At 65.5% G+C, this 56,656-nt stretch carries 49 protein-coding genes and 3 pseudogenes; 18 read left to right on the top strand and 34 right to left on the bottom strand.

From position 1 onward, the window contains the following. Window positions 1-79: 79 nt before the first annotated feature. The 4 genes from F1735_RS02445 to F1735_RS02430 form a co-directional block, all read right to left on the bottom strand. The gene (locus F1735_RS02445; RefSeq protein WP_167235436.1) at window positions 80-541 is read right to left on the bottom strand and encodes a hypothetical protein; all 462 of its coding nucleotides are present in this window, start codon (window positions 539-541) and stop codon (window positions 80-82) included. A 52-nt stretch (window positions 542-593) separates the two neighbouring features. Beyond that, on the bottom strand, window positions 594-1,367 hold the full coding sequence (locus F1735_RS02440) for an SDR family NAD(P)-dependent oxidoreductase (RefSeq protein ID WP_167235435.1): 774 nt from the start codon (window positions 1,365-1,367) through the stop codon (window positions 594-596). Between the two features lie 79 nt (window positions 1,368-1,446). Then, window positions 1,447-2,034, bottom strand: a complete 588-nt coding sequence (locus tag F1735_RS02435; protein ID WP_373888458.1) for a TetR/AcrR family transcriptional regulator — start codon at window positions 2,032-2,034, stop codon at window positions 1,447-1,449. 60 nt (window positions 2,035-2,094) lie between these two features. Next, window positions 2,095-3,021: a LysR family transcriptional regulator gene (locus F1735_RS02430; RefSeq protein WP_167235434.1), complete on the bottom strand. Its 927-nt coding sequence runs from the start codon at window positions 3,019-3,021 to the stop codon at window positions 2,095-2,097. A 105-nt stretch (window positions 3,022-3,126) separates the two neighbouring features. Here F1735_RS02430 and F1735_RS02425 point away from each other — a divergent pair, with 105 nt between their 5' ends. Together F1735_RS02425 and F1735_RS02420 are read left to right on the top strand one after the other, a co-directional pair. Continuing rightward, on the top strand, window positions 3,127-3,750 hold the full coding sequence (locus F1735_RS02425; protein WP_167235433.1) for a glutathione S-transferase family protein: 624 nt from the start codon (window positions 3,127-3,129) through the stop codon (window positions 3,748-3,750). After that, window positions 3,747-4,577: a pyridoxamine 5'-phosphate oxidase family protein gene (locus F1735_RS02420; protein WP_167235432.1), complete on the top strand. Its 831-nt coding sequence runs from the start codon at window positions 3,747-3,749 to the stop codon at window positions 4,575-4,577. The genes F1735_RS02425 and F1735_RS02420 overlap by 4 nt, the downstream gene beginning before the upstream one ends. Window positions 4,578-4,854: 277 nt before the next feature. On the opposite strand, the gene F1735_RS02415 is transcribed toward F1735_RS02420, so the two are convergent. From F1735_RS02415 to F1735_RS02405, 3 genes are all read right to left on the bottom strand, one after another. Next, window positions 4,855-7,839, bottom strand: a complete 2,985-nt coding sequence (locus tag F1735_RS02415) for a TonB-dependent receptor (protein WP_167235431.1) — start codon at window positions 7,837-7,839, stop codon at window positions 4,855-4,857. Between the two features lie 235 nt (window positions 7,840-8,074). Then, window positions 8,075-9,310, bottom strand: coding sequence for a DUF4861 family protein (locus F1735_RS02410; protein WP_167235430.1), 1,236 nt, complete (start codon window positions 9,308-9,310; stop codon window positions 8,075-8,077). Between the two features lie 7 nt (window positions 9,311-9,317). Beyond that, window positions 9,318-10,724, bottom strand: a complete 1,407-nt coding sequence (locus tag F1735_RS02405; protein WP_373888456.1) for a glycoside hydrolase family 88/105 protein — start codon at window positions 10,722-10,724, stop codon at window positions 9,318-9,320. Between the two features lie 329 nt (window positions 10,725-11,053). On the opposite strand from F1735_RS02405, the gene F1735_RS02400 reads away from it, so the two are divergent. Then, on the top strand, window positions 11,054-12,028 hold the full coding sequence (locus F1735_RS02400) for an alpha/beta hydrolase (protein WP_167235429.1): 975 nt from the start codon (window positions 11,054-11,056) through the stop codon (window positions 12,026-12,028). Beyond that, on the top strand, window positions 12,025-13,650 hold the full coding sequence (locus tag F1735_RS02395; protein WP_167235428.1) for a glycoside hydrolase family 43 protein: 1,626 nt from the start codon (window positions 12,025-12,027) through the stop codon (window positions 13,648-13,650). The genes F1735_RS02400 and F1735_RS02395 overlap by 4 nt, the downstream gene beginning before the upstream one ends. Window positions 13,651-13,700: 50 nt before the next feature. Here the strand turns inward: F1735_RS02395 and F1735_RS02390 are convergent, their stop codons facing one another. From F1735_RS02390 to F1735_RS02355, 8 genes are all read right to left on the bottom strand, one after another. Beyond that, the gene (locus tag F1735_RS02390; RefSeq protein WP_167235427.1) at window positions 13,701-13,898 is read right to left on the bottom strand and encodes a hypothetical protein; all 198 of its coding nucleotides are present in this window, start codon (window positions 13,896-13,898) and stop codon (window positions 13,701-13,703) included. A 79-nt stretch (window positions 13,899-13,977) separates the two neighbouring features. Beyond that, complete coding sequence (locus F1735_RS02385) at window positions 13,978-16,266, bottom strand: pectinesterase family protein (RefSeq protein WP_167235426.1); 2,289 nt, start codon at window positions 16,264-16,266, stop codon at window positions 13,978-13,980. Window positions 16,267-16,508: 242 nt separating this feature from the next. Continuing rightward, window positions 16,509-17,309, bottom strand: a complete 801-nt coding sequence (locus tag F1735_RS02380; protein WP_229505588.1) for a rhamnogalacturonan acetylesterase — start codon at window positions 17,307-17,309, stop codon at window positions 16,509-16,511. Next, entirely contained in the window at window positions 17,309-19,729 is a 2,421-nt protein-coding gene (locus tag F1735_RS02375; RefSeq protein ID WP_167235502.1) for a TonB-dependent receptor domain-containing protein, read from the bottom strand. The genes F1735_RS02380 and F1735_RS02375 overlap by 1 nt, the downstream gene beginning before the upstream one ends. Then, window positions 19,726-20,127, bottom strand: a complete 402-nt coding sequence (locus F1735_RS37370) for a TonB-dependent receptor plug domain-containing protein (RefSeq protein ID WP_167235424.1) — start codon at window positions 20,125-20,127, stop codon at window positions 19,726-19,728. Before F1735_RS37370 ends, F1735_RS02375 begins: the two co-directional genes overlap by 4 nt. A 260-nt stretch (window positions 20,128-20,387) precedes the next feature. Beyond that, the gene (locus tag F1735_RS02365; protein ID WP_166896455.1) at window positions 20,388-21,086 is read right to left on the bottom strand and encodes a FadR/GntR family transcriptional regulator; all 699 of its coding nucleotides are present in this window, start codon (window positions 21,084-21,086) and stop codon (window positions 20,388-20,390) included. A 100-nt stretch (window positions 21,087-21,186) separates the two neighbouring features. Then, a complete protein-coding gene (locus tag F1735_RS02360) occupies window positions 21,187-22,389 on the bottom strand; it encodes an ammonium transporter (protein WP_167235423.1) in 1,203 nt (400 codons plus the stop codon). 170 nt (window positions 22,390-22,559) lie between these two features. After that, window positions 22,560-25,025 carry a sensor domain-containing protein gene (locus F1735_RS02355; protein ID WP_167235422.1) on the bottom strand — a complete coding sequence of 822 codons (2,466 nt, stop codon included), beginning with the start codon at window positions 25,023-25,025 and terminating at the stop codon, window positions 22,560-22,562. A 250-nt stretch (window positions 25,026-25,275) separates the two neighbouring features. Between F1735_RS02355 and F1735_RS37365 the strand changes: the two are divergent. Further along, window positions 25,276-27,134: pseudogene (locus F1735_RS37365) on the top strand (outer membrane beta-barrel family protein). 286 nt (window positions 27,135-27,420) lie between these two features. On the opposite strand, the gene F1735_RS02340 reads toward F1735_RS37365, so the two are convergent. After that, the gene (locus F1735_RS02340) at window positions 27,421-27,729 is read right to left on the bottom strand and encodes a PsiF family protein (RefSeq protein WP_167235419.1); all 309 of its coding nucleotides are present in this window, start codon (window positions 27,727-27,729) and stop codon (window positions 27,421-27,423) included. A 186-nt stretch (window positions 27,730-27,915) separates the two neighbouring features. On the opposite strand from F1735_RS02340, the gene F1735_RS02335 reads away from it, so the two are divergent. Genes F1735_RS02335 through F1735_RS02325 form a run of 3 tightly spaced genes read left to right on the top strand, consistent with a single transcriptional unit; the run spans window position 27,916 to window position 30,106 of the window. Continuing rightward, window positions 27,916-28,914, top strand: a complete 999-nt coding sequence (locus F1735_RS02335) for a MerR family transcriptional regulator (RefSeq protein ID WP_167235418.1) — start codon at window positions 27,916-27,918, stop codon at window positions 28,912-28,914. 40 nt (window positions 28,915-28,954) lie between these two features. After that, a complete protein-coding gene (gene folE, locus F1735_RS02330; RefSeq protein ID WP_054266098.1) occupies window positions 28,955-29,662 on the top strand; it encodes a GTP cyclohydrolase I in 708 nt (235 codons plus the stop codon). Between the two features lie 18 nt (window positions 29,663-29,680). Next, the gene (locus F1735_RS02325; protein ID WP_167223902.1) at window positions 29,681-30,106 is read left to right on the top strand and encodes a BLUF domain-containing protein; all 426 of its coding nucleotides are present in this window, start codon (window positions 29,681-29,683) and stop codon (window positions 30,104-30,106) included. A 38-nt stretch (window positions 30,107-30,144) separates the two neighbouring features. Here the strand turns inward: F1735_RS02325 and F1735_RS36260 are convergent, their stop codons facing one another. The 5 genes from F1735_RS36260 to F1735_RS02300 form a co-directional block, all read right to left on the bottom strand. Beyond that, a complete protein-coding gene (locus tag F1735_RS36260) occupies window positions 30,145-30,471 on the bottom strand; it encodes a hypothetical protein (RefSeq protein ID WP_187364134.1) in 327 nt (108 codons plus the stop codon). Between the two features lie 15 nt (window positions 30,472-30,486). Next, complete coding sequence (locus F1735_RS02315; RefSeq protein ID WP_167235501.1) at window positions 30,487-30,930, bottom strand: Hsp20/alpha crystallin family protein; 444 nt, start codon at window positions 30,928-30,930, stop codon at window positions 30,487-30,489. A gap of 171 nt (window positions 30,931-31,101) precedes the next feature. Then, window positions 31,102-31,872 carry a ParA family protein gene (locus F1735_RS02310; RefSeq protein WP_167235417.1) on the bottom strand — a complete coding sequence of 257 codons (771 nt, stop codon included), beginning with the start codon at window positions 31,870-31,872 and terminating at the stop codon, window positions 31,102-31,104. A gap of 105 nt (window positions 31,873-31,977) precedes the next feature. Beyond that, window positions 31,978-32,469 (bottom strand): Dps family protein, encoded by a 492-nt coding sequence (locus F1735_RS02305; protein WP_167235416.1) that lies wholly within the window; start codon window positions 32,467-32,469, stop codon window positions 31,978-31,980. A gap of 57 nt (window positions 32,470-32,526) precedes the next feature. Next, window positions 32,527-33,525, bottom strand: a complete 999-nt coding sequence (locus F1735_RS02300) for an LLM class flavin-dependent oxidoreductase (protein ID WP_167235415.1) — start codon at window positions 33,523-33,525, stop codon at window positions 32,527-32,529. A gap of 111 nt (window positions 33,526-33,636) precedes the next feature. On the opposite strand from F1735_RS02300, the gene F1735_RS02295 reads away from it, so the two are divergent. The 3 genes from F1735_RS02295 (at window position 33,637) to F1735_RS02285 (ending at window position 36,832) form a co-directional block, all read left to right on the top strand. Next, window positions 33,637-34,221 (top strand): M13 family metallopeptidase N-terminal domain-containing protein, encoded by a 585-nt coding sequence (locus F1735_RS02295; protein WP_167235414.1) that lies wholly within the window; start codon window positions 33,637-33,639, stop codon window positions 34,219-34,221. 195 nt (window positions 34,222-34,416) lie between these two features. Continuing rightward, entirely contained in the window at window positions 34,417-34,626 is a 210-nt protein-coding gene (locus F1735_RS02290) for a hypothetical protein (RefSeq protein WP_167235413.1), read from the top strand. 46 nt (window positions 34,627-34,672) lie between these two features. Next, window positions 34,673-36,832, top strand: a complete 2,160-nt coding sequence (locus F1735_RS02285) for a phosphocholine-specific phospholipase C (protein WP_167235412.1) — start codon at window positions 34,673-34,675, stop codon at window positions 36,830-36,832. 123 nt (window positions 36,833-36,955) lie between these two features. Here F1735_RS02285 and F1735_RS02280 read toward each other — a convergent pair whose 3' ends face one another. Continuing rightward, window positions 36,956-37,756: an HDOD domain-containing protein gene (locus tag F1735_RS02280; protein WP_167235411.1), complete on the bottom strand. Its 801-nt coding sequence runs from the start codon at window positions 37,754-37,756 to the stop codon at window positions 36,956-36,958. Window positions 37,757-38,246: 490 nt separating this feature from the next. Between F1735_RS02280 and F1735_RS02275 the strand changes: the two genes are divergently transcribed. After that, on the top strand, window positions 38,247-40,562 hold the full coding sequence (locus F1735_RS02275) for a DUF6351 family protein (protein ID WP_167235410.1): 2,316 nt from the start codon (window positions 38,247-38,249) through the stop codon (window positions 40,560-40,562). Between the two features lie 16 nt (window positions 40,563-40,578). Here the strand turns inward: F1735_RS02275 and F1735_RS02270 are convergent, their stop codons facing one another. The 4 genes from F1735_RS02270 to F1735_RS02255 form a co-directional block, all read right to left on the bottom strand. Next, window positions 40,579-42,030 carry a glucose/sorbosone family PQQ-dependent dehydrogenase gene (locus F1735_RS02270; RefSeq protein WP_167235409.1) on the bottom strand — a complete coding sequence of 484 codons (1,452 nt, stop codon included), beginning with the start codon at window positions 42,028-42,030 and terminating at the stop codon, window positions 40,579-40,581. A gap of 133 nt (window positions 42,031-42,163) precedes the next feature. Further along, window positions 42,164-42,730: a hypothetical protein gene (locus tag F1735_RS02265; protein ID WP_167235408.1), complete on the bottom strand. Its 567-nt coding sequence runs from the start codon at window positions 42,728-42,730 to the stop codon at window positions 42,164-42,166. 15 nt (window positions 42,731-42,745) lie between these two features. Then, window positions 42,746-43,591, bottom strand: a complete 846-nt coding sequence (locus F1735_RS02260; RefSeq protein ID WP_167235407.1) for a hypothetical protein — start codon at window positions 43,589-43,591, stop codon at window positions 42,746-42,748. A gap of 191 nt (window positions 43,592-43,782) precedes the next feature. Next, window positions 43,783-44,679 (bottom strand): CAP domain-containing protein, encoded by an 897-nt coding sequence (locus F1735_RS02255; RefSeq protein WP_167235406.1) that lies wholly within the window; start codon window positions 44,677-44,679, stop codon window positions 43,783-43,785. A gap of 101 nt (window positions 44,680-44,780) precedes the next feature. On the opposite strand from F1735_RS02255, the gene F1735_RS02250 reads away from it, so the two are divergent. Further along, window positions 44,781-45,317: a DUF2058 domain-containing protein gene (locus F1735_RS02250; RefSeq protein WP_166896488.1), complete on the top strand. Its 537-nt coding sequence runs from the start codon at window positions 44,781-44,783 to the stop codon at window positions 45,315-45,317. Window positions 45,318-45,330: 13 nt separating this feature from the next. On the opposite strand, the gene F1735_RS02245 is transcribed toward F1735_RS02250, so the two are convergent. From F1735_RS02245 to F1735_RS02225, 5 genes and pseudogenes are all read right to left on the bottom strand, one after another. Next, window positions 45,331-45,690: a helix-turn-helix domain-containing protein gene (locus F1735_RS02245; protein WP_373888455.1), complete on the bottom strand. Its 360-nt coding sequence runs from the start codon at window positions 45,688-45,690 to the stop codon at window positions 45,331-45,333. A 107-nt stretch (window positions 45,691-45,797) separates the two neighbouring features. Next, window positions 45,798-46,025: pseudogene (tnpA, locus tag F1735_RS02240) on the bottom strand (IS200/IS605 family transposase); the annotation flags it as partial. Between the two features lie 37 nt (window positions 46,026-46,062). Next, the gene (locus F1735_RS02235; RefSeq protein WP_167235405.1) at window positions 46,063-47,193 is read right to left on the bottom strand and encodes a DJ-1/PfpI family protein; all 1,131 of its coding nucleotides are present in this window, start codon (window positions 47,191-47,193) and stop codon (window positions 46,063-46,065) included. Window positions 47,194-47,383: 190 nt separating this feature from the next. Further along, the gene (locus tag F1735_RS02230; protein WP_167235404.1) at window positions 47,384-47,779 is read right to left on the bottom strand and encodes a hypothetical protein; all 396 of its coding nucleotides are present in this window, start codon (window positions 47,777-47,779) and stop codon (window positions 47,384-47,386) included. 67 nt (window positions 47,780-47,846) lie between these two features. Further along, window positions 47,847-48,050 carry a hypothetical protein gene (locus F1735_RS02225; RefSeq protein ID WP_167235403.1) on the bottom strand — a complete coding sequence of 68 codons (204 nt, stop codon included), beginning with the start codon at window positions 48,048-48,050 and terminating at the stop codon, window positions 47,847-47,849. A gap of 237 nt (window positions 48,051-48,287) precedes the next feature. Here F1735_RS02225 and F1735_RS02220 point away from each other — a divergent pair, with 237 nt between their 5' ends. The 3 genes from F1735_RS02220 (at window position 48,288) to F1735_RS02210 (ending at window position 50,030) form a co-directional block, all read left to right on the top strand. Continuing rightward, on the top strand, window positions 48,288-48,809 hold the full coding sequence (locus F1735_RS02220) for a hypothetical protein (RefSeq protein WP_167235402.1): 522 nt from the start codon (window positions 48,288-48,290) through the stop codon (window positions 48,807-48,809). Between the two features lie 267 nt (window positions 48,810-49,076). After that, window positions 49,077-49,649 carry a hypothetical protein gene (locus F1735_RS02215; protein ID WP_167235401.1) on the top strand — a complete coding sequence of 191 codons (573 nt, stop codon included), beginning with the start codon at window positions 49,077-49,079 and terminating at the stop codon, window positions 49,647-49,649. Window positions 49,650-49,739: 90 nt separating this feature from the next. Further along, window positions 49,740-50,030, top strand: a complete 291-nt coding sequence (locus F1735_RS02210) for a hypothetical protein (protein ID WP_167235400.1) — start codon at window positions 49,740-49,742, stop codon at window positions 50,028-50,030. Between the two features lie 19 nt (window positions 50,031-50,049). Here the strand turns inward: F1735_RS02210 and F1735_RS02205 are convergent, their stop codons facing one another. Continuing rightward, window positions 50,050-51,033, bottom strand: coding sequence for a DUF4424 family protein (locus tag F1735_RS02205; RefSeq protein ID WP_167235399.1), 984 nt, complete (start codon window positions 51,031-51,033; stop codon window positions 50,050-50,052). Window positions 51,034-51,562: 529 nt separating this feature from the next. After that, window positions 51,563-51,721, bottom strand: a pseudogene (locus F1735_RS02200) (oxidoreductase); the annotation flags it as partial. A gap of 226 nt (window positions 51,722-51,947) precedes the next feature. Between F1735_RS02200 and F1735_RS02195 the strand changes: the two are divergent. Beyond that, window positions 51,948-55,286: a DEAD/DEAH box helicase gene (locus tag F1735_RS02195; protein ID WP_167235398.1), complete on the top strand. Its 3,339-nt coding sequence runs from the start codon at window positions 51,948-51,950 to the stop codon at window positions 55,284-55,286. A gap of 94 nt (window positions 55,287-55,380) precedes the next feature. Next, a complete protein-coding gene (locus tag F1735_RS02190; protein WP_167235397.1) occupies window positions 55,381-56,058 on the top strand; it encodes a hypothetical protein in 678 nt (225 codons plus the stop codon). On the opposite strand, the gene F1735_RS02185 is transcribed toward F1735_RS02190, so the two are convergent. Next, the gene (locus F1735_RS02185; protein ID WP_167235396.1) at window positions 56,055-56,432 is read right to left on the bottom strand and encodes a DNA methyltransferase; all 378 of its coding nucleotides are present in this window, start codon (window positions 56,430-56,432) and stop codon (window positions 56,055-56,057) included. The genes F1735_RS02190 and F1735_RS02185 overlap by 4 nt on opposite strands. Window positions 56,433-56,656 lie beyond the last annotated feature (224 nt).

Genomic DNA, 56,656 nt, shown 5'->3' with positions numbered 1-56,656 from the left:
GTGTACCCGCGCGGTTCGTTAGTGAAAAAGGCTGCGGCAATCTTGCCCGCAGCCTTTTTTTATGGGGTGTGCCGACGCCTCAGCGCGCCTCGCTGCCGCCCAGGCCGCGTGCTTGCAGCACGCACTTGCCGGCGCTGCAGGTCGCGCCCGGGTCTTGCTCGACCGAGCAGGTCGACATCATGCCGCTTTTCTCGTTGACTTTCTTTTCCGCCGCCGCCTGTTCGGCCGCCAGGCGCGCCAGCAGCTCGCCGTTGCTGCGCTTGGCCGACCAGGGCAGGAAACCGGCCGGGCCGCCGCACGCCTTGCTGCCGACCGGCAGGGTGCGGCACTGGCTGGCGTTGTCGCAGGCGGCGTCGCCGATTTCGGCCGTGATACGCGCGCCGAGCGAGCCGCCGGCCGCCTCGCTGGCGGCGAGCGGTGCAGCCGGCGCAGGTGCGGCCGGGGCGGACGTGTTGGATGGCTCGCTGCAGGCGGTGCCGGCGGCGATCAGGGCGGCTGCGATGCACAGGCGCAAGAAGGAGGAGGGGGCAGGTTTTTTCATGCCCCATCATCCCGGATCGATGCCCGCTTTGCAAGCGGGGCACGATCTGTTCTTAATTGCGCCCGGCCATCACGCCGCCATCCACATCCCACACCGCGCCGGTGACCCAGGCCGCCTCGCCCGAGAGCAGGAAGGCGACCGTATTGGCCACATCCCGGGCCGTGCCGATGCGTCCGATCGGATGGAAGGCGTTGAAGCCCTGCAGCGCGGCCGCCACCTGGTCTTTCGGAATGAAGCCTTCGTACACGGGCGTGTCGACCACCGCCGGCGCGACCGCATTGACGCGGATCCGGTGCGGCGCCAGTTCCATCGCCAGGTGCTGGGTCAGCGCGTGGATGCCGGCCTTGGCCATCGAATAGGCCGACGACGGCGTGGCGGCGACCGCCTGGCGCGCCCACATCGAGCCGATGTTGACGATCGCCCCCGCAGCGCCGCGCGCCACCATGCTCGCCACCACCGACTGCGTCAGGAAGAACAGGCCGCGGTTGAGCGCCTGGTACTGGTCGTAGTCTGCCGCGCCGTGCTCCAGGAAAGGCTTGGGAAAGAAGACCCCGGCGGCGTTGAGGATCAGATTGATCCGCGGATGATCGGCGGTCAGCCGCTCGCGCAGGCGGTCCAGGTCGGCCTGCTTGCCGATGTCGCCGGCCAGGGTATGCACGCGCCCGGGAGCGTCGAGTTCGGCGGCGGCGCGCGCGTTCTTGGCGGCGTCGCGCCCGAGCAGCACCACCGTGCCGCCGCCACCGACCACCGCGCGTGCCGACGCCAGGCCGATGCCGCTGTTGCCGCCGATAGCGAGCAGGGTTTGTCCTTCAAAAGCGTGATGCATGGTAGACCTTTCTATACCAACTAGTTGGTAGGTTGATGTTGCCAAAAAATGCCGGCCGTAGCCGGCAGGGGGAAGCCGCTCAGGCCAGCATGTTCGAGACGTAGGTGGCGCCCGCGTTGGCAGGGCTGTGGTCGGTACCGACACCGCGTCCGACCATCATCGCCCCTTCCAGCGCGCTGAGCAGCCCGTAGGCTTGCTCTTCGGCGCTGCCGCGCGCGCGCAGCAGGCCGGCTTGTTGACCCTGGCCGATGGTGCTCGCCAGCCAGTCCAGGTTCAGCTGGAAGAAAGCGCGCACGTCAAGCGCAAGCGCGGGCGACAGCGCGGCCGCCTCCGCGCCCAGGATGCCGCATACGCACAGGCGCCGGTCCTGCTGGTAAGTGGCCGCGAACAGCGCGCCGTAGCGCGCCAGGCGCGCCGGCGCATCCTCGCCGCTGGCGTCGATGCCGCGCAGCAGGGTCGCGAAGCGGTCGGCGTAGCGCCGCACGATGGTTTGCACCAGGTCGGCCTTGGTGCGGAAATGGTGGTGGATGCTGGGCTTCTTGATAGCGATCTCGCGCGCGATATCGTCGTACGAAAAGCCGTTGTAGCCGTGCTGCTGGATCAGGCGCTGGGCCGCGTCCACCACCCGCTCGGCCGAGGCCGACAGTTCCGAAAATTGTTTGACCACCTTGCCTCCGCTTGCCTACCAACTAGTAGGTTTGCATGATGCCGGCGATCCGGCTTGGGGTCAAGCGTTTTCGATCGGCCCGACCGGATCCAGCGCCGGCAAGGCTGACAGGCGGCGCGCCAGGAAGTCGATGCAGGCGCGCAGGCGCGGCGCCATGTGGCGCGCGCTCGGCACCAGCAACTGCACCGGCAGCGGCGCCAGTTCGTAAGCGGGCAACAGGTACACCAGGGCGCCGTCGGCCAACTGCTCGGCCACCTGGTACGACAGCGGGCGACCGATCCCGCGCCCGGCCAGCACCGCCAGCAGCATGGTATCGATCTCGTTGACGATCAGGCGCGGGGCCAGGCGCACCGCGAATTCGCGCGCATCGGCGCGCGCGCCGTCGCGAAAGCGCCATTCCCTGGTCGCGCGCTGTTCGGCAAAGATGATGTCGTGGGTGTCGAGTTCGCGCGGACTGGCCGGGCTGCCGCGCCGCGCCAGGTAGGCCGGGCTGGCCACCAGCACGCGCCGCACCTGGCCGACCTGGCGCGCCATCATGCCGGTGTCGGGCAGGGCGCCGATGCGCACGGCCAGGTCGAGCCCGTGTTCGATCATGTCCAGGTTGCGGTCGTTGAACACCAGCTCGACCTGCAAGGCCGGATGCAGGTCGAGGAAATCGATCATGGCCGGGGCCACGTGGCGCCGCCCGAACACGGTCGGCACGGTGATGCGCAGGCGTCCGCGCAGGGGCGCGTTGTCGTCCTCGCGCACGGCGTCGTCGTAATCGGCCAGCACGCGGCGCGCCATCTCGCCCAGGCGCAGGCCCGCTTCGGTGGGCGCCAGGCGGCGCGTGGTGCGCTCGACCAGGCGCGCGCCGACGCGCTCTTCCAGCGCCGCCAGCGCGCGCGTGACGGCCGGGGCCGAGCGGCGCAAGCGCCGTGCCGCGCCGCTCAGGCTGCCGGCCTCAAGGATCGCCACGAATATCTGCAACTCATCGAACCGGTCCATGTATTCTTCCAAAAATTGAAATAATCATTTTCAATTTACCAGTATTCTCATTCATGCGTGCAAGCGATAGCATGGCTTTCCTGTTCCTTTTTGAAGCGAGACGCCATGCCCAGCACTTCCCTGATCCTCCACGGCCTGCCGGTGTCGGGCCATGTACACCGTGTCGAACTGCTGCTGCGCATGCTGGGGCTGCCGTTCACCTTCGTGCCGGCGCCGGCCGAGGTACGCGCCGGCGCCGCCTTCCGCGCCCTCAATCCGCTGGGGCAGATTCCGGTGCTGCAGGATGGCGAGCTGGTCATCAGCGACAGCAATGCCATCCTGGTCTACCTGGCCCGGCGCTACGCCCCCGGCGGCGACTGGCTGCCCGAGGATGCGGCCGGTGCGGCCGGCGTGCAGCGCTGGCTGTCGATCGCGGCCGGCGAACTGGCCTTCGGCCCGGCCAAGGCGCGCGCCCACGCGCTGTGGAAGGTGCCGGCCGACCTGGACCAGGCCGGCGCGCTGGCGCAGCGCCTGCTAGCCTTCATGGAGCAGCACCTGACGGCGCATCGCTTCCTGGCGGCCGCGCATCCCACCCTGGCCGACCTGGCCTGCTACAGCTACGTGGCGCACGCGCCGGAAGGCGGCATCGGGCTGGCCCAGTATCCGGCCTTGCGCGCCTGGCTGGCGCGGATCGAAGCCCTGCCGGGGTTCGTGGCGCTGCCCGCCTCGCCCTTGCCGGCGGCGGCATGAGCGCGCCGTATCATGAAGGCGAGTTGAAGGCGCAGGCGCTGGCGGGCGAGATCAGTCATGGCAACGGCATCCGTCCGTTCATGCTCGAGCAACATCGCGATTTCTTTGCGGCGCTGCCGTTCGTGCTGGCGGGGACGGTCGGGGCCGATGGCCAGCCGCACGCACGCGTGTTCAGCGGTGTACCCGGCTTCATCGACAGTCCCGATCCCGGCACGCTGCGCATCGGCGTGGACCACAGCGCCCTGCGCGCCGGGCAGCCGATCGGGCTGCTGGGACTCGACTCCGGCACGCGCCGGCGCAACCGCGCCAATGGCGTGGTGCGCAGCGCGGGCGCGGGCGAAGTGCTGATCGATGTACGCGAAAGTTTCGGCAACTGCCCGCAGCATATCGTGATGCGCGACGTGCGGGCGGTGGCGCCGGCGCTCGTGCGCGTGCGCGAGTTCGACGGCCTGGACGAGCGCGCCATGATCGCGCGCGCCGACACCTTCTTTATAGCGACCAGCGGCGGCATGCACGGCGTCGACATCTCGCACCGTGGCGGAGCGGCGGGATTCGTGCGTATCGATGGCGACAGCCTGATCGTGCCCGACTATGGCGGCAACCGTTACTTCAACACCCTCGGCAACGTGCTGCTCGACGCGCGCGCGGCCCTGCTGTTCATCGACGACGCCAGCGGCGACGTGCTCGAACTCGAAGGCCGGGTCGCGATCATGTGGGAAGACGGCCCGGCGGTTCCCGGGCAGGGTGGAGGACGGCACTGGCGTTTCAATGCCGCGCGCGGGCGCATCACGCACGGCGCGCTGGCGCTGCGCTGGACCCGGCGCTAAACGCCCTCCAACCGCGACAACCGGGGTCAGAGCTTTAACTAGCAATTAGTTGCTGAACCAACTGAAGTGCCGGCAAAAATGGCAGAACGCTGGGGCAATATCGGCATCCAGTGTGTTGAGTCGCTTAAACCGTCGTAAGAAGCAGACAAATCGCTCTGGATAAACTTTTTTGTTGCTAGTTAAAGCTCTGACCCCGGTGGGGGGAGTCGTTGCCGGTGGGATTTTAATTGCTAATCAGAGGTCAGACCCCGGTTGAAGCGTGTCGGGCGCTTTGCGCTCAGAACTTGTAACGCAGCCCGGCCAGCACTTCGCGTCCGGTGACGTTGTTGACCACTACGCCGTTGCGGGCGCGGCTGGCGAACTGGTCGTTCTCCTCGTTGCTCAGGTTCACGCCTTCCAGGGTCAGTTCGAGCTTCTCGTTGACCTTGTACGAGAACGACAGGTCGACGTTGAAGGTCTTGTTCTTGCCCTCGACATCGTTGTTGTTCTGGCCCGGCACGCGTGTGACGAAACCGGAACGCTGCGAGGTCGATACCCGTGCGCTGAGCTTGCCGTCATCGTAGTACAGGGTGGCGTTCCACGATCTCGGCGACAGATTCAAGAGGTCGTCGGTCACGGTCTGGTTGCTGGACGGCGAGACCACGTACGCCATCGTCGACTTGACGTAGGTGTAGTTCAGCAAGCTGCCAAAGTTGCGGCCCCAGCCCGGCAGGAAGGTGAACGGTTGCTGGTAGTTCAGCTCCAGCCCGCGCAGCTTGCCGCCTTCGGTGTTGATCGGGGCGGTGAACTGGAAGATTTCCTCACCCGTGAAGTTGGTCGGCAGCAGCGCCAGCGGCAGGCCGGTATCCTTGTATTTCACATCGTTGCGGATGCTCTGGATATAGGTGGCGATGTTTTTCTGGAACAGGCCGACGCCGATGAACGCGTTCTTGTCGAAGTACCATTCGAAGCTGGTGTCGAAGGCCTTGGCGCGGAACGGTTTGAGCATCGGGTTGCCGCTGGTGATCGACAGGGTGCCGGTGGTGGCCACGCTGTCGCCCGGGGTCAGGTTGGCCAGCTGCGGGCGCGACATCACCTTGGCGGCGGCCGCGCGCACGATGAAGTTCTTGCTGAGGTTGGCGGCGATGTTGAACGATGGCAGCACGTCGTGGTAGTCGTTGTCGACCGTGACCGCGGTGCCGCCGCCGGTGGCCTGGTAGCCGGTCGAACTTTGCTGCGTCTCGACATAGCGCAGGCCCAGGTTGCCGCGCAGCGCTATGCCGCCCAGCTCGCTCGTGAATTCGCCCATCAGGAACAGGCCGTTGTCTTCTTCGCTGACCGAGCGGTTGTTGCCGCGCGCATTGGCGTTGGTGATCGACGACAGGGTGAAGTCGCCGGGGCCGCCGGCCGGGCCGCTCTTGATGCAGTTGCAGTAGATGTCGTAGGCCTGGGCGATGGCGTTCAGCTTGGGCAAAACCCAGCCGCTTGGGGTGCCGGCCGGCATGCCGAGACCGTTGCCGAAGCCCGTGATCTGGGTGCCCAGGCTGGCCGCCGAAACGCCCGCCGCCGGGGCGAAGATGGTGTCGCCCTGGTTCACGCGGCGGAACTCGTAGGAATCGAAGGCGAATTTTTTGTAGTCGGCGCCGGCTTTCAGGGTGAATTTGTCGGGTACCACCTCCCAGGCGAAGTCGACGTGGCCGACATCGTTGCGGTTGTTGGCGCCTTGCGGACGCATGCGGATTTCGCTCGGGCTGGTGTTGACGATGCTCGATGGCTGGGCGCCGCTGGCCACCTGCGGCACGCCGACGATGCCGAGCGCGCCGCCCGGCTGGTTCACATTGAACGGGTAGCTGATCGCCGGCAGGCGATCGTTGCCACGCAAGTCGATGCTGTAGCCGTTGACGTTGAGGGCGTCGAGCGTGGTGGTGGTCTGGATCGGGTTGCGGAACTTGGAGGTGGCGCGGCCGACCCGGGCATTGAGGCGCATGCGCTCGTTCAGTTCGTGCTCGAAGGTCAGGGTCGGCTGGGTGAAGGTGGTGCTCAGTTCGTCGTAGCGCGATTCGGCGCGGATGTCGACGCCGTTGTAGGTGCCGTACAGCAGGGCGCCGTTCGGTGCGTAGGCGGTGTCGACGACGCTGGTCTGCGGCTTGCCGCCCTGGGTCGCGCCGCGGCTGAACGAGGTCGCCTGCAAGAAGTCTTCCTGGCGCGTGGCGTCGAGCCTGGAGTAGAGCATGTCGAGCGTCAGGCGGGTGCCGGCGGCCGGACGCCATTGGACCGAGGCGGTCAGGCCGAGGCGGTCCTGGTCGTGGGTCAGGCGGCCGTAGCGCGGAATGCGCGGGGCGAAGTTGTTGGCGCTGCTGGCGGCGTTGTAGGCGGCCACGTTGCCCGGGGTGTTCGGCAGGCGCGCCACGCCCTGGGCGGCCGGGCCGCAGGTGGTCGCGCTCGAGTTGGCCGGGTTGGCGGCGAGCCCGATCGGCGCGCACCAGCCGCCCGAGGACGGGCCGTTATCCCAGCGCACGGTGGAAAAGCCTTCTTCGACCACCTGGCGCCTGGAGTAGGCGCCCGAGACCAGCACCCCGAGCTTGCGCTCGGCGAAGGTGTTCGAGACCAGAAAGGCGAGGCGCGGATCGGTCTTGTCGGACAGGTCGTTGTAGCGGCCCTTGAGCATGACGGTCGCGTTGAAGCCTTTCAGGTCGAACGGGCGCATGGTTTGCAGGTCGACCGTGGCGCCGAGCGAGCCTTCGTCGACATCGGCCGAGGAGCTTTTGCGCACCGTGAGGGAGCTGAACAGTTCGGCGGCGAAGACGTTGAAGTCGACGCCGCGCGAGCGGTTGGCACCGCCGGAACTGTCGGTGCCGCCGGTGGTGGCCAGGCCTTCGACGCCGTTGATGCGCACGCGGGTGAAATCCTGGCCCAGGCCGCGCACGGTGATGTTGCGGCCTTCGCCGGCGTCGCGGTCGATGACCACGCCGGGGACCCGTTGCAGGGACTCGGCCAGGTTGGTGTCCGGGAACTTGCCCATGTCTTCGGACTTGATGACATCGATGATGCCGAAGTCTTCCCGTTTCTTGTTGAGGGCGCTCTCCAGGGAAGCGCGCAAGCCGGTGACGACGACGGTTAGGGCTTGCTGGTCGGCTGCGGGCGAGCTCGCTTGCGCGCTGGTCTGGGCGTAAGCCCCGCTGATGGCCAGGGCTGTGACGGATGTGCTGCCCACGAGGCGCACGGCGAATTTGCCGAGCGCGCGGGTCTGGTCGGTGACGCGCATGCTGCTGTCTCCTGTCATGATGAGAATACAGCCGGATGCCGCGCGGTCTTGCTGCCGCTGATCCAACAACCGGCCGGGTTACCGCGCGCCGATTTCACCGTCATTCCCGCCGGCGCGGGAATGACGGATTCCCCCGTGGCGCCTGGCTGGTTGCTGCCAGTTTGTTAAGCGGTTGACCAATTCTAGGCTGGTTTACATATTTGCACAATTGGTCAGGCCGCAATCTTTTTATGGTCAGGCCACTTTGTGGTTTTTATGGCGTGGCGGCCACGCTCACGGTCACCGGATCGGCGTCGCGCGCAGCCGCCGCGACGAGGTAGCGTTCCCAGTCCTGGCCGCTCTGGATGTCGCCCGAACGGCTCCACGCCGCGCCGGCGTAGTAGCGCAGCGGCTTGCCGCTCGCTGCCGGCGCCAGCACCAGGTGGTTCAGCCGATCCTGGCCAAAGCCGGTCGCCGACGGCAGGATGACCGCCGTGCCCATGGCGCCGTTGCTGGCCTGTTCGGCCCACTGCATCAGGATCCCGGGCGCCTTGTGGCCGATCTTGATGTCGGGCACCTGCCCCTTGTCGGTGGGGGTCTTGTTCAAGCCCACGCCGACCTCGATGCCGGCCTTGCCGGCGAAGGTGAAGGTGCTCTCGATACGGTCCAGATAGTGGCCGGCGTCGACCGTGAAGCGCTTGACCTCGGACACAGCGGTGCCGCCCGCATCCCAGCTGTCGTAGCTGAGCTCGAAGATGGCGCGCAGCGGGCCGTTGGCCAGCACTTTCCAGCCCGTGAAGTTGTTGCCGGTGTAGAGAAGCGCGCCATCCCACACCCCGGTGCCGCCGGCGCCGCGCGTCTTGCCGACGTTGTACATGTCCATGCCTTCGCCTTCATCCTTGTGATAATGGTCGTGGCCCTTGTTGTACCAGCGCTCGACGACCGGATACGGCACCCGCTTGAACCAGATATCGAGTCCGCTGGTGACCAGCACTTCCTTGGCGCTGCCCGCCGGGGCCGGCGCGCCCAGGGCCGGGCCGTAGGTGCGGTGCGCCAGCTTGTCGTTTTCCCAGGCGAAGTCGTCGAGCCGCTCCGGCACGAAGCGGGCAAACGCTTGCACCGGAAACGGCGGCGTCACCGTGTCGGTTTTCTCGACCGTGAAGATGGCGCGCTGTTCGCCGGCCGCAAAATTGTGCTGGAAAATCAGCTCGCCGTAGGCGATGCCGACGTTCTTCGGGTCCTTGGCCAGCGGCGCGATATTCGTTACCTGGTAGGGCAGCACGCGGCCGGCGGCATCCTTGACGGCGATGCGCTGGATCAGCGCGCCGGGCAGGACGCGGTTGATCTCGCTCCACGGCAGCACGATGGTTTCCGACGGCCGTGCAATGTCGAGCCCGTGGCTGACCGTGATGGTGGCGGCCGGGCCGGCCTGCGCCAGCGGCGAGGTTGCCGCTGCAGCCCCCGCGGCGGCCAGGGCGAGCAAGGAAAACGGGGCGGGTGATCTGGTCATGGCGGTCTCAATGATGTTCGCGGTAGTTGGTCTGGCCGGCCCCCTTGGGCATGTAGTGATAGGTGCGCACCTTGTGCTGGACTTCGATGTTCGGGTTGTTGATCAGCTTGATCATCTCGGCGCCGGCCAGCAGGGTCGGGCCGTAGCCGTGCAGCGCGAACGGGCTGGTCGGGCGGTTGTAGTAATACACCTGGTCGCCGGCAAACGTGGTGCCGACGCAGGTGCCCTCGACCTGGCCCTGGTCGTTGATGCGGGTCGACAAACCGGCCCAGCCGGCCTGGGCGATGGAGCCGTAGGTCGTCGGGCTGATCCAGCCCTGGTTGATGGCGTGCGCAAACACGTAGACGAACATCGCGCTGGCCGAGGTTTCGAGGTAGGAATCGTTACGGTCGAGCATCTGGTGCCACAGGCCGCTGCCGGACTGGCGCTCGCCAATGCTTTGCAGGGTCGTGCGCAGCTGCGCCAGCACCTGCGGATAGCCGGGATGGTCCTGCGGCAGCACGTCGAGCAGGTCGGACATGCTCATCACCGCCCAGCCGTTGGCGCGCGCCCAGTAAAAATTCGGGGCGTCGGGGTTGTTGGCGTTCCAGCCGTGGGTGTACAGCCTGGCCTGCTTGTTGAACAGATAGCCCGTCATCTGCAGCACGTTCTTGACGGCATCGTCGAAATGGGCGCGCTTGCCGCTCATGCGGCCCAGTTCGGCCAGGGCGGGCACCGCCATGTACAGGTCGTCGGCCCACAAGGATACCGCCTGCGGGCGCTCGCGCGCCAGGGTGCCGTCCGGCAGGCGGAACTGCTTGTTGACCACCCAGTCGCCGCAGGTGGCGATGATGTGCGACAGGTCCGGGCCGATTTTCAGGGCGCGCGCGCGCATCATGGCGGCGCACATGGAGCCGGCGTCGTCGAGCGCGCGCGGGTCGAGGAAGCGCGAAAAGCTGTTGGCGCGTTCGAGCTTGAATTGCTTTTCCTGGGCCTGGAAGTAGGGCAGCTTGTCGGCGAAGAAATTGAAATGGCGGGCGGTCAGGTCGGTGAAGCGCTGGTCGCCGGTCACTTCCCGGGCCTTGAACATGCCGGCATGCACCACGCCCATTTCGTAGACCATGATGCCCATGTCCGCATGGCTCGCTTCGGTGATGGCGTTGGCGTTCGGTTTGCTGAAATCGGTAATCGGCGCGCCGGTCTTTTTGTCGACCACGCGGGTGGGGGTGGCCGTTTCCATGAAGCTGCGGATGCGGTGCAGGGCGGCGCTGATGTCGGCCACGACCGGCTTCTTGTATGGGACCGGATAGCTGCCTTCGCCCGGGTCGGTCAGGTTCTTGTTGTCCGGATTGCGGAATGGGCCGTCGGCGTACGCCGGGCTGCCCATGCAGGCCACCGTGGCGATGGCGGCAAACAGTTTATGTGCTGTATTCACATTGTCCCCTGTTATTGGTGATGATTTTTTAAGCGCTATTTGGTCAGGCCATTCTAATTTGGTCAGGCCAAATGTGCAAGGCGGACTAGCCACTTGTGTCAGCCCGTGGCATACTTTATCGACACGTGGATGAACTGGGAAGGTCGGCGATGGACAATGCTGTTCAAGGCTGGGGCGCCATATTTGCCGGGCTGCTGCTGGCGGGGTGCGTCGCTGGATCTGGCCCCCATACCGAAGACCGTCATTCCCGCGCCGGCGGGAATCGCAGGCATGTGGGGGGGTCGCCGATGCCATCGATTCCCCCCGGCGCGGGAATGCCGGATTAGAGGATGGGGCCCGAACACGCTGCCAGCGCCGCCGCGCCCGCCGCCGCGCTGTCCGCCACGCCCTACAACGCGGCGACCACCTACGCCAAGCTGGTCAAGGCCTATCCCTTCATCAAGATCGCCGATACCGTCACCAACGCCGGGACGAGCACGATCGGCGGCATCGGGTACGCCCGGCGCGGCGCGCACCTGCTGCAACTGGACCTGTACCTGCCCGCCCGGGCGGGGCGCAATCCAGGACCGTCAGCGGCGGTGGTCCTGGTGCATGGTGGCGGCTGGCGTTCCGGCGAGCGCGCCAACATGGCGCCGCTGGCCGCGCGCCTTGCCGCACGCGGCATCGCCGCCGCCGTGATCGACTACCGCCTGGCCGATGAAGCGCGCTACCCGGCCGCCATCCACGACGTCAAGGCCGCGCTGCGCTGGCTGCGCGCCAACAGCGCCGCCCACGGCATCGACCCGCAGCGCATCGCAGTGGCCGGCGGCTCGGCCGGCGGGCAAATCGCCAGCCTGGCCGGCGTCACCAACGGCATGCCGACATTCGATCCCGACGCCGCCGGCAACGCCGTCTCGAGCGCGGCCCAGGCGGTCATCAACATCGACGGCCTGTCCGATTTTACTTCTGCGGCCGCGCGTGCCAACGAAGACGACCCGCACAAAAAACCATCGGCCGCCGGTTTCTGGTTCGGCGGCAGCTACGCCGACGCGGCGCAGCTGTGGCGCGAAGCCTCGCCCACCTTCTACGTCAACCGCCGCACGCCGCCGATGCTGTTCATCGGCAGCGCGCAGGCGCGCTTTGCGGTCGGGCGCGCCGAGATGGTCGACAAAATGACAGCGGCCGGCGTCGCCACCGACGTCGTCATGTTGCCCGATTCACCTCATTCCTTCTGGCTGTTCGAACCGTGGATCGACCCCACGGCCGACGCGATCGCCGCCTTCCTGCATGCCCACCTTCCAACAACAACGAGACCAGCGCCATGACCACAACCGACTTCCTGCACCGGGCCGTGCCCTTGTTCCTGCCGCTGATCCTGCCGCTGGCGCTAAGCGCGTGCCAAGGCCCGCCGGCCACCCCGCAGCAGCCGTGGACGGCCGACCTGGGCAACGGCCAGTACCAGAACCCGATCCTGCACGCCGACTATGCCGACCCGGATGCGATCCGCGTCGGCGACACCTATTACATGACCGCGTCGAGCTTCAGCAACTCGCCCGGCCTGCCGCTGCTGCGGTCAAGCGACATGGTCAACTGGGAACTGGTCGGCCACGCGCTGCCCAGGCTGGTGCCGGAAAACGTCTTCGCCACGCCGCAGCCGGGCAAGGGCGTGTGGGCGCCGTGCCTGCGTTTTCATGACGGTCAATTCTGGATTTTTTATCCCGACCCGGACTTCGGCATCTACGTCATGACCGCCACCAGTTTCGACGGACCGTGGACGGCGCCGCACCTGCTGGCCGGCGGCAAGGGCTTGATCGACCCGACGCCGTTGTGGGACGACGATGGCAAGGCGTACCTGCTGCACGGCTGGGCCAAGAGCCGCGCCGGTTTCAATAACGTGCTGACCCTGCGCGGCATGGCGCCGGACGGGCGCAGCCTGCTCGACACCAGCGGCCAGGTCATCATCGACGGCAACAAGCTACCCAATTACAAGACGCTGGAAGGACCGAAATTCTACAAGAAGGATGGCTACTATTATGTCTTCGCGCCGGCGGGCGGGGTGGAGGAAGGCTGGCAGTCGGTGTTGCGCTCGCGCAGCATCAAGGGGCCGTACCAAGACAAGATCGTCATGGCGCAGGGCAAGTCCGGCATCAACGGTCCGCACCAGGGCGCGTGGGTGACGGCGCAGGATGGCAGCGACTGGTTCTTCCATTTCCAGGACAAGCGCGCGTACGGGCGCGTGGTGCATCTGCAGCCGATGCGCTGGAAGGATGGCTGGCCGCTGATCGGCGAGGAAGTCGACGCCAGCGGCGTGGGCCAGCCGTTCGCGCGCCATGCCAAGCCGCTGTCGGCCGGGCCGGTGCGGGTGCCGCCGGCAAGTGACGAGTTCTCCAGCGCGGCGCTGGGGCTGCAATGGCAGTGGAGCGCGAACGGCCAGCCGCAGTGGATGTCGCTGGCGGCCCGGCCCGGCCAGTTGCGCCTGCACGCGCAGCCGGGGACCAATCTGCGCGAGATGGGGTCGGTGCTGACCCAGAAACTGCCGGCGCCGGCGTTTACGGCCGACACGCGGATTGAATTGTCGGCCACGCAGGAGGGCGACCGGGCCGGGCTGGTGCTGCTGGGGATGAAGTACGCGTGGCTGGGATTGCGGCGCGCGGGGACCGGATCGCAACTGGTGCTGGGGCTGTGCGAAGGCAATGAAAATACCTGTACCGAGAAGGACCAGCTGGTGCTGCCGGTCGATGGGAATGCGGCGTACCTGCGCATGACGATGGCCGACGGCATCGCGACGTTCTCGTACAGCGTCGATAACAGCCGTTTTGTAGAGGCGGGGCAGCCGTTCAAGGCCGGCATGGGGCGCTGGGTGGGGGCGCAGATGGGTTTGTTCAGCGCCGGTGGCGCGCAGGCGCATGCGGATGTGGATTATTTCCGGGTCCGCAAACAGGAATGACAGCGCGTCGTCTCCGGCATTGCCGGAGACGACGCGCTGGCGCGATGCGCCTAAAACGCCGGATCGTTCGCCGCCATGCGCGACCGGCGCCAGCGCCACACGTTGAAGGCGGTCAGCGCGGCGGGCACGCCGATCACGACCAGCCAGGCGCTGGCATCCATGTCGCGCGTGATGACCACGCCGGCGCCAAGGGCGAACGCGATCAGGCCGCGCAGCAGGATCCAGTTGAGCTGGGCTTTTGAGTTCATTTTTTGCATGGGTCGAAGTTCGATCAAGAGGAATGCCGCTGGCGGCTGAAACAGCCCGCTAGCGTATCACGAACGCCGTTCAGGGCCCCGCTTGTTCCGCTTCCGGGCGCCATCCCCGGCCGCCATCGAAGCCGGAAAACACCGCCGCCCGGCTCGAGAGCGCGGCCGCTTCCTGCGCGCTGAGAATCACGCCGCCGGCGCGGTGCGACAGGTCCAGCGGCTTGCCGTCCAGGTCCATGCTGCCGGATTCGCGCCAGCCGCTGTGCGCTGTCGCCCTGGCCGGATTGGGCGCCGGCTCGCGCGTCGCCTCGCGCGTCGCCTCGCGCGTCGCCTCGCGCGTCGCATCGGGCTGCACGCCCTTGCCGGCCCAGCCGACCGGGGCGATATGCTCGCCCATCTTGCAATTGATGTAGGCCACATTATCCCAGGTGGCCTTTGTACCCGGGCTGCGCGCCAGGTACGTGGCGCCGGGCGCAATCTTGTTGGCCAGCGGACCCGGTCCCGGCCCATGCGTCAGCGCGCTGTTGAGGAACACGAAGCCGGGCTCAAGCGCGCTCACCGTGCGCGCCTGCACCACATAGCCACCACTGGACGGGTTGGCGCTGTCGCCGACCGAGCGCAGTTCGCTTTCTTCGAACAGGGCTGCGCGGTTGGCGCCCCAGATGAAGTCGACGTTGCCTTCGATGAGCGTGCGGTAGAACCAGGAATACCCTTTGACCTGGATCGTATCCTGCTCGCTGAAAAAGCTGGCGTTGCGCGCGATCAGGCGGCCGCTGTCGTTGTTGAAGTAGACCGTTTCAGCCTGGCCGGCGACCTGGTCGGAGCGCAGGGTGGTGTTTTTCAGGGTCAGGGTGTCGAGCGTGAGCAGGTCGGACGTTTCGACCAGCAGCAGCGCACGCCCGCCCGTCAACGATGGCGACTGCGCCGCTTGACTCACGCCCGAACCGGGGTTGTAGCCATCGTTGTTCCCATTGTGGATGAGGACGCCGTCGCGGCTTTCGCCCTTGATGGTCAGCTTGTCCTTGCCCCGGATGAACAGCATCTCGTCGTAGCGGCCGTTGTGGACGGCGATCGTGACCGGCGTGGCCTGGCCGGCGTACCGCATCGCGTGGTTCAGCGCGCCCTGTACGGTGCGAAAATCGGCCGGGCCGTCATCGTCCACGCTGAGCAGGGTGCCCGCTGGCGCGCTTGCGCGGGTGCGAAAGGTCCATCCGGCGGCGCGGCCGACACCGGCAAACGGCGCGCCCTTGATCGTCGCGTTCCCGAACACCCCCGGCTCGATCACCACGTAGTAGGCGCCGTTGTAGGCGAGGCGGTTGGCGTGCGGGCGCACGGTGGCGCTGTTGCCGTCGATGCTGATCGGCGCGCGGCGCACGTAGCGCATCTGGTCTTGGCCGGGGTAACCGATGGCCGCCACTTCAGCGCCGGGACGGATGATATCGACCAGCTTGTGGTCGGCCTGGCGGTAGATGCGCACCGAACCGGTGCTGCCGAGGCGCGGCGGCTGGTCGAAGCGCAGGCGCAGCAGGGTGTCGGGCTGGACCGCCTCGGCGCGGGCGGGCGGGGAGATCGCGCCGTCGAGGTCGATCCGGTACGCGGCCGGTGGCGCGAAGGCGGGCGCGATGTGCGCGTCGATGATGCTCTGTACGCCCGGATCGGCGACGCTGGCGACGATCAGGCTGGCGCTGCCGGGCTTTTTGGGCGTGACGACGATGCCGCTGCCGCGCACGCTGGCGCTGGCCACGGCCGGGTTGCTGGAACGGACGGTGAAAGGCGCCGGCGTGACGCCGTCGCCGTTGAATGCGCTGATGGCCAAGGTCGACGGCGGATCGCCGGCCTGGGCCTGAAAGCTGCTGGCGGCGACGGCCGGCGCGATGCGCATGGGTTGATGGGTCGGGTCGCCGACCCGGATCGCGTCGAGCTCAAAGCCTTTGCCGCTGCTGTAGACGCCGAGCGCGCCGGGGATGGCCGAGCCGGGCACGGTGGCGGTGGTCAGTTTTTCGCCATTGAGGTAGACGCTGAGCGCCTCGCCGATCATCTCGAAGCGGACGGTGAGAAAGCGGCCTGCGCTGGGGATGGTGCGTTTGACCTGTTTCAGGCGGCCGAGTTTGGCGTCCTGCTGGCGCACGATGTCAATCTGAACGGTGGGGCTGGCGTCGCTCATCTGCAGTCCGGCGCCGAGCCAGTGACTGGCGTCGACATGACGGCCGAGCAAGTACAACTGGCCGGGCGGGCCGGGCATGGCGCGCACGCGTGCCTCGACAAAATAGTCGGCGGCGGGCGCCACGTCGGTGAACAGGGTGCGCACCGCGGCCGGCCCCTGGTCCAGACGAAGCGCCTTGGGCGCTGTTGCCCCCGTCTTCAGCACACCGGGGTCTGACCTCGAAACATTGCTAATTAAAGCTCTGACCCCGGTTGTAGGAGGTTTTACCTGTGTTTCAGCCATTGTGGCAGTTGGCAGCAGCATGGCGAGGAGCAGAGGGGAGGTCAGACGCTGGGACATGGCTCGGGACTCAGAGTGAAAAGGGATACGCGACATGTGCATCCCCACCGGGGTCAGAGCTTTAACTTGAAACATTTCTAATTAAAGCTCTGACCCCGGTTGGTGGCTTATGGCTCGGGGGCGAAGGCGGGACGCAGGGCGGGGATCTGGCGCCGCAGCTCGCTTGCGACCATGCCGGAAAACAGGGCCGCGCCTTTGGCGCCGACGTGGGTGCGGTCGAAGCTGGTTTTCGGCGTGCCTTGCGGTTCGACCGCCGCACCCGGCGCGGCCATTACCGGCGCCGCAGCGGGGGCCGGCGGCGGCGCTTGCGCCAGGGTGTCGGCTTCGGTTGACCCCATCGCTTGCACCGCGTCGGCGCTGATCCTGTTCAGGTCGACAAGTAATGTGCCAGTCTCTTTCGCCACGCGCCGCACTTCGGATGCCCACGGGCCGAGGTCGTCGCGCAAGTACGCACCCTTGAAGCTGCGCCGCGTCAGCGGCGTGACCAGCACCGGCACGCCGCCGAGCGCGCGCGCTTCGCTCACGTAACGGGCGATGTTTTGCGGGAATTGGGTCACCAGGTCGGTCGAGCGCCCCGGCTTGCCCGGCTGGTCGTTGTGGCCGAACTGGATCAGCACGTAGCTGGCGCTGTACGCCGCGCCGTCGCGCAGCAGCGCTTGCACCTCGTCCCAGCGCCCTTCGGCGCGAAAGCTGCCGGAGCTGCGTCCGCCACGCGCCAGGTTGATGCAGGCCGCGCCGGCGCGCAGGCGCTGGCACAGGGCGTCGCCGTAGCCGGAGCGGGTCGCCATGGTCGAGTCGCCGACCAGGATGAGGCGCGCCGGCCTGGCCGCTTCAGCGGCCGCATGCGCGGGCGCCGCAGCCGCCAGCGCCAGGCCAGCGGCTGCCATCAGAAAGGAAAATGGCGCCATCATCCGAAGGTGTAGTGGACGCGCACGTTGTAGGCGCGGCCGATCGGCTTGGCGATGTTTTGCGCGAACACCACGCGCGAACTCAAACGCTGGTTCGACAGCGGCGGGTCGACATCGAGCAGGTTGTTCACGCCAACCGTGAACTTGAGCCGCTTGTTCCAGGCGTAGTTGGCGCTCAGGTTGTACAGGATGTAGGGCTCGATCTCGTTGTAGAAGGGCTGGCCCGGCTTCTGGCTCGGCAAGGCGTTGGTGTCGATGTAGCGCGAGGTGTACGACTGGGTCAGCTGGGTGCCGAAGCCGCCGCGGCTCCACGACAGGCGCAGGTTGTGCTTCCATTTGAAGACGTAGGTGTTGGCGGAGGTGGCGCCGGTCGAGAGCGCGCCCGGTTTGCCGACGCTGTCGATCCAGTCGCCGCCTTCTTCGTTCTGGCCTTCGTATTTGTTGACGCAGGTGCCGTCGAAGGACATGCCGAAGCGCCCCATGCTGGCGGTCGGCAGGGTGTAGTTCAGGCTGGCGTCGATGCCCTGGGTGCGCAGGCCGCCCATGTTCAGGCGCGTCTTGGTGATGTAGGCCAGGGTGCCGTCGGCATTGCGTACGAACAGCTTGTTGTATTTGTTGACGTCGCCGAAGATCGTGTCTTCGGCAATCTGCGCGATCGTGCCTTTCATTTCGACGTTCCAGAAGTCGAGCGAGGCGACCAGGTTCTTGAGCGGTTCGATCACGATCCCGGCGCTGAAGGTCTTGGACTTTTCCGGCTCCAGGTTGGGGTTGGCGCCGGTCAGCACCGTCAGGGTGCTGCCGCAAACCTTGGCCGGGTCCAGGTTCAGGCCCGCGTACTTCGGATCGGTGGTGAGCGCGCCGGTGCCGCTCACGCCGGGCTTGGCGCTCGGGCACAGCAGCGGGTCATCCCACTTGGCGGTGGACGGCACGCGCGTTTGCGGGGTGCCGTACAGCTCGGGCAGGGTCGGGGCGCGGAATCCGGTGCTGGCGGTGGCGCGCAGCATCAGGGCCTTCGATGGCTCGTAGCGCACGCTGGCCTTGGGGTTGACGGTGGTGCCGACGTCGCTGAAGCGGTCGGCGCGCACGGCCAGGTTCAGGTTGAGCCGCTTGGTGAACGGCGCGTCCAGTTCCAGGTAGGTGCCGAGCACGGTGCGCGCGCCATGCGGGTAGCGCTTGGGCGTGCCGGAGACTTTGTAGGCCACCGCGTCGCCGATGTCGCCGGAGGCGTCGCGGTAGGTTTCGCGGTGCAGGTCGGCGCCGACGGCGAGCGCCAGCGCGCCGCCGCCTAAGGTCGTCAGTTCGCGGTTCAGGGTCAGGTCGGGGCCGTAGTAGTGGACTTCGGCGCGACGGTTGACCAGGCCATCGGCGGAGATGCTTTCCAGGTAGGCTTGGCCGGCTGCGTCCTGCGCACCAAAAGGGTTGAGCACGCCGTCGGCCACGCCCTTGTACAGCTCGGGCGTGCGCAGGTAGCCGCTCAGGAATTTGACCGTGCGCTTGCTGTAGGCATAGTTAAAGCCGGCCTTGTAGTCCCAGCCCTTGAACTGGCCTTCTTCGGTGAGCACCAGGCGGTGGCTGTTCTGGCGGTCGTCGGTGATGGCCGGGCCGAGTTCGTCCAGGCTCCAGGTGAGCGCAAGGTCGGCGCCGTTCAGGCCGGCCACGGCGGGCACGCCGCCCGCGCCCCCGGGATACCATGTGCTGGCCTTGGTGATCATCAAGGGCTTCCTCAGGCCGGGGTTGGGCTTGTCGTAGTCGGTCTGGGCGCCGAACGGCTGCGGCGGATTGAGGGCGTCGATGTAGGATTCGGAGCTGAGCAGTTCGAGGGTCAGCATGTTGCCGTCGCCGTGGCGCAGGCTGCCCTTGGTCAGCAGGGTGGTTTGCTTGTTGTCGGCCAGAAGTTGCGGATACAGGTTCGGGTCGAGCACGCAGGTCTTGCTGCCGGCGCCGCCCGGCTTGGTCGAGGGGATGCTGTACTGGCCCTGGTACGGGGCGACGCAGCCGGCGCCGAAATACGGGTTGCCGGTGACGCTGGTCGGCTTGCCGTTGGCGTAGACGGTGTAATTGGCCGGCGCCGACGAGGAACCGGAGGTGTTGCTGGTAAACGCCGTGCCGCCGAGGCGGGCGATGTCGTCCGGGTCGCTGATGTTGGGACGGTCGCGCTGCATCAGGGCGCTGCGTTTCTGGGTGTCGAAGGCGGCGTAGACGTTCCAGCCATCCTTGGCCAGGTCGCCGGTCCCGCTGGTCAGGCTCAAGCGCCGCTGCGCGCCGCCGCCGCTGCGTTCGGGCGCCATGACGCTGGCGCTGGCGGTGGTGTCGGTGATGGCGCGCTTGGTGATGAAGTTGACCACGCCGGCAATCGCATCGGTGCCGTAGATGGCCGAGGCGCCGTCGCGCAGCACGTCGACCCGTTCGATGGCGCTCATGGGGATGACGTCGACGTTGATCGCGCTGTCGCCAATGGCTTGGCCAGGCGCCGGCCGTTGAGCAGGACCAGGGTGCGGTTGGTGTTCAGGCCGCGCAGATTGATCATGGTGCCGCCGCCGCCACCGCCGACCGGTTCGTTGGTCGCGCCGGCGGTGAGCGAGGTGGCCACTTCGGACATCGTGGTCAGGCCGCGGTTGACCAGGTCGTCGGCCTTGATGGTGGTCAGGGGCAGGGCGTTTTCACTGGCCAGGCGCTTGATGGAGGAGCCGGTGACGTCGATCCGGGTCATGCCGCCGTCGCCCTGCCGGGCCGAGGCCTGGTTCATCAGGGCCAGGAGCGCGATGGCGATGGAGGAAAGCAGCAGCGTCGGTTGCGGGAACCTGGGAGGTGTGGGCACGGCGTGTCTCCTGATTTGAATTGCTTTTATGGTTAGGTCAATTCTAATTTGGCCTGACCAATTAATCAAGGTGGACTTGCCAATCTGTTGCCGTTAGCTCGTCGTTCCCGCGCAGGCGGGAAGCAAAGTTGGTCGATACGCGCCGCTGGCGGCAGCGCAAACCTGGGTTCCCGCCTGCGCGGGAACGACGAGGTGGTGGTGAGGGAGGGGGGGGGCAGGTCGAGGTGGCGCTGCTGGTCGGCCGCGACTCGGGTGTACGACTAGCCGCGCGAGAACGTCCTTGTCACGCGCTCCAGGTGCGCGCGCATGGCCTGGCGCGCGCCGGCCACATCGTGCGAGGCGATCGCCTCGAGAATCTTGCGGTGGTCGGTCAAGGTGGTCACGCGCAAATCCTCGGTCTGGAAGTGCTCCTTGAGCTTGTGCCACAAGCTGCCGCGCTGGTTCCACAGATAATCGACCACGCCGACCAGCGCCGTATTGCCGGTGGCGCGTGCGATCGCCAGGTGAAAATTGCGGTCGGCCTGCTCGTTGCTGGCGCGGTCTTCGTGATGGTGTTCCATCTCCAGCACCGCCGTCAAGATCGCGTCGATCGCCGAATCGGTGGCCATCTTGGCCGCCAGCGCTGCCACTTCGGACTCGATCATGCGGCGCGCGGCCAGCACTTCGAACGGGCCTGGCCCGACTTCGGGCACATCGGCCTGCGCCGTGGCTTGTTCGCTGACATACACGCCCGAGCCGCCGCGCACTTCCACAATGCCGCTCAGTTCGAGCACGATCAGCGCTTCGCGCAGCGAGGCCCGGCTCACGCTCAGCTTGGCGGCCAGGTCGCGCTCGGCCGGGAGGCGCTCGCCGGCCTTGATGCTCTCGTCGCGGATCAGTGCCTGGATGCGGGTGGCCACGACACGGTACAGGCGCGGCTCAGCCGAGGTCGATTCTTGCGGCGCAGAGGGTTTCTTCATTGATTATGTGGATCCGGGGTAAGGCGTGAGGGAGGCGTTTACATGCTCGCCTGATTTTAGTTTGGTATGGCCAATGTTGCAAGGCTCCCCCACCGGTGCGCTACCAGTTCGATTCCCGCTCCGGTGTCGATGAAATGTGGTGGATCGACAAATCGGCGCCCTGGAATTCCTGCTCCGGGTCGAGCCGCAAGCCCATCGTCTTTTTCAGCACGCCATACACCAGGTAGCCGCCGGCGAGCGCGATGGCCACGCCCAGCGCGGTGCCGGCCAGTTGCGACATGAACGCCACCCCGCCCATGCCGCCCAGGCTTTTCAGCCCGAAGATGCCGGCCGCGATGCCGCCCCAGGTGCCGCACAGGCCGTGCAGCGGCCACACGCCGAGCACGTCGTCGATCTTCCAGCGGTTTTGCGTGAGGGTGAACATGGCCACGAAAATCGCGCCGGCAATGGCGCCGGTGGCCAGCGCGCCGAGCGGATGCATCAGGTCCGAGCCGGCGCACACGGCCACCAGCCCGGCCAGCGGGCCGTTGTAGGTAAAGCCGGGATCGTTCTTGCCCAGTACCAGCGCGGCCAGGGTGCCGCCGACCATGGCCATGAGCGAATTGACGGCGACCAGGCCGTTCATCTTGTCGAGCGTTTGCGCACTCATGACGTTAAAGCCGAACCAGCCCACCGCCAGGATCCAGGCGCCCAGCGCGAGAAAGGGAATCGAGGAGGGCGGATGGGCGGCGATGGCGCCGTTGCGCCCGTAACGCCCGCGGCGCGCACCGAGCAGCAGCACGGCGGGCAGGGCGATCCAGCCGCCCACGGCATGCACCACGACTGACCCGGCAAAGTCGTGGAACGCGGCCCCGAAGGCGAGTTTCAGCGCCGCCTGGATGCCGAAGCGCTGGTTCCAGGCAATGCCTTCGAACAGGGGATACACGAAGCCGACCAGCAAGGCGGTGGCGATCAGCTGGGGATGGAACCTGGCGCGCTCGGCAATGCCGCCCGAGACAATCGCCGGAATGGCGGCGGCGAAGGTGAGCAAGAAGAAGAATTTGACCAGCTCGTAGCCGTTGCGCTCGGCCAGCACGTCGGCGCTGGCGAAAAAATTGACGCCGTAGGAAATGCCGTAGCCGATGAAAAAATAGGCGATCGTCGAGACGGCAAAGTCGGCCAGGATCTTGACCAGGGCGTTGACCTGGTTCTTCTTTCTCACCGTGCCCAGTTCCAGAAAAGCGAAGCCGGCGTGCATCGCCAGGATCATGATGGCGCCGAGCAAGATAAACAGTGCGTCGGCGGCGTGGCTGCTTGCGTTCATTGGACGATTCCCGATAAAGGTGCATGGAAGTAGTGATGTACGTGATGTAAGCAATAATCGTTCCATTTTGGTGCGTCGATCCAAGTGCCTGATTTTGAGGGGGAAAGGATGATACGGGCGCGGCTGGCGGCGAGCGCTGCACCACGGCGGCGCATCCGTTTTGGTGCAGCTCAGCCGCGCGTATCGTGGCGGCGCAGCAGGCGGTCGAACTGGACGGCCGTGAGCGGCCGCGAAAACAGGTAGCCCTGGCCGAAATCGCAACCGGCGCCGGTCAGCAGGTCGCGCTGTTCCTGCGTTTCGACGCCCTCGGCGATGACTTTGATGCCGAGCTTGTGGCCCATGACGACGATCGCTTCGCACAAGGCCAGGTCGTCCGAGCCGGCCACCATCTTGAGCACGAAGGATTGGTCGATCTTCAGATAGTCGATGTGGAATTTTTTCAGGTAGGACAAGGAAGAATAGCCGGTGCCGAAGTCGTCGAGCGACATCTGGATGCCGCTTTCGCGAAACGACAGCAATTGTTCGTGGATGCTGTGGGTCGATTCCATGAGCATGCCTTCGGTAATTTCGACCACGATTTCGGTGCCGGCGTAGCGCCCCAGCACCGGATGGCTGCGCAGATGCGGCGCATGCAAGGGTTGCCCGTTGCCGCATGACTGGCGGCGGAACTGGGCTGGCGACATGTTGACGCTGATCTGGAATTCCGGATCGATGTTGCCGCGCCAGCGCATGGCCTGGTGGAACGCTTGCTGGAACACCCACTCGCCGATGCCGACGATGAGGCCCGATTCCTCGGCCAGCGGAATGAATTCGGCCGGGCTGACCGCGCCGCGCTGGGGATGCTCCCAGCGCAGCAGCGCTTCGGCTTTGCGGATGCGCCCGCTGGAAAGGTCGACGATGGGCTGGTACAGCACCCGCAACTGGCCCTGCGCGAGCGCGGCGCGCAGGTCGTTCAGGGTGCGCATCTTGTTCTGCGCGGCACGCTGCATGGCGGGCATGAAGTAGCTGAACTGGTTGCGCCCGCGATTCTTGGCCGCGTACATGGCCTGGTCGGCGTTCTTGAGCAAGGTGTCGACGTCGGTGGCGTCGTGCGGGAACAGGGTGATGCCGATCGAGCCGGACAGGTACAGCGTTTCGGCCCCGATGACGAAGGGTTTGGCGAGCGCGGCCAGCATGGCGTGGGCGACCCGCTCGACGCTGTCGAGGTCGTCGAGCTCGCCGAGGATGACGGTGAATTCGTCGCCGCCCAAGCGCGCCACGGTGTCGGCCTGGCGGAGGCAGGATGACAGGCGCGCCGCCACCTCGCGCAGCAGCTTGTCGCCGGTATCGTGGCCGAGGGTGTCGTTGACTTCCTTGAAGTGGTCGATGTCGATGAACATCAGCGCCAGCGGCAGCTTGGAGCGGTGCGACTTGCGCAGTTCGTGCGTGAGCCGGTCGTGGAACATGCTGCGGTTGGGCAAGCCGGTGAGGAAGTCGAAGTTGGCCTGGCGCCAGATGGTGTCTTCCGCCAGTTTCTGGTCGGTGATGCCGGAAAACATATTCACGCGGAACTTCACCTGGCCGCGTTCGTCGTAGATGGTGTCGATGCGCAGCCATTCGGCGCATTCGTCGCCGTTCTTGTGACGCGTCCACACCCGGCCCTGCGCGTGGCCCGATTTTTCCAGGCGCTGCAGCAATTCGCCGTTGTGCTCCCGGCCCGGCACGCCGGCCAGCAGCATGCGGGCCGGCTGGCCAATCAGCTCCGGCTCGGCGTAGCCGGAGAGGCGGATAAACGCGGGATTGACGGCGACGATGCGCTCGTCCGGCGCGGTGATCATGATCGCTTCGCCGATGGCCTCGTACACCATGGCCGACAGGTTCAGCGCGCGCTCGGTCTTTTTCCATTCGCTGATGTCGGTCGAAATGCCGATCACGCCGATCAGGCGGCCCTGGTCGTCGCGGATCGGCGAGTCGGTCACGTGCATGGGAAAGGTGGTGCCGTCGCGGTTACGCACCAGAAATTCGCCCGACCAGCTGCCGCCGGCCTGTAATCGCACCATGATCTGGGCGGCGCGTTCGGCGGACGTCTCGGCCGGCACCAGGTCGACGATGTTGCGGCCCATTGCCTCGGCGGCCGCCCAGCCGTAGAGCTTTTCGGCGAACGGGTTCCAGTACAGGATAGTGCCGGGCACGTCTGTGGCGATGACGGCTTGCTCGACCGAGGCCAGCAGGCTGGCCTGGAACTGGATCTGGCGTTCGCAGCGTTTGAGCGTGGTGATGTTGTCATGCACCAGCACCACGGCCGGCGCCCCCTCATGGTCGAGCGCGCTGATCTTGAGGCAAAACCAGCGCGGCTCGTGCGGGGCGTCGCAGGGATAGTCGAAGGTGGCGCTGCGGCAGCGGCCGGCCAGGATGTCGCGCACCAGGGAGGCGACCCGGGCGGCGTCGCCACAGCCGGACAAGGCGGCGCGGTCGCACACATCGAGGTAGTTGATGCCTTCGCACACGCGCAGCGGATCGCCGCCGTTGGCGAGCGCGAAGTCGCGCCAGGCCTTGTTGGCCGATACGATCATGCCGCGCTGGTCGATCACGACAATGTGCTCCAGCAAGGCGTCGATCGTGATGGCGGAGAGGGAGTGGGATAGGGCCGCTAGCATCGTTGCATGGTGTTCCTGCGGGGAGAGGAGGAGCTCGCCCGAGCCCACCAAACATATAAGACACGCATGCTGCAAGAAAGTGCCTGTGTTGAGCCAAATTATTTCGCCAACGACGTATTGAGCCCTTGGGCGCGGCGCTGGTGATGAATTAATTGATTGAGAGAACGTACTGAGCGCAGCCTGTGTATAGTGCCCGCTGGACAATTCCATCAACCCCCATCCAGCGCCTGGATGTCGCCCGCGTTTCCCGATGAAGCAGTTTCGATTGTCCGGCGCCGGCGGCGCCCGTCACGCAAGACTACGGTGGCTGGCGCTGCTGGCCCTGTGTACGCTGCATGTCGCGCAGGCGCAAGGCGCGCTGGCGCTGGCGCCGGCCGCCGGGACGCCGGCCGCCATCACGCAGGCTGCCCGCAGCGCGGCGCCGCCCAAGCCGCCGCCGGAGGCCGAACTTGCCGTGCCTTCGGTCACGGTCGAAGGCGAGCGCCCGGGCAACCGCATCGACCGCCAGGTCTATGACATCAAGGCGGACGTGAGCACGAGCAACGGCTCGGCGGCGGATGCGCTGGGCAATGTGCCATCGGTGGCGGTCGATCCGGACGGCAGCGTCAGCCTGCGCGGCAACAACACTGTGCAGATCCTGATCGATGGCAAGCCGTCGGCCATGTTGCAGGGCGAGAACCGTGGTGCGGCGCTGGCCGCGACGATCGCGTACAGCAAGCGCAGCAACGACCAGCACGGGCGCGACCACGATGCGAACCACAGCGCGACGGGCGAACTGGACAGCGATGTCACGCGCACGAGCGAGCGCAGCGGCAGTAGCGAGAGCAATAGCTGGGGTGTGCGCGGCGAGCACAAGGGCGATGCCGACGGCGAACTGTTCAAGATGGACCTGCGCGTATCGTCGAGCAGCAACCGCAACGACAGCGCCTACGCGCATCGTTATGCCTACGACCGCGAGGGCAGGCAGCGCGCGTTCAGCCGCCAGGGCAGCGGCACCCGCAACCGGGTGACCGATTTCACCGGCGACTACGAGCGCCCGGTGGATGCGGCCATGCTCAAGCTCGGCTACAAACTGGCGCGCAACGCCGGCAGCGTCGACGCGCGCTACGTCAACATCGATGCGCTCACCATGGACGAGACCGATAACGCGGCGCGCAGCAAGCGCTTCGAGCTCGACGAAACCACGGCCGCGCTGTACGGCTCGTGGCAATGGCGGGTGGACGAACGCTGGGGCGTGCTGGGCGGCTTGCGGGCCGAATATACCCAGCGCGATATCCGCCAATTGACGGCGCGCACGGCAGCACGCAACGATTACCTGAGCACGATCCCGAGCTTCTTTATCAGTTACAAGGCATCCGACCAGAGCACCGTGCGGCTGTCTTATGCGCATCGCATCGTGTGTCCGGCGGCGGGCGACCTCAATCCCTGGTGTACCGGGATGAACTCAATGTCTCGTCGGGCAATCCGGGATTGCTGCCGTCGGAGACCGATTCGATCGAGCTCGGCCTCGATGCCACTGTGGGGCCGGTGGCGACCAACCTGCGCGCGTTTTTGCGCAAGGAACACGACCTGATTTCCGAGCGGCGCTATTTTATTGGCGAAAACGTGCTCCTGACCACGCGCGACAACGGCGGCAGCCGCCAGTCGGGCGGGCTGGAGTTCAGCCTGAGCGGAAAGGTCGGCAAGATCTTGTCGCTGAGCACCTGCGGGAATGGGGGATATAGCGAGCAGGCATACCTGAACAGCGGCGGTGCGGCAGTGAGGCGCTCGGCCACCTCGCTCAACGTGCGCGGGCGCATCAATTATCAGGTGAGTGCGGCGGATCAGTTGCAGGTAGTGCTCAACAGGCAGGGCAAGACCTTGATCGGGCAAGGCGTTCGGGAGCCGAATGCGACGCTCAATCTCAGCTACCGGCACAGCCTGACGGCGCGCTTGAATGTGGTGCTGAACGTGACGGATGTGTTCGATTCGAACAAGGCACAGACGCGGATCGACAGCGACATCCTGCGCGAAAGCAACCTGCGGCGCTACGATGGGCGGCTGATCTACGTGGGATTGTCGTACCGGCTGGGCGGGGTGACGCCGGGCGGGCGCCGTCCCGGCGCCTGAACACCTCCGGTGTCACCTCCGGTGTCAGGTCTGACAATCGGACACGGCCTCTGTCACCTCCGGTGTCAGGTCTGACAATCGGACACGGCCTCGGCATTTCCAGGCAGTTGTGTCACCTCCGGTGTCAGGTCTGACAATCGGACACGGCCTCGGCATTTCCAGGCAGTTGTGTCACCTCCGGTGTCAGGTCTGACAATCGGACACGGCCTCGGCATTTCCAGGCAGTTGGGCGCTCCTTGGATTGTCCAGCTCGTGTCCGATTGTCAGACCTGACACCGGGGTGGGGTTATTTGGGGGCGCTCAGGCAGGTTTTCATGAACGCCTTGCGCTCGTCGCCCTTTTTACCCGCCGCCTCGGCATTGCAGGTCTTCATTTTGTTCTGCTGCGGCGTGGCGGCCGGGGCCGCCGGCTTGGCGCTCAGGCAGTCCTTCATGAAGGCTTTGCGCTCGTCGCCCTTTTTGCCACTGGCGTCGGCGTTGCAGCTCACCATCTTGTTCTGCTGCGCCGACTTGGCCGCCGGCGCCGCTGTCTCGGGCGCAGCGAAGGCGGCACTGGTGAAGGCCAGCAGGGCGCAGCTCATCAACATCTTGTTCATCATGATCGTCCTCAGGTTGTTGGATTGTTCCGACTTGCAACAAGGTAAATATACGACAGATGCCATGCTCGCCGCGACTTTTTCTTGCGCCAGGCGCTTTTTGGGGTGCTTCCAACTGTCCATGATTTGAAGCGGTATAATTGATTTTTCACGGTTCACAAGCGGTTCAACATGAAGGATGGCGCCATGAATGAACTTTCTTCCGATCACGATACGGTGCGCTCCGATGACACCGGCGCTTACCGCAGCGGGGTGGCCGCGCGCCTCGCCGGCTTGCCCGTCGAAACCTTGCGGGTGTGGGAGCGACGTTATGGCGTGTCGACGCCGCAACGTTCGGCGCGTGGGCAACGTTTGTATTCGAGCGCCCAGGTGCGCAGGCTGAGCCTGATCAAGCAGTTGGTCGACCAGGGCCATCCGATCGGCGCCATGGCCCATTTGCCGCTGGAACAGCTCCAGCACCTGGCCGAGCCTTTGGAAACCGATGCCGGGGCCAGCGGCCCGATCCGGGTCGCGGTGGTGGGTGCGGGACTGGCGCGCCAGTTGAGCGCCGGCGGGCGCGCGCTGCTCACGCTCGATGTGCGCCATTCTTGCGCACGGCTGGACGAGGCGCCTGCCGCCCTGCGCGGCGTGGGCGCCGACGTGCTGCTGATCGAATTGTCGGAACTGGACGATGCGGCCCTGCCGCTGGTGGCGGCGGCGCGCCTGGCGTGCGGCACGCCGGCGGTGGTGGTGCTGTACCGCTTTTGCGCCAGCGCCACGATCCGCCACCTGCGCGCGCTCGGTTGCCTGGTGGCGCGCGCGCCGTCCGACATGGCCGAGGTAGCATTGCTGTGCCAGGTGGCCTTGCCGTCCCGGCGCGCGCAGCTTGCCGCGCCGCCCCGCGCGCCGCTGGCGCAGCGCGCCGACACTGTGGCGCCGCGCCGGCTGGATGACCAGGCCCTGGCGGACCTGGCGGCGGCCAGCAACAGCGTGATATGCGAATGTCCGCGTCACCTGGCCGATATTTTGCTGATGATCGGCAGTTTTGAGCGTTACAGTATGCAGTGCGGAGCGCGCAATCCGGGCGACGCGGCCTTGCACCAGGAGTTGGGGCAGGCCGCGGCGCAAGCGCGCACCTTGCTGGAACATGCATTGGAACGGCTGGCGCGGGCCGAAGGCTTGCCGCTGCCGGATGGGCTGGCGTGAGCCGGGCCGCCATTTTTATCTTTTTAAACAGGAATTGAGCATGTCGAACGGACTGACTACCGAATACCAACCGAGCACCGTGACGGTGTCGGAGCGCATCCGCGAGCGCCTGGTCGCCAGCAAGACGCGCTTCCACGCCAACGACAATATCGCGCGTTTCATCGAGCCGGGCGAACTCGACGAGCTGCTCGACGAGGTCAGCGCCAAGCTGCAGGGCGTGCTCGAGAGCCTGGTGATCGATACCGTCAGCGACCACAACACCCAGGACACCGGGCGCCGCGTGGCCAAGATGTTCATTAACGAAGTGTTCGGCGGCCGGTATGTGCCGATGCCGCCGGTCACCGAGTTTCCCAACGCATCGCATCTGAACGAGCTGATGATTATTGGCCCGATCACGGTGCGCAGCGCCTGTTCGCACCACCTGTGCCCGGTGATCGGCAAGGTCTGGATCGGGGTGATGCCGAACGAGCATTCGGCGCTGATCGGCTTGTCGAAGTACGCGCGCATCGCCAACTGGATCATGAGCCGTCCGCAGATCCAGGAAGAAGCCGTGGTGCAACTGGCAGACTTGTTGCAGGAAAAAATGCAACCGGACGGGCTGGCGGTTGTGATGGAAGCGGACCATTTTTGCATGCAATGGCGCGGCGTAAAGGATATGGATGCGAAAATGATCAACAGCGTCATGCACGGTTCGTTCTTGAAAGATCCGGCGCTGCGGCGCGAGTTTTTGTCCCTGATTAAACGCTGATCTTCGGAGAATCACACCATGCTCGTTCGTCTCCTGTACGCCAGCCGCGCCATTGCTTCGCCGCAGCCCGATACGATCCACGACATCATGTGCCAGTCGCACGCGCACAATCCCGCCCAGGGCATCACGGGCATCCTGTGCCACAGCGAGCACGTCTACATGCAGGTGCTTGAAGGCGGGCGCGAGGCGGTCAACGGGCTGTACGCGAAAATCGTGCGCGATCCGCGCCATACCGATGTGGTGCTGCTGCACTATGAAGAAATCAACGAGCGGCGCTACGCCGGCTGGACCATGGGCAAGGCCAACCTGGCGCGCATCAATCCGTCGACCCTGCTGCGTTTTTCGGACTTGCCGGGATTGAACCCGCATGCCATGTCGGGCAAGAATTCGCTGGCGCTGATCGACGAACTGATGGCCAGCGCGTCGGTGGTCGGCCACCCGTAAGGCAAGGCCGGCCAGCCGCGCCGCGATTGCGGTCCCGGTCATCGTGACCGAAGGCGATGGACCAGCCTCGTCACCCCCGGCATGTCGGCCAGCAGCGTGATGCCGTTGGCGTCTTCGATCACGTCCACCGGCGGTATCAGGATGCCGGTGCGGGCCGCGATGGCGCCGCCCGCCGCCGTGCCGCCCTGGTCGCTGGCGGAACCGGCGGAACCGGCAGACTGGCCGCCGCCATTGCCCGCACTGCCGGCAATGGCGGCATCTGAGGGATCACCCATCGGCCCCGGATTGCCCGCCTGGCCGGCCGTACCCGCCGCGCTTGCCGCGCCGCTGTGTTCTTCGCTGTGTTCATTCTCGTTGCTCGTCATGGTGCGTTGTCCTGTTCAGTGAACTGAAATACGGCGCGGCTGCGTTGCCTCGCGGCGCGCCACGCTGACGTGCAGCACGCCATCGCGATACTGTGCCGACACCGACACCGATTCGGGGTCGATGTCGTCCGGCAGGCTGAGCACCCGCTTGAAGCGGACGGCGAAGCGCTCGTTGATCTGGACCGTGGCTTGCTGCTGCGCGCTCGACAGATCGTCGGCACGCTCGCCGGCGATGCTCAGCACCCCGTGTTCGAGCTGGACCTCGATCGATGCCGGGTCGAGCCCGGGCACGAACGCGTACATCTCGACGCTGTGCGGCGTACTGCCGACATTGAACGCCGGAAAGCCGCCACGGCCCAGCCCGCGAATGCTGGGACCGAGGTCGAAGGATTGCTCGATTTCGCGCTGGAGGCGGTCCAATTCGGCGAACACATCGCCTGGAAACATGGATCGATACATCATCATGGTGTTCTCCCGTTTAGCTGCTTGGCTGATGGAAGTTTGACCGGGTGCGGCGGGAGTAGTTCACCAGCGCCGCCTGGCGCGGCCGTCCGGCGCACGGTGTTTGAGATAGATCAAAGGTGCGCGCAGGGCGCGGGCCGCAGAACCGGCAGCAGTGCGAGGCCAGCCTTATGCGGCCTGGAGTTCGTGGTACAGCGCCAGCATTTCCAGGCTCAGCTTGTGACGCGGGTCGAGGTGGATCATGGGCAGGTTGCGGTCGTGCGATTCGCGGATGCGGATCGAACTCGACAGCTTGTTGACGAGCACCGGCAAGCCTTCCGCGCTCAGTTCGTTCACCAGGCGCTGCGGCAGCAGGGCGCGCGCCTGGAACTGGTTCACGACGATGCCTTCGATCGCGAGCGCGGGATGGTGGTCGGCCTTGATCTCGGCCACGTTGGCCACCAGGGTGTAGAGCGCCTGGCGCGAAAAATCGTCGCAATCGAAGGGGATCAGGCAGCGGTCGGCGGCAATCAGGGCCGACTGGGTGAAAAAGTTGTAGGCGGGCGGGGTGTCGACAAAGATGTCGTCGAAGTCCTTGGCCAGTTCGTTCAGGGTATCGCGCAGCTTGTAGATTTTGTGGCGCGATTCGAGCTTGGCCTGCAAGTCGCCCAGTTCCGGGTGCGAGACCATGATCGACAAATTGGGGAACGGGGTGGGATGGACGAAGTCGGCGGCCGGTTTGGGGAAGACGATGAAGTTGAGCATTTGCTCGAAGTAGGCGCCCATGGTCGGGGCCACCTCGTTCATGGCCGCGCCGAGCAGGTAGCGGCTGGCGTTGCACTGCGGATCGAGGTCGATCAGCAGGGTTTTCTTGCCCTCATGGGCCGCAATGGCTGCCAGGTTGACCGCAATCGTCGACTTGCCGACGCCACCCTTCTGGTTGAAAATCACACGTTTCATCTGCCGGCCCCGGAAAGTGATTTATTTTTCAATACTAGCATGCTGCGATGCGGCAAAGGGCCTTGGCGACGGCGCGTGTGCGCGCGGCGCGGCTGGCGCGGGGGATCAGTCTTCCAGCAGGCTGCGCAGCATCCAGGCGTATTTTTCGTGCGTCTGCATGCGCTGGGTCAGCAGGTCGCAGGTGGGCTGGTCGTTGGCTTTTTCGGCCACGCTGAACAGGGCGCGCGCGGTCCGCACCACGGTGGCCTGGCCTTCCATCAGGTCGCGGATCATGTCCTTGGCATTCGGCGTGCCGCTGCTCGGGGTGATCGAGGTCAGCGCGGCGAATTGCTGATAGGATCCCGGCGCCAGCTCACCGAGCGCGCGGATGCGCTCGGCGATCAGGTCGACCGCCAGCCACTGCTCGTTGTACAAGGTCATGAACATGGTGTGCAGGGTCTGGAACATCGGACCGGTCACGTTCCAGTGGTACTGATGGGTTTTCAGGTACAGGGTATAGCTGTCGGCGAGCAGGCGCGACAGGCCTTCGACGACTTGCTTGCGGTCCTCATCGGCAATGCCGAGGTCGACCATGGGGGCTTGGGTTTTGCTGTTCATAAGTGCATGCTCCTGGATGAAGTAATAAATGGAAAACGGTGAGGAATATAAGCGATTTCAGGCTGGCGCGTGCGCCCCGGCGTGGATCTGGCCGACGATCTCGTAGGAGTGCAGGCGCGCCTGGTGATCGAACACTTGCGAGGTGATCATCAACTCGTCGGCGCCGGTGCGTTCGATGAACTGCTGCAACTGGCGCTCGACCGTGTGCGGCGCACCGATGGCCGAGCACGACAGCACCTGGTCGAGCATGGCGCGTTCTTGCGGGCCGAGGGCGTCGAGGTAGCCGGACACGGGCGCTTGCAAGCGTCCCGGACGGCCGCTGCGCAGGTTGACGAACGCTTGCTGCATTGAGGTCGCCAGCAGTGCGGCTTGCTCGTCGGTATCGGCGGCGAAGACGTTAAAGCCGAGCATGACGTAGGGCTTGTCGAGCTGGGCCGACGGGCGGAACTGGGCGCGGTACAAGTCCACGGCCTGCATCATCTGGGCCGGCGCGAAGTGCGAAGCGAAGGCATACGGCAGGCCGAGGTGGGCGGCCAGCTGGGCGCCGAACAGGCTCGAACCGAGGATCCAGACCGGCACCTTCAGGCCCGCGCCGGGCACGGCCATGACCGGGCGGCGCGAGTTTTCGGCAAAATAGTCCATCAGCTCGACCACGTCTTGCGGGAATTCGTCGGCGTCGGACTGCAGGTTGCGGCGCATGGCGCGCGCGGTGGCCTGGTCCGAGCCGGGAGCGCGCCCCAGGCCGAGGTCGATGCGGCCGGGATACAGCGACTCGAGCGTGCCGAATTGTTCGGCGATGACCAGCGGAGAATGATTCGGCAGCATCACGCCGCCGGCGCCGACCCGGATGGTGGAGGTGCCGCCGGCCACGTAGCCGAGCAGCACGGCGGTGGCGGCGCTGGCGATGCCGGGCATGCCGTGGTGTTCGGCCAGCCAGTAGCGGTTAAAGCCCCAGCGTTCGGCATGCTGCGCCAGGTCGAGCGTGTTCTGGAACGACACGCGCGCGCTGCTGCCTTGGGTGATCGGGGACAGGTCGAGTACGGAAAAGGGGATCATTGTCGGTGCCTTGGGTCGGTAAGGGGGCGGCGCGGCCTCTGATAGTGCAGCGCGGTCTTACCCACATGGGGACGGGCGCGCCGTTTAAAAGGCGTTCCATCCACATGACGTTTGGCAACTCACAGCGCCATCGAGCCTAAGCTGCTGGGCATCATCGAGGCGGCCGCCAGGAATCCGGACAAGGCGGCCGGATCGGATGCGCAAAAGATCGGCGACTTCTATGCCAGCGACATGGACGAAGCGAAAATCGAACAGCTCGGCATGCGGCCGCTGCAAGCGACACTGGGGCGGATTGCCGCCGTGCGCGACAAGCGCAAGCTGCCGGCCCTGTTCGCGGCGCTGCGGCTGGCGGACGTCAAGCTTGCGTACCCATTGAGCATTCATCAGGACGCCAAGGATGCGACCCGCTACGTCGCCGACATCGCCCAAAGCGGCCTGGGCCTGCCCGACCGCGACTACGACCTCAAGCCCGATGACGCCAAGCTGTCCGGCACGCTGGTCCAGTACGGCCTGCACATCGAGCGCATCCTGACCCTGGCCGGTGTGGCCGACGCCGCGGCCAACGCCAGCGCGATCGTGGCGCTGGAAACAGCGATCGCGCGCATCCAGTGTGGAGCGCGGTGCAGAACCGCGATCCCGGCAAAATCTACAACACAGGAAAGATTTCGTCATAGAAAATGGACAGTCAAACATTGACTGGCGCCGGCCTGCGGAAAGTGCGTCGGCCCGCCTGAAAAGCAACAGGCCGGATCGTTATCTCATCGATATCTGCAAATAATGTGTAATAGCAAGGTCATGCGGGTGTCACTCTGCCGTAACATTAGGGCAATATTATCTTTCTTGCCTGCAAAAACAGGCCACGACCCTGATGATTTTTCAAGAAAGACAGCCATGCAGTATTGCCCGCCAACACCCCGCGGCACGCCCCTTGCCGCGCGCCTCCTGTTTGCCGCGCTGATGGGCGCCAGCCTGGCCGCCTGCGGCAACGACGACCCGGCGCCGACCACGCCGGTCGCGCAAACGCCGGCGCCCGCGCCCGGCGCGGCCGATCCGGCGCGCGCCTGCAGCGCCAAGTCAGCCAGCATGCGTTGTGCCCCGTGAGCGCCGCTTCCTTCGCGCCACCCAATAGAAGCGACAAAAAATGACGATGACACCCACCAGCAGACGCGCGTTCTTGCGCCAGGCCGCCAAGGTCGGCGCTAGCGCCGCCGCGCTTTCCATGTTTCCGCCCGCGATCAGCCGGGCACTTGCGGTCGCGGCCAACAACCGTACCGGCACCATCCGGGATGTCGAGCATATCGTGATCCTGATGCAGGAAAACCGTTCCTTCGACCATTACTTCGGCACCCTGAAAGGAGTGCGCGGGTTCGGCGACCGCTTCCCGATCCCGCTGCCGGCCTCGAACGCGATCGGCAAGCACCGGGTCTGGTACCAGCTCAACGACAGCGTGCCGGCGGCGCCGCGCGTGATCGCGCCCTTCCATCTGAATACCCAGCAAAGCTTCAATGCCATGCGGGTGTCGGGCACGCCGCACAGCTGGCCGAACGCGCAGTACGCGTGGAACCACGGCATCATGGATACCTGGCCGACCCACAAGCAAAACCATTCGATGGGCTACTACAAGGAAGCCGATATTCCTTTCCAGTTCGCGCTGGCCAACGCGTTTACCATGTGCGACGCCTACCATTGCTCGTTCCAGGGCGGCACCAACCCGAACCGGGTGTACGCCTGGACCGGCGCCAACGATCCGCTCAAGCAGGGCAACGGCCCGGTGATCGGCAACAGCTACGACAGCGTCGAGCACGACCCGACCGGCGGCTACGCCTGGCTCACCTATCCGGAACGCTTGCAGGCGGCCGGCATCGGCTGGCAGGTGTACCAGAACATGGCCGACAACTTTACCGACAATCCGCTGGCGGGCTTCCGGCGCTTCCGCGATGCCTTCGTCAACCTGCCCGGGTCCGATCCGCAGTTGCGCGAACGGGGCATGAGTACGCGCGACCTCGACCAGCTCAAGCTCGACGTGCAAGGTAACAGGCTGCCGCAGGTGTCGTTCATCGTCGCCACGGCCGAAGGGTCGGAGCATCCCGGCCCGTCCAGCCCGGCGCAGGGCGCCGAGTACACCGCGGCCGTGCTGGACGCGCTGACCTCGAACGCCGACGTCTGGAGCAAGACCGTGCTGTTCCTGATGTTCGACGAAAACGATGGCTTTTTCGACCATGTGCCGCCGCCTGCCGCGCCATCGTATGTGCAATGGAACAGCGACCCGAAGCAAGCGCTGCTGGCCGGCGCCTCGACCGTCAGCACCGTCGGCGAATATCATGAGATCGCTTCCACCGAAACGAGCGAAGCGGCGGCCCTCATGCACCGCCCGTACGGGCTCGGTCCGCGCGTGCCGATGTATGTGATTTCGCCGTGGAGCAAGGGCGGCTGGGTCAATTCGCAAGTGTTCGACCACACCTCGGTGATCCGCTTCATCGAAACCCGTTTCGGGGTGATGGAACCGACCATCACGCCGTGGCGCCGCGCCGTGTGCGGCGACCTGATGAGCGCCTTCAACTTCAAGGACCCGGACGGCGCGGCGTTTGCGACCGCCTTGCCGGACACCAAGGCGCTGGCCGCGCGCGCCCGCGCGCTGGGCGACACCAAGACCCCGGACCTGCCGCCCTTGCCCGAACTGCCGACCCAGGTGGCCGGCACGCGGCCCTCGCGCGCCTTGCCGTACGAGCTGCACGTGAGCGCGCGTACACACCCTGACAAGGTCGAGGTCGAACTGCTGTTCTCGAACACGGGCGCGGCCGCGGCGGTGTTCCATGTGTACGACCAGAACCAGCTGAACAAGCCGCCACGGCGCTACACGGTGGAAGCGGGCAAGGACTTGAACGGGGTCTGGGCGCTGGGCGAGCAGATGGGCAAGTACGACCTGTGGGTGCTGGGGCCGAACGGTTTTCACCGTCACTTCAGCGGCACGGCGGCGCGCCTGGGGCCGCAGCCGGAAATCCAGGTGTGCTACGACATCGTCAACGGCGCCGTCTCGGCCAAGTTGCGCAACGACGGCGCGCTGGCGGCCACCTTTGTGCTCAAGGCCAACGCTTACTTCGATGCGCCGGCGTGGACTGTGACGGTGGCGGCCGGCGCGATATCGGAGCAAGCCTGGCCGCTGTGCGATTGCGGCAACTGGTACGACTTCAGCGTGCGCGTGACTGAACTGCCCGGCTACGTGCGGCGCTTCGCCGGCCGCGTGGAAACGGGCAAGGATGCGATCAGCGATCCGGCCATGGGCGGGCTGGCGCTGGCGGGGGATTAATCCGCGCCGGCTCGCTTGCTTGCCCACGCAAGCAGGGACGCCTCTGCAATGGCGCGGCCGTGAGCGGTCGCGCGCCCGCGCCTGTGCTGACGGCGTCCGCTACGGCGTCCGCTACGGCGTCCGCTACGGCGCCGCCGAAAACGAACTATGCGAAGGAAACTTCTTCTTCATCCACTCATCGTTCAGTTGCAGGGCGGTGACGATATCGGCCGGCAGCGAATCGAGAATCTCGGGATCGTCGCTCGGGGTATCGGCCAGCAGGCTGGCCAGGTGGATGATGGCGCCGAGTTTGCTGAACGGATGCGCCGCCATCGGGTCCGATGAGCATTCCAGCGCGCGCACGATCGGCACCGGAAAGTTCCAGCGCCGGCCCAGCTCGGCAGTAATTTCCCCTTCGCAAAACCCCAGCAAGCGCTGCTCGCGCTCCCAGCGTCCGCCCGGCAAGTGCGGCTGCTGTTCGATTTCGGCGAACGCGGTCGGCTCGGCCTGGTAAATCAGCAGTTCGCCCAGGCGCACCATCATCCCGGCCAGCCACGCATCCTGGCCATCGTTGCCGAGGCCCGTCGAGAGCCACTTGGCGTAGCCGGCGCACGCCATGCTGCTTTTCCAGAATTCATCGCTGTCGAGCCCTGGCAGGTCGGGAAACGATTCGGCGAAGCAAGCCGCCAGCGCCAGGGTGCGCACGTGCGCCATGCCGGTCATGGCGATGGCGTCGTCGAGCGAATTGACGCCGCGCGAGACGCCGAAGCGGGCGCTGTTGGCCAGGCGCATCAGCTTGGCGGTGAGCGACGGATCGCGCGCGATGATGGCGCTGATCGCCTTGGCCGAGGCATCTTCATCGTCCAGCGTCTTGATGAGCGCGTGGGCCACTTCGGAAATCACCGGGAGTTTGACGTTCTGAAAAAATGCGGAGAGTACGGGCATGGGGCTTCCTTTTGAAGGTCAGTCGCGGCGTGAGGAAAGGGAGTGCGAACGGGACAGCGTGGACAGGACAAAGGTAGCGTCGCCGGGGTGTGCCGGGCGCGTCGGTTGATGAACGGCGGTGCGAAATCGGGCAGGCATGCTTCGGTGATCCCCAGCTTGCGTTGATGATCCAGTCTACTCTGAGTAATGCCCCATGCAAACAGAATCCGCAGCGTCCAGGACATGCCGGCGCGGCGCGCGCAGGGGCGGCGCGCCGTTTCCTCTACGGGCGACTGGCGCGCCATGCAGCGTGCGTAGAAAAAGCCGGTCCGCGCCAACCCTGCCAAGGTGTTGTTTTAGCGTGCGCAAGGACCGGGCGCGCTGGCGCGCCTGGGCCGATAATGTGTCGCTCGATACTTCTGGGAATTGACTATCGTCAATGCTATCCAGGCATCGCAGAGCAAGATTGAAGACTGGTCAGTCCCGTTCAATCACTCCGGAGGCAATCGCCATGACCCATTGGAACCCATCGTTCGCCCGCGCGCTCGCCGCCACGCTCGTGTCCATCGACCTGGCCGGCTGCGGCGGCGCGCAACAGACGCCGGACAGGACGCTGTCGCTGACCGTGTTGTCGAGCAAGCCGCATGAAGTGTCCGGCGGCGACGCCCGGATTGCCGTCAACGCGGCCCCGGATGCGCCCGGGAAGATGACCTTCCTGCTCAATGGCCAGCCGATCGATCCGCCGATGGTGGCCGCCGGCACGCGCATGGAAGGGGTGGTGACGGGCCTGGCCGACGGCGCCAATACGCTCGAGGTGCGCTACGCCGCTAATGGCGGCCGCGGTGCTTCGGCCTCGCTGGTGCTGACCAACCATCCGCTGAACGGTCCCATTTTCAGCGGCCCGCAGCAGCAGCCCTTCGTGTGCCGCACCCAGGAGTCGGGCCTGGGCCAGCCGCTGGTCGATAAGCAGGACGGGGTCGGCCATCCGGTGTTCGACACGGTTGGCGGGCGCCTGGTCGGCCACAGCAAGTCGTGCGCCATCAAGACCCAGATCCACTACTTCTATTTTAACGGCGAGGGCTTCAAGCCATTCGATGCCGCCACTGGCTACGCCACGCCCCCGGCCGACCTGAAAACCATCACGCTCCATGGCGCCAGCGTGCCGTATGTGGTACGGGTCGAAGCGGGCACCATCAACCGTTTTGTGTACACCATCGCCATGCTGGCGCCGGTGGCGCAGGGCCAGGATGCGGCGCCGGGCTTCGAGCGCGCCTCCTGGAACCGCAAGCTGGTCTACTGGCTGCGCGGCGGCGTCGGCCTGGGCCACCAGCAGGGCACGGCGATCTGGTTCAGCAATGGCCTGCGCGGCGCCGAGCGCCAGATCATTTCGCGCATCCTGGCGCAGGGCTATGCGGTGCTCAGTTCGTCCGGTAACGAAGCGGGCGTGCATTACAACATGCGCCTGGCCGAAGAAACCGCCATGATGAGCAAGGAGCGCTTCATCGAAGCGGTCGGCGTGCCCGCCTTCACCATCGGGATCGGCGGCTCGGGCGGGGCGGTGCAGCAGTATCTGTTTGCCCAAAACCGGCCGGGATTGCTGGACGCCGGGATTCCGGTGCAATCGTATCCGGACATGGTCACGCAAACCGTCCCGGTGGCCGACTGCCCGCTGCTGGAGCAGTATTTCAGCGACGAGGTGGCGCGCGACCCGGCCTCGACGTGGGCCAGCTGGAGCCGGCGCGCGCTGATCGAAGGCTCGAATGCCAGCGAGACGGTGGCCAATCCGGTCACCGGCAAACCCGGATCGACCGAATGCATCAACGGCTGGCAGGGCGCGGTGCCGACCGTGCTCAATCCCGTCTTCAAGGATCCGCGCTACGAGCTGGTGGCGCAAAATTACGGCTATCCGGCGGACGTCTTTGCCAAGGTCAAATGGACGCACTGGAACGACCTGGCCAATATCTATGGCGTAGACGGCGACGGCCATGCCCCCAGCCCGATCGATAACGTCGGCGTGCAGTACGGCCTTGGCGCGCTGGCCAAGGGGCAGATCGGCAAGGAGGAATTCTTGCGCATCAACGCCTGCGTCGGCAGCTGGAAGGAGCCCTCGCAGTTCGTCATGTGGGAGTCGGACAGCGATCCTTTCGACGCGCGCAACATGCGCCACAGCGCCAACTGCCGCGACCCGGGCGGCGTGCCGGCGCCACGGCGCGCGGGCGATCTGTCGGCCATGCGCGCGGCCTACACATCGGGCCATGTGTTCACCGGGCAGCGCCTGGGCATTCCCATGATCGACGTGCGTCCGTATCTGGAACCAGCGCTCAATATGCACAATGCGCGCCAGGCGTTTTCGGTGCGCGCGCGCCTGCTGGACGCCAACCGCGCGGCGGCGAAGAACCAGGTGATCTGGTTCGCGCACGAGAAAGCCGACCAGAGTGAGCGCGCCCTCGATGCGCTGGCGGTGCTGGACCGTTACCTGAGCGAAGGCGCAGCGCCGGCCGGCTTTACCGACCAGTGTTTCGATGCCGGCGGTGCGGTGATCGGTAGCGGACCGTCAAGCTGGGATGGGGTGTTGAACCAGCGGCCCAAGGGCGCCTGCAGCGCGGCCTTTCCGATTTTTTCCAGCCCGCGCATGGTGGCGGGCGAATCGATCAAGGGCGATATCTTCAAGTGCAAGCTCAAACCGGTGGCGGCGGCGCTGCGCGACGGCAGCTATCCGGACACGGCCCGCTTCAGCGCGGGTGAGCGCCAATGGCTGGAGCGGATCTTCCCGCAAGGTGTGTGCGACTATCGCGCCGGCGACCAGGGCCGGCCGGCGCGCTGGTGACAGCGGGCGGCCCCGCTTACCTGGCGCCGCTGTACTTGAAGGCCAGGATCGCGCCCGGATTTTCCAGCCTGGTGGCCGGCGCACCGTTCTCGCCGGTGCCGAGCGAGCCTTCGACATCGGTGGCCACGTAAATGGTGGCGCCATCGGCGCTGACCACCACATCGCGATACCGGTTCACCGAGCGAAACAGCGGCTCGGCGTCACCGAGCGGCACGTGCGCTGCCGGATCGAGCCGCACGCGGTAGATGGCGCCGCGTTTCAGGCTGCCGATCAGCAGCGAATTCTCCCATCCCGGCACGCCGGCCTTGCCGCCCTTGTAATAGGCGACCGAGGACGGGGCCACCGTGGGCCAGCAGATGTAATACAGGCTGTTTTCGGCGCACACCGGGTCCTTGAAACTGAAGCTGTGGTCGACCGTGTAGAAGGTTTTCAACGGTTCCACAAAATCCGGGTCGGACCACGCCGATTCCTTTTGCACCGGCACCGCCGGCGGCACGCTGGCGCCGTTCAAGGCCGGGTCTTTCACGCCCTCGCAGCCGCCTTCGGCCTTCGAATAATTGGCGTAGGCGTAGGCGGCGTTATCCTTGTAGCCGGCCACGTTCGGCCAGCCGTAATTGCGCCCGGCCAGGATCAGATTGAGTTCGTCGTCGGTATCCGGTCCCTGGTCGGTGGCGAACAGCTGGCCGGCGGGGCTGAACAGCATGCCCTGGGTATTGCGGATGCCCCAGGCGTAGACATGGCTTTTCACGCCGTGGATGAGCGGGTTATCAAGCGGGATGGAGCCGTCCTGGTTCAGGCGCAGGATCTTGCCGCGATAGGCGCGCCAGTCGGCGGCGCGCACCTCGGCGGCGCTCGGCAGCACCTGCGCCTGGTTCGGCACGCACAGATAGGTCATCTGGTTGGCGCCCTGGTCGCCGATCGCGTAGTACAGCTTCTGGTCGGGGCCGAACAGCAGGCGCGCCGACTGGTGGTCGTGCGAGGATGGCAAGCCTTTGATGAGATCCTTCGGCGCACCGAGTTGTTGGGTCTTCGCATCGTAGGTGTAGCGGCGGATCGCGGTACGGTTGGGAAAAGCGCCGCCGTCGCCGCTGGCGTACGAAAACGACACGTATACATAGTCGCGCCCGCGTTTCCTGAGCAGGTCCGGGTGCAGCGCCAGCCCGAGCAAGCCATCTTGCGCCTTCTCGGACGAGACCACCTCGTCGATGGTGGCGATCACGGTTTTCCGGCCGCTGGCCGGATCGACGCGCAGCACGCGCTTGCCGGTCTGCTCGGTCAGCCACAGCTGGCCATCCGGTCCCAGCACCATATTGTGGGGGTTGGCGAAGCCGCTCGCGAGCACGCTTTTGGTAAAGCCCGGCGGCAGCGGCGCCACCTTGGTCCCGGTCGGCGGCGGCGGTTCGGCCCATGCCGGTGCGCTGGCGGCCAGCAGGAGGATCAGGGTGTGCGCAAGGCCGGTACGGTGCATGTTCTCTCCAGGGGCCGCGGGCCCGGTTGCTGTCGGTATGGTCAAGCAAGCAATATACGCTACTTGCATAAGCACACGATTGGCCCAAAAAAAACGCCACCCGAAGGTGGCGTGATGGCGACAGCGGCGCTGTTTAGCGCGCCGCGATCCCGGCTTTGCCGCAGTGGGCCGCCAGGGCTGGCGCCATGCTCGCGAGCATGGTGTTGGTGGCATAGTTCAGGGCGGTGACGTGCTCCGACTGGGCGCCCCACATATTCGCCTTGCTGCCGGTGGCGCGGAATTTCTCCTGCGCCGCGCCTTGCGCCGTCACGTCCAGCGCCACCATCGCGTTGATGCGCATGTGGCCGAACAAGGTGTAGGCGCGGATCAGGCGCACATCGAGGTTGACCGCCTGCGGCACGGCGGTTTTGCTGTGCGAGACGGTGAAACCGTATTCTTTCAGCGCATCGAGGCTGGCGCTGACAAACGGTTCCGGGCTGTCGGTCGGCACCGGAAAGTCGGCGCCGATACCGTCCTTGGTCGGGCGCTGGTCGCTGATGCTGACGATATTGATGGCGCAGGCGCCCGCAACCGGCTTGGCGACAACATCGCTGCTGGCCGCTTCATAATTGAGCGCTACTTTGGTTTCGGCCGCGCCGGCGCTGACTGCCAGCAGGCACGACAACAGTGGAGCAAACAGGTGGATCGATGGTTTCTTCATGGTCGGTTCCGCTTCTTATTGGGCGATGGAATACAGGTGGCCGTTGAGCGCACGGAGGACGGCGCGGCCGTTGGCGGACGCCAGCACGGGTGCGTTCGGCTGGGCCACGCTGACACCGGGGATCATCGGAATGGTCCCTTTCGGCAGGTCGGCGGCGTCGGCCGGGCCGGCCATCAGGTCGAGTTTCATCATCAGCATGAGGTTGTCGATGGCGTCCTTGGACGCGCTGCGGTAGGCCGAGCCCTTGTTATCGCCCCAGGCCTTGAGCGAGTCGGCGCCGCCCGCGCCCAAGGGGCTGGACACGAAGACATAGGTATTGAAGAAGGACTTCTGTTCCACGTTCGGGCGCGACAGGGTGGCCACCGAGCGCACGCTCAGCTGCTTGAAGTCGGGCGAGAAGGTGTAGCTGGTCTGGATGACCATCAAGCCCTTGCCGGCGCCAACCGCATTGATGCGGTCGGTGATCTGCTGCATGGTCGACGGCATCGGCTGGCTTTCGGGAGCGCCGAACTTGAGCGGCGTGCCGCTGGCCAGGTTGGCGGCCAGCGCCTGCAGGTAGTGGGAGCGGAAATCGTAGTCGTCGACCGAGGCGTAGAACGGGGCCAGGACGCCGTGAATGGTGTTCTGGCGCGATTCGGCCACTTTCGAGTCGATGAATGCACCGATCAGGCCGCCACCGAGGGCGGCGCTGGCGCCGAACGCTTCGGCGCGCACGATGATTTCGTCCTGGGGCAGCAGGCTCGTCACAGGTACCTGGGTCAGTTCTTTCGCCGCCGGGTCGAGCGCGACCCGTGTCGGGGCGGTGGTGCAGGCACTAAAGCACAGCGCTACAGCGCCGGCGATCATCATCCTGGAGAGCATTTTCGTATTCCGTTCCGTGATTGATTGGTCCTGTGGACAGGACTTTCGTTGTAAATATATCCGGACGGAATTTTACGGGCAGGGCAATTCATTCTACAAATAGCTATTTATGTATTTTGAGAAAAGGTTGCGTTTATGCTCTTGTGGGAGTGTCCTTATTATGCATTGCAACAGACGCCCCGCCTGGCGGCCTACCTGGCCGGGTCCAGCGGCGCGACGGGCTCCGCCAGCACCTGGGTCCAGTACACCCGCGCTCTCTCGCCTGCATGGTTGATGGCGTAGGCGGCGCCCATGTCGCTCAATTGCGCATCCATCAGGTTGGCGCAGTGGCCCGGGCTGTCGAGCCATCCGGCGACCACCTGGTCGGGCGAATCCTGCCCCACCGCGATGTTTTCGCCGACCCGGCGCCACTGGTAGCCGGCCGCCAGCGCGCGTTCGCCGACCATGCGGCCATCTTTTCCGGCATGGCTGAAATAGCGCCTGGCGGCCATGTCGGCGCTGTGGCCCAGCGCCGCGGCGGCCAGTTCCTCGTTCCACACCAGCGGCGGCGCCGCCTCGAACGCTTGCGCGCCGCAGTTGCGGGCGCTGGCGCGGGCCCGGTTGGCCGCTTCCAGGATGCGCAGCCCGGCTTCGCGCGAAGGCGGCAGGCGCGAGGCGGCCGAGGGCGGGGCCGGCTCGGCCAGCACGATCAGCCAGCTGTCGCCGCTGCGGCGCGCGCCCACGTGCGCAAAGCGGGCATGCAACAGCGTCTTGCAGTAGCTGCGTTCGATGCTGGCCATGACCCGCACCGGATCGGACACGCCCGCCACGTAGATCGCGTCGGCCTGGGCCACCGGATAGCCGGCGCGCTCGATCGCCGGCGCCAGCAGGGTGCCGGACGCCACCTGGACGCTGGACAAGGCCGGATGCGCCAGCAAGGGCGCCACCGGTCCCAAGGTGGCGCCCTGGCAGAAGTGCGGGACGGCGCGGTAGGCGTTGATCAGGTCGATGAGCGTGGTGCGCTGCTGGGCGCCGGCCGGCAGCGTGGCCAGGGCCAGGCAGGCGAGCAGCCAGCGCGGCCTGGCGGTGTGTGGAGCGAAGAATGTCATGCGGGGATTCTAACAGCGGCCGCATTTTTGCTATGCTATCGACTTTCCACCGGCTGGCGCCCTTGCCCGGGCCGGCGAACCTCATTTACGGAGTAGTGCATATGGCCTCGTTGCAAGAGCAGTTTTTGAAAGCCGGCCTGGTCGACAAAAACAAGGCCAAACAGGCCAACCAGGAAAAGACCAAGCAGAAGAAGGTCGAGCGCCGCACCGGTACCCAGAGCGTCGACGAGGCCCGCCTGGCCGCGCTGGAAACCCAGCGCAAGAACGCCGAGCGGGCGCGCGAACTCAATGCCCAGCGCGACGCGGCCGCCAACGAAAAGGCGATCGTGGCGCAGATCGCCCAGATGGTGCAGAAGAACCGCCAGAGCAAGGGCAATGGCGATATCGCCTACAACTTCACCCACAATAACAAGATCGAGCGTTTTTACGTGTCGGCGGCGGTGCAGGCGCACCTGGTGGCCGGGCGGCTGGTGATCATCCGCCAGGGCGATTCGACCGAACTGGTGCCGCGCGTGATCGCCGACAAGATCGCCGAGCGCGATGCGTCGATCGTGGTGCGCGTGAACAAGGCCAGCACCGAGGTCGATGCGGACGATCCGTATGCGGCGTTCCAGATCCCCGACGACTTGATGTGGTAAGCCAGCCGGCCGCTCACAAGCCCGCGCGCTGCGCGAAGCGCGCGCGGTACTGCAGCGGATTGACGCCGAAATTGCGCAGGAAGACCCGGCGCAGCGTTTGTTCTTCGGCGTAGCCAATCTTTTTGCAGATGGCTTTCAAGGGCAGGGTGCTCGATTCGAGCGCCCGGCACGCCGCTTCCATGCGGATCGCCTCGACCGTCTTGGCCGGGGTGCGGCCCACAGTGGCGGCATACACGCGCACGAAGGTGCGCAGCGACATATTGGCCATCCCGGCCAGGCGCGCCACGCTCAGGTCTTCATCGATATGGGCGGCGATCCACGCATGCAAAGCCGCAAAATTGCCGTCATCGCGCGCCTGCGCCGCCAGCGGCACGCTGAACGGCGATTGTCCGCCGGCGCGCTTGATCGGTTGCGCGGCAAACCTCGCCCTTCAGGGTGGGGCCAAGAGCGCGGACGGCGCAGCCGTCCGGTTTGGTGCGTCTAGTGCGGCGTCTGCTGCTGTTCAATGTACTGCCGGATAACGGCGATAGGCGCACCGCCGCAGCTACCGGCAAAGTAGGAAGGCGACCATAGCGTGCCGCCCCAAAGCTTCTTGCGGATGCTCGGATAGTTCTTCTTCCGAATCATGCGGCTGGAAACGCCTTTCAGGATGTTGACCAGATTGCAAACGGAAACCTTGGGCGGGTAGTTCACCAGCAAGTGTACATGGGTGCATGCGTGTGATGTCGGTTGATCCGGACCCGTATTATCGCCGCTGCCACGGGTATTCGGTTTCCAGCACCACGAAGCGGGCGGCCGCCGCGCCGTAGCGGGTGGTGATGTCGCTCAGGGCCTTGTCCAGCACCTGGGCGGACGGCGTGGCGTCGAAGGCGGGCAGGGTCCAGTCCATCGGCCTGGCTTGTCCGCCAATCGGCTCGGGCATGAGCAGCAAGCCGTTGCGCGTTGTGACCTGCGCGCCGCCGCGCGCCAGCGCATGGACGCGGGCGCGCAGGGTGGCGCTGTAGGCGTCGGCGCTCAGGGCGAGCGCCAGTTCATCGACGCCGTCGGCGACCTCGATACCGATATCGTCGCTGGGACGCAAGAAATACGCGCTCACGGCGCTGACGCGGTCGCCGAAGGTGAGGCGGAAGGCGTCGCTGTCGTGGGTGGCGCTCCAGTCGGATACGCCGAGCCGGGCGGCCAGCGCCTGCGCGCGTTCGGCGCCGCCGATCGCTTCGACCAGCGCCAGCGACGTCGGTAGCGCCGCGCTGATGCCGGCGCTGGTCACCAGCTTGCCGTCGGCGACATAGCGCGTGTTTTTCAGCCAGGTCGTCTCGGGGAACTGCTCGATGCGCGCTGCGTGGGTGCTCCAGTGGCCGGTGGCGCGGTGGCCGCGCGTCAGGCCGGCGTGGGCCAGCACGATCGAGCCATTGCAGATGCCGATCATGGTCGCGCCCCTGGCCGCCTGCGCGCCGATCCACGCCAGCAAGGCCGGGTCATCGGCGTGTTTGACGGCGGGGACGATGACGTAATCGGCGCCGTCGGGATAGCGCTGGTCGAATTCGGCGACGCTGGCGCCGGGCTGGATTGTCAAGGGCAGCAGCAGCAGCGGGCCGGCCCGGGTGGCCACGCCGACCACCTCGGCCACGCCCGACTGGGCCAGCACGCCGTAGGGCAGCACGTAGTCGGACATCACCGTGCCGGCGTTGTCGCCCACCACCGCAATGACTGGCCTGGCGCGGCCGAAGCGCGGCGCGTAAGGGGCGATTTTTTCGGCGCTCCCGATTGTGGTGGTGGCGCCCGGCGCGGCGATGGCCGGGGCGTCCTGCGCGAACGAGGGGCCGCTGAAGGAGAGGGCGGCAAGGGCGATGAACGCCAGCGGCGGGAATGCAGTCATGAGTCGGACTCCGGTCAGTCATTAAGATGAGGTTCTGGCCCGGATTGGCTATCGCATCCGGGACCTGGGACGATCTTATGAGGCCGGCGGCTTGGCGTAAATGACAAAATACAGTCAATTTACGCCAGCCTGGAACGAAAAAAAACGCCAACCCGCGTGGGTTGGCGTTTTTTTGGGGAGCCGCGCGATATTACTTGGTTGCTGGCGCCGCTGGTGTTGCCGCTGCCGTGACCACCGGCGCCGCGACGCCGCTGGTCGCAGGCGTGGCTTCCTTGGTCGCCTTGGCCGACTTGGCGTGCTTGGCGTGCTTGGTCTTTTTCTCGGTCTTCACTTCGGTCTTGGTGGTGACTTCTTGCTTCATGCCCGCATCCGACTTGGTTTCCTTGACTTCGGTCTTGACCGAGTGCGTGTCCTTGGCGCCGTGGGCATCCTTGGTGTCGGTCTTGACGACGGTGGTTTCTTTGGTGTCGGTCTTGACCACATGCGCTTCGGTTTTCGCCGCCGGCGCCGCAGCAGGCGCGGGAGCCTGGGCGAAAGCTGCGGTTGCGAACAGGCCGGTAATCAGGGTAGCGATCGTTTTTTTCATGATGTGGTTTCCTTGGAATGGATATAAACGGTTTATATTGTTATGTATGGTGGGGCTTGCTTACTGCTTACTTGCTTGCCTGGGGCGCCGGCTTGGCGGCTGGCGCGGCAGCCTTGATGTCCGTGCCTGGGGCTTTGACGGCGGCTTTGGTTTCAACCTTGACTTCGGCCTTCGCTACCGGTGCTGCTGGCGCCGGGGCCGGCGTGGAAGCTTGTGCAAACGCAGCGCTGGCGAACAGTCCGGCGGTCAGGGTAGCGATTACTTTTTTCATGGTCAGTCCTTTTTCTGGTTTGAGGTTCGGTACACAGTTGCCGTGTCACTGAGCTGAAAACGCCGCCCGCAACCGATGAGTTGACGGCCTTTACACGCGCTTACAACTTGCGCTATCTGCTTACAACTCGGCATTTTCGATATCGCGCCGCCTTTGTATGGCCACTGGTGTGGCTCAGCACGGCAGCATTCCTCCAAATTTGTTTCTCCTGATACGAACACATCCCAAATTCCTTGCATGGACAGCGTGTACACCAACCTTGAGGGCCGCGCGTGTAAAAAAACGATCCTTGAAGAAATTACCGGCGCTGCCATCCTGGACTGCCCTGGTGTCGGCGGATTCACACTGCACGTGTTCAGCGACGATGATCGCAGCACGGTGAACATCGTCAGCGCGGAAAAGAAGGTGTTCGAGTTGCGCTACTCGGACGTGGTCACCGAGGGATTTTCGTGGCTGGGAAAGAAAGCGGAATGGCGGGTGACCAGACATGACGGCAAGATTGTTCCTGCCGCTTTGATCGTGCGCGTTAACGGCACCGATCAAACCGATCTGCGCCATCCGAAGCGCGTGCCCTTGCTGGCCGTGGCGCAGATTCGCCAGACCGAAGCGTGCGTGGTGACAACGCTTAGCGCCGGCTCGGCTGCGGCCAACGCCAGGGCCAGGGCGATCGCCGACGGTCCGGCACTGCCTTGTTTGAAAACCGTTGTGCCTCCTGCCCGAAGTGCTAGCACAACAAAGACGGCAATGCGTTCGGCCTGACCCAGGATCCGGACTGCGGCGTCGATTGCCACTTTTTTGCCAAGCTCGCGCTACCCGATGCGCGCACCATGATGGCGCGGGCCGGCCCCTTCACGTTTGCCAGCGCCTGCCTGTTACTTGCACGCATCACTTTTCTCTTGTTTCAGAAACAATTTTTGCCTACGCACATTGCATGATAATATTGTCAATATTAAATCCGCCAGCTTGTCGTTTCCGCCAAATGGGGCGGCGCGGCTTGGTTTGTGAGCGCTCAATCAAAGGACATGTATGACTATTCGCCCGATGGGTCTGATTTTTGCCGTGGCGCTGTGCGCCAGTGCCGGGGTGTCTGCCCGGACCGGCATGGAAAGCGTGTACAGCAACCTGGAGGGCAAGTCGTGCAAGAAAGTCATCGATGACAAAACCACCGGCGCTTACACGCTGACCTGTCCGGGTGTCGGCAAGTTCGCGCTGCAAGTGCTCGACGACGACGATCGCAGCTCGGTCAATCTCGTCAGCCCGGAAAAACACGTCTTCGAGCTCGATTACTGGACCGTGGTCACGCCCGGGTTTTCCTCGCTGGGAAAAAAAGCGGAATGGCGCATGGCCAAAATTGACGGCAAGGTGGTTCCGGCCGGCTTGATCGTGCGCGTCAACGGCACCGATCAATCCGATCCCGAGCATCCGAAGCGGGTGCCGCTGCTGGCCGTGGCGCAGATTCGCAAGACCGAAGCGTGCGTGGTGAAAACCATCGGCGCCGGCGCCGCCAAGGCCAACGCCGAGGCGCGCGCGATTGCCGACGGCCCGGAACTGCCCTGTTTGAAATCCCTTATGCCCTCCAACCAGTCGAAAAAAGGATAACGTATGGCCCAGCCATCATTAGCATGCAAGCGAGCACTAACTGACGCAACTTCACTGTGCCCGAAGCGCAGCCGCGTCTCGGACGGCCTGATGGGTGACTCCGCGCACCAGACCAGGAAAAGCGACCACAACGACGGCAATGCGTTCGACCTGACCCATGATCCGGACAATGGCGTCGATTGCAATTTGTTCGCCAAGCTCGCGCTGCTCGATACGCGCACCACCTATGTGATCTGGAACCGGCAGATTTGCAATGTCAGCGATGGCCAGTGGAAGCCGTATCACGGCAAAAACGGCCACACGCACCACATGCATGTATCGATCAAGGCCGCCTTGCGCAATGTGGCCTCGCCGTGGCCCTGGGCGTCGATCGAATCGTAAGCCGGCGCCGGCCGGGCGCTCACTTGGCCAGCACCGGCATCACGCCGCTGCTCTCCGATGCGGCGTCGATGTTGCCGAAGTAGACCTGCAGATCGTCGGCCGGCTGGAAGTTCGACAGGTACACCTGGAAGGTGTTGGCGTCGATCTTCCTGAAGGTGCCGGGGAAGCACAGGCTGACGATTTCGGCCGGATGGCGCTTGATGACGTTGAGCGTGAAGTCGTCGATGCCGCGCTTCCAGGTATTGCCGGTCTTGAGGATGTACGACACGTGCTCGGCCGGCACCAGGCGGTCCGGCGTACGCGCCGCCAGTTTCTTCCAGGTGCTGAGGAACTCCTTGTCGGCGCAGTAGGTTTTTGCGACCTCCGCATTCATGCCCCATTCGCCGGGGCCGCCGGACACGAACGGCCGGTACGCATGATGCACGCGCACCACTTTCCCGGCCGGGAACACTTGCTTCCAGATGTAATTCACCTGCACCTCCCAGACCGGCCCGGTGTCGCCGTCGGCGCCCTGCTCGAGCAGCTTGAGGCTGCTCAGTTGCTGGCGCTGTTTCGCCGTCAGCGGCGCTACCTTGGTTTTTGATGCGAAACTGCTGTTGAAGGCAATCTGGGCGTCGCTCAGGCCGAGTTTTTTGAGCTGGGCAGTGATGTCTTCTTTCGCATGCAAGGCAATCACGCGGGTGCTCAAGCCGACCGCCTTGCCATCGACCTTGATCGAAAACCCCGCCGGCTGGCCGTAGTACGTGTCGCTGCCTTGCTTCATGGCCTGATAGGCGGGCAGCGGGAACACGATCGTTTCTTCCAAATCATTCGACGATTCATTGACGAATTCGTAGTCCACGCTGATCAGGCTGCGGCTAACGTTGAGCACTTCCTTTTTCATGGCAATGGCGTCGGTCTTGCGGAACACGATCCCGCCGGCGCTGACGCCGGCAATGCCGTCATTGGCAAGCGCAAGGACGGGAAGAAGGAGGGTGGCGAGGGCGGCTGTGAGTCGTGTCATGGCGGTGTGCTTTGTTCGAGGGTGAGGGACGGCGGCGCAAGATTGAGTAGATGGAAACTATAACGGAAACCGACGCTGGTGGCGGTATTCTTCCGGCGCGGATTGTTCTTCGACGCGGCAAGGCCGGCCGCAAAGTGACGCCGGCGGCGCGCCATCTGCTCCTTGCGTGACCTAACGTACGGACGAGATCGCTTTTGGAAGGCATTCTGCCTACATCGACACCAAACAACCTCTACAGGAGCACGATCATGGGTAAATATGTCATTGGCTGGATGCTGGGAATTCCGACCGTCGTACTGGTGGTTCTGTATTTCATCTTTAACTGATACAGCAGCGCCTGGCCTTGAAGCCGGGCCGGACAGGACAATGTCCTGCCGCCGCAACTGAAAACGCCACCCTCGGGTGGCGTTTTTGTTGCTCAGCGGGCGGCGACGGCTTGCACCCTCACTCAGGCGGCCTGGGCGAGCGTCGGATAGTCGGTATAACCGTGCGCGCCGCCACCGTAGAAGGTCGACTGGTCCGGTGCGTTGAGTGCGGCGCCGGCGCGCTGGGCATAGTATTCGGCATTCAACTCGGTGGGGACATCGCCCGGCTGGCCTGCGCGCGAGCGCGTCAGCGGCGCCATGACGACACGGCTGGACAGGGTGAGTGCGCCAGCCTTGACGGGCGATAATAGATGGTCGTACATACGTTCTCCTGGAGAGGGAAGATTGGATAGCAGGCAGCGCTAATTCGTCCGGATTGAATTAGACCGGTCGTCTAGTGTAGCGCTAAAAAGAAATCCGGCAGGGCGGTGCGGCGCTGGCCGCTAACGTACACGCCGCCGGGAACTATCGCATCGTGCATAAGTCTTATAGCGGAAGCTGCGCGTACGCTGCGATAATAGCGGCCATCTTCCCACACCCTGACTTGCCATGTATATCCCTACTTTCGACGACGACGACATTCAAGAAAATACCGATGAGGCGACCTACGCGCGCGGCAGCGCCTACTACCGGCGCGGCAAGGTGTACTCCTGCCGTGTCCACGGGGACGACATCGTCGGCACGGTGGGCGGCAGCGGCGGCCGGGTCTACGAGCAAACGATCGAGGTGAGCGAGGATGGCGGGCTCATGATCGACGGCAGTTGCAGCTGTCCCATGGAATACAACTGCAAGCACGTGGTGGCCGTCCTGCTGGCGTATTTGGAGCGCCAGGATGCGCAAGCACCGTCCGCGCCTGCGTTGCCGTATGCCAGCACCGCCTGGCTCGGCCAGCTTGCACGGGTGGCCGCCGCGGCCGATTTCGCCGGGGCCGGCAAGCCGGTGTCGCAATTGATCTTCGTTTTTGTTCCATCCAAGCAAAATAGCGGCCTGGAACTGGCGCTCTGCCGTTCGCGTCCGCGCCCGGACGGCGGCTACGCCAGCGCCAGCGCGATCACGCAGGGCTACGAGCTGGTCGCCGAAGCGGCCAGTGGCGGCGCGCAGGGCGAATTGATCCGCTTGTTCCTCGCCTTGCGGGCCGATGGCGAAGCCTACGGCGCGGTGGCCCAGCCACGCGGCGCGCTCGGTGCGCAGTTGCTCGCGCAATTGCTGGACCAGGGCTTGCTGCTGCGGGCCGGCTCGCGCAAGGACCTCAAGGGCAAGATGCGGCAACTGACACGCGGCGCGCGGCGCGCCGCCGCGCCGGCCTGGCGCAGCGCGAACGGCGTCTGCAGCCTGGCCTGGGAAGGCGAGGGCGGCGCCATCGATACCATCCTGCCGACCGATCCGCCGATGTACCTGCATGACGACCAGGTGGGCGAGCTCGACTTGCCGGCGGCGCTGCGCGGCCTGCCCATGGCGGCCCTGTTGGACCTGGTGCGGCAGGCGCCCCTGGTCGAGGCGACGCAGGCGGCGCGTCTTGGTACTGAAATGCAAGCCCTGCACCTGGAGCGCCTGATTCCGCCGCCACCCGTGATGGGGATGATGCTGCGCAGCGATATCCGGCCCACTCCCTATCTTTTGCTGGGAAGCATGGAGCGCGCGACCCACGGCGGACAGGCGTCGGCCTGGCACGATTACGCCGTGCTGGCCTTCGATTACGACGGCAAGCGGGCCTCGGTCGACCCCAGCCAGCGGCTGGTACGCACGAGCGCAAGCGGCAGCGAACAGATCGAGCGCGACGGCGGCGCCGAGACGCTGGCCCACGCCACGCTGGAAGGCTTTGGCTTTCGGCCCAGCAGCGCGCCGGCGCTGAACCGCTTTGTCGGTGCGCTGGAGTTGCCCGACACCGAAGCCTGGCTCGAATTCGGCCGCGCCGGCCTGCCGGTCTTGCGCGCCCAGGGCTGGCTGCTGGAACTGGCGCCGACTTTCCGTTACGACGTGCGCGCGATCGACGACTGGTACGCCGACGTCGACCCGGGAGGCGAGGGCAATGCCTGGTTCGAGCTGGAACTGGGCATCGTGGTCGAGGGCGAGCGCGTGCCCCTGTTGCCGATCCTGTTGCAACTGATCCGCAGTGCGCCCATGGAATTCGATGCGCAGGCGCTGGCGGCCCATGCCGACAGCGACGTGCTGATGGCGCGCCTGCCCGGCGGCGCGCGCGTGGGCCTGCCCTGGAGCCGCATCCGGCCGATCCTGAGCACCCTGGGCGAACTGTATTTTCTGGAGCGCATCGGCAACGCCATCCGCCTGCCCAGCCTGGACGCGGCCCGCCTGGCCGAGCTGGAAGCGGGCGCCCGCCTGCGCTGGATCGGCGGCGAACGCTTGCGCGCCCTCGGCCAGCGCCTGGCCGGCTTCGACGGCGTACATGCGGTGGCGCCGCCGCGCGGCCTGCAAGCGACCTTGCGCAGCTACCAGCAAGAGGGCGTGGCGTGGATGCAGTTCCTGCGCGAATTCGGCCTGGCCGGCATCCTGGCCGACGACATGGGCCTGGGCAAGACCATCCAGACGCTGTCGCACATCCTGCTGGAAAAGGAAGCGGGGCGGCTGGACCGACCGGCACTGGTTGTCGCGCCCACCAGCCTGATGGGCAACTGGCAGGATGAAGCGGCGCGCTTTGCGCCATCGCTGCGCGTGCTCCTGCTGCATGGGCCGGACCGGACAGAACGCTTTGGGGAGATGGCCAACTGCGACCTGGTCCTGACCACCTATGCGCTGCTGCCGCGCGACGAGGCGGCCTTGCTGGGGCAAGAGTTCCATCTGTTGATACTGGACGAGTCGCAATACATCAAGAACCACCGCAGCAAGGCAGCCGGGACGGCCGCCCTGCTGCGCGCGCGCCATCGCCTGTGCCTGACGGGCACGCCGCTGCAAAACCACCTGGGCGAATTGTGGTCGCAATTTCACTTCTTGCTGCCGGGGCTGCTGGGCGACGAGAAGCAATTTAACAGCGACTTCCGCAAGCCGGTCGAGCGTGATGGCGACGCCGGCCGCAACGCTTTCCTGACGCGCCGCATCAAGCCGTTCCTGCTGCGCCGCACCAAGGACCACGTGGCCAAGGAATTGCCCGCCAAGACAGACATGCTGCGCGAAGTCACCCTGGCCGGGGCGCAGCGCGACCTGTACGAGACGGTGCGCCTGGCGATGGACAAGAAGGTGCGGGCGGCGATTGCCAGCAAGGGCGTGGCGCGCAGCCAGATCGTGATCCTGGAAGCCTTGCTCAAATTGCGCCAGGTGTGCTGCGATCCGCGTCTGGTGGCCATGAGCGGCGCGCACAAGAGCGCCGCGCCGTCGGCCAAGCTGGCCGAATTGACCGGCATGCTGGAAGAGTTGCTCGACGAGGGCCGCAAGATCCTGGTGTTTTCCCAGTTCACCAGCATGCTGGCGCTGATCGAAGACGAACTGCGCGCGCGCAATATCCCCTACGCCTTGCTCACGGGCGACACCAAGGACCGGCGCGCGCAGGTGGCGGCGTTTCAGGACGGCAAGGTGCCGGTCTTCCTGATCAGCCTGAAGGCGGGCGGTGTCGGCCTGAACCTGACGGCGGCCGACACCGTGATCCATTACGATCCGTGGTGGAATCCGGCGGTGGAGAACCAGGCCACCGACCGCGCCTGGCGCATCGGCCAGGACAAGCCGGTGTTCGTCTACAAGCTGATCGCCAAGGACACGCTGGAGGAAAAAATCCAGGAGATGCAGCACAGGAAGGCGGCGCTGGCCGGCGCCGTGCTCAGTGGCGGCGATACGCAGGGATTGCAGATTACCCAGGAGGACTTGCAGGGAATATTCGCGCCGTTGGAGGTGGAGGCGGCGCCGGCATCGGCGCGGCGTGCGCGGATCGTCAACGCTTGAGGCAGCATGAGATGAGGGAGGTCCTGTATCCTGCGCGACGCCCCGGGAGATAATCGCTACACTGGCTGCATCGAAAACAGCTGCCGAGGCCGGGATGCGCACGATCGATTTCAGTTCATGGCAAGGAGCGCTGACGACCATCGTCGGCCTGGCGGTGTTCACCTTGCTCGGGGTGGGCATCCGCATGCTCATGATGCAGACCATTCAGCAGCGCCGCGAGCGCATGAACCGCCAGATCAACGAGCGCCTGAAAACGCTGATGTCCGCCTATCGCACCCTGGGCGGGTCGTTTACCGGGCAATTGACGGTCGATCCGACCCATTTGCGCGACGTGCGCCAGGGTACTCCCGGCGTGCCGGAAGAGGCCGGCGCACCCGAGGGGCCGGCCAGTTCCGATCGCTCGCGCCGCATCCGTGACGCGGTCGAAGCGGCCCTGGCCGAAATTCTCTTGCTGGGCACCGAAGAACACTGCCGCCTGGCGGGCCAGGCCGCGGCCGACCTGGCCGCCGGCCGCCCCATCCACACGGCGGACCTGGTCATCTCGCTGCGCAGCTTTATCCGCTCGGCGCTCGACCTGGGGCCGGTGCCGGGCGACGTCATCATTCCCTTGCAGGGACCGACGCGCGCAGCGGCCGGCGCCGGCCGTGGCAAGGGTGACGCCAACCGGGGTGGCAACAAGGGCGCGGGCATGGAGCTGCAGGGCGGCGCCGGCGCGATGGGCATGGACATCGCGCCCGCCGTGGGACGCAACGACGGCGGCCATGCCGGTTAATGGCGCGCTGCGGGGACCAGGGTGCAGAAGCGAAATCCGCCGCCCCCGGTCCATCCGGCGTCGGCGCTCACGCCCGTCTTGTCGCCCGCGATGACCGTTATCAATCGGGCAAGGCAATGGGTGCGCGCCTGCTCGCCTTGTTCGATTCCAATATAGCCGCGTCCGGTTTTATGCGCGACAGCCGCCGTCGAGCCCGAGCCTGAGAACGGGTCCATCACCAGGTCTCCGGGCCTGGAAAACAGATCCAGCATTTTCTTGACATAGGCTTCCGGCTTTTTGCCGGATCGGAAATCGACACCGCCTTCATAGCGGCAATTGCCAAACTGGGGCGAGAAGTCGTAAAAATTCTCGATGGGCAGTTCCGCTTCCTGCACCTCCAGACTGCGCTTGTCGGTCGGGACACCTTGAAAATACTTGCCTTTGGTCGCCGACGCCCTCTTCGGCCCGGTTAAATAGCGATAGCCGAGACCGCCCCCTGTGTCAGACTACTTGTCGGGTGTGTTTTTGAACAAAGTATGTCGTGATCTTGAGCGTTGTAGTGGGGTTTTTAGGGTTCGTTCTTGTGCTGTACTTTTGACATCGTTTCCGGGAGCGGGGG

Source organism: Massilia genomosp. 1, assembly GCF_011682185.1.
Lineage (GTDB): Bacteria > Pseudomonadota > Gammaproteobacteria > Burkholderiales > Burkholderiaceae_D > Telluria_A > Telluria_A rubra.
The sequence above is the reverse complement of the archived record's forward strand: the minus strand, read 5'-3'. Positions and strand labels throughout refer to the sequence as shown.

Excerpts from the sequence above, each read along its gene's own strand:
- F1735_RS02445 (WP_167235436.1), bottom strand. The coding sequence starts at position 541 with ATGAAAAAACCTGCCCCCTCCTCCTTCTTGCGCCTGTGCATCGCAGCC.
- F1735_RS02440 (WP_167235435.1), bottom strand. The coding sequence starts at position 1,367 with ATGCATCACGCTTTTGAAGGACAAACCCTGCTCGCTATCGGCGGCAAC.
- F1735_RS02430 (WP_167235434.1), bottom strand. The coding sequence starts at position 3,021 with ATGGACCGGTTCGATGAGTTGCAGATATTCGTGGCGATCCTTGAGGCC.
- F1735_RS02425 (WP_167235433.1), top strand. The coding sequence starts at position 3,127 with ATGCCCAGCACTTCCCTGATCCTCCACGGCCTGCCGGTGTCGGGCCAT.
- F1735_RS02420 (WP_167235432.1), top strand. The coding sequence starts at position 3,747 with ATGAGCGCGCCGTATCATGAAGGCGAGTTGAAGGCGCAGGCGCTGGCG.
- F1735_RS02415 (WP_167235431.1), bottom strand. The coding sequence starts at position 7,839 with ATGACAGGAGACAGCAGCATGCGCGTCACCGACCAGACCCGCGCGCTC.
- F1735_RS02410 (WP_167235430.1), bottom strand. The coding sequence starts at position 9,310 with ATGACCAGATCACCCGCCCCGTTTTCCTTGCTCGCCCTGGCCGCCGCG.
- F1735_RS02400 (WP_167235429.1), top strand. The coding sequence starts at position 11,054 with ATGGGGCCCGAACACGCTGCCAGCGCCGCCGCGCCCGCCGCCGCGCTG.
- F1735_RS02395 (WP_167235428.1), top strand. The coding sequence starts at position 12,025 with ATGACCACAACCGACTTCCTGCACCGGGCCGTGCCCTTGTTCCTGCCG.
- F1735_RS02390 (WP_167235427.1), bottom strand. The coding sequence starts at position 13,898 with ATGAACTCAAAAGCCCAGCTCAACTGGATCCTGCTGCGCGGCCTGATC.
- F1735_RS02380 (WP_229505588.1), bottom strand. The coding sequence starts at position 17,309 with ATGGCGCCATTTTCCTTTCTGATGGCAGCCGCTGGCCTGGCGCTGGCG.
- F1735_RS02375 (WP_167235502.1), bottom strand. The coding sequence starts at position 19,729 with ATGAGCGCCATCGAACGGGTCGACGTGCTGCGCGACGGCGCCTCGGCC.
- F1735_RS02365 (WP_166896455.1), bottom strand. The coding sequence starts at position 21,086 with ATGAAGAAACCCTCTGCGCCGCAAGAATCGACCTCGGCTGAGCCGCGC.
- F1735_RS02360 (WP_167235423.1), bottom strand. The coding sequence starts at position 22,389 with ATGAACGCAAGCAGCCACGCCGCCGACGCACTGTTTATCTTGCTCGGC.
- F1735_RS02355 (WP_167235422.1), bottom strand. The coding sequence starts at position 25,025 with ATGCTAGCGGCCCTATCCCACTCCCTCTCCGCCATCACGATCGACGCC.
- F1735_RS02340 (WP_167235419.1), bottom strand. The coding sequence starts at position 27,729 with ATGAACAAGATGTTGATGAGCTGCGCCCTGCTGGCCTTCACCAGTGCC.
- F1735_RS02335 (WP_167235418.1), top strand. The coding sequence starts at position 27,916 with ATGAATGAACTTTCTTCCGATCACGATACGGTGCGCTCCGATGACACC.
- folE (WP_054266098.1), top strand. The coding sequence starts at position 28,955 with ATGTCGAACGGACTGACTACCGAATACCAACCGAGCACCGTGACGGTG.
- F1735_RS02325 (WP_167223902.1), top strand. The coding sequence starts at position 29,681 with ATGCTCGTTCGTCTCCTGTACGCCAGCCGCGCCATTGCTTCGCCGCAG.
- F1735_RS36260 (WP_187364134.1), bottom strand. The coding sequence starts at position 30,471 with ATGACGAGCAACGAGAATGAACACAGCGAAGAACACAGCGGCGCGGCA.
- F1735_RS02315 (WP_167235501.1), bottom strand. The coding sequence starts at position 30,930 with ATGTATCGATCCATGTTTCCAGGCGATGTGTTCGCCGAATTGGACCGC.
- F1735_RS02310 (WP_167235417.1), bottom strand. The coding sequence starts at position 31,872 with ATGAAACGTGTGATTTTCAACCAGAAGGGTGGCGTCGGCAAGTCGACG.
- F1735_RS02305 (WP_167235416.1), bottom strand. The coding sequence starts at position 32,469 with ATGAACAGCAAAACCCAAGCCCCCATGGTCGACCTCGGCATTGCCGAT.
- F1735_RS02300 (WP_167235415.1), bottom strand. The coding sequence starts at position 33,525 with ATGATCCCCTTTTCCGTACTCGACCTGTCCCCGATCACCCAAGGCAGC.
- F1735_RS02290 (WP_167235413.1), top strand. The coding sequence starts at position 34,417 with ATGCAGTATTGCCCGCCAACACCCCGCGGCACGCCCCTTGCCGCGCGC.
- F1735_RS02285 (WP_167235412.1), top strand. The coding sequence starts at position 34,673 with ATGACACCCACCAGCAGACGCGCGTTCTTGCGCCAGGCCGCCAAGGTC.
- F1735_RS02280 (WP_167235411.1), bottom strand. The coding sequence starts at position 37,756 with ATGCCCGTACTCTCCGCATTTTTTCAGAACGTCAAACTCCCGGTGATT.
- F1735_RS02275 (WP_167235410.1), top strand. The coding sequence starts at position 38,247 with ATGACCCATTGGAACCCATCGTTCGCCCGCGCGCTCGCCGCCACGCTC.
- F1735_RS02270 (WP_167235409.1), bottom strand. The coding sequence starts at position 42,030 with ATGCACCGTACCGGCCTTGCGCACACCCTGATCCTCCTGCTGGCCGCC.
- F1735_RS02265 (WP_167235408.1), bottom strand. The coding sequence starts at position 42,730 with ATGAAGAAACCATCGATCCACCTGTTTGCTCCACTGTTGTCGTGCCTG.
- F1735_RS02260 (WP_167235407.1), bottom strand. The coding sequence starts at position 43,591 with ATGCTCTCCAGGATGATGATCGCCGGCGCTGTAGCGCTGTGCTTTAGT.
- F1735_RS02255 (WP_167235406.1), bottom strand. The coding sequence starts at position 44,679 with ATGACATTCTTCGCTCCACACACCGCCAGGCCGCGCTGGCTGCTCGCC.
- F1735_RS02250 (WP_166896488.1), top strand. The coding sequence starts at position 44,781 with ATGGCCTCGTTGCAAGAGCAGTTTTTGAAAGCCGGCCTGGTCGACAAA.
- F1735_RS02235 (WP_167235405.1), bottom strand. The coding sequence starts at position 47,193 with ATGACTGCATTCCCGCCGCTGGCGTTCATCGCCCTTGCCGCCCTCTCC.
- F1735_RS02230 (WP_167235404.1), bottom strand. The coding sequence starts at position 47,779 with ATGAAAAAAACGATCGCTACCCTGATTACCGGCCTGTTCGCAACCGCA.
- F1735_RS02225 (WP_167235403.1), bottom strand. The coding sequence starts at position 48,050 with ATGAAAAAAGTAATCGCTACCCTGACCGCCGGACTGTTCGCCAGCGCT.
- F1735_RS02220 (WP_167235402.1), top strand. The coding sequence starts at position 48,288 with ATGGACAGCGTGTACACCAACCTTGAGGGCCGCGCGTGTAAAAAAACG.
- F1735_RS02215 (WP_167235401.1), top strand. The coding sequence starts at position 49,077 with ATGACTATTCGCCCGATGGGTCTGATTTTTGCCGTGGCGCTGTGCGCC.
- F1735_RS02210 (WP_167235400.1), top strand. The coding sequence starts at position 49,740 with ATGGGTGACTCCGCGCACCAGACCAGGAAAAGCGACCACAACGACGGC.
- F1735_RS02205 (WP_167235399.1), bottom strand. The coding sequence starts at position 51,033 with ATGACACGACTCACAGCCGCCCTCGCCACCCTCCTTCTTCCCGTCCTT.
- F1735_RS02195 (WP_167235398.1), top strand. The coding sequence starts at position 51,948 with ATGTATATCCCTACTTTCGACGACGACGACATTCAAGAAAATACCGAT.
- F1735_RS02190 (WP_167235397.1), top strand. The coding sequence starts at position 55,381 with ATGCGCACGATCGATTTCAGTTCATGGCAAGGAGCGCTGACGACCATC.